The sequence below is a fragment of the Methylobacterium adhaesivum genome, from assembly GCF_022179065.1.
GTDB lineage: Bacteria > Pseudomonadota > Alphaproteobacteria > Rhizobiales > Beijerinckiaceae > Methylobacterium > Methylobacterium adhaesivum.
Genome location: NZ_BPQD01000006.1, coordinates 1 through 55,946 on the forward strand (window position 1 = coordinate 1; position 55,946 = coordinate 55,946).

Below are 55,946 nucleotides of genomic sequence, written 5' to 3' on the forward strand. Positions count from 1 at the left end.
AGGGCTGGGGTGAGGTGTGCGCACGCTCCGAAAAGGTCACACACCTCACCCTGTCCCTCTCCTTCCAGGAGAGGGGACCCGCGTTTCGCGCGCGAAGCGTAAAAGCTGACGCCTCCCTCACGACAGCGCCTCGACACCGTCCGCGCGGCGGCCGGTGATCCGGCGCTCTAGACGGTCGAATGCCAGATAGATCACCGGCGTCGTGAACAGCGTCAGCACCTGGGAGACGATGAGCCCGCCCGCGATGACGATGCCGAGGGGCTGGCGCAGTTCGGCGCCGACCCCCGTGCCGACGATGAGCGGCACCGCCGCGAACAGGGCCGCGAGCGTCGTCATCAGGATCGGGCGGAAGCGCAGGAGGCAGGCCTCGTAGATGGCGTCGCGGGGGGGCATCCCCTGTTCGCGCTCGGCCTGGAGCGCGAAGTCGATCATCATGATGGCGTTCTTCTTCACGATGCCGATGAGGAGCACGATGCCGATGACCGCGATGATGTCGAGCGACAGGCCGAACAGCATCAACCCGAGCAGCGCCCCGATGCCGGCGGAGGGCAGCGTGGAGAGGATGGTGATCGGGTGGATGAAGCTCTCGTAGAGCACGCCGAGCACGATGTAGACGGTGACGATGGCGGCGATGACGAGGAACAGCTGGTTCGAGAGCGCCGACTGGAACGCGAAGACCGAGCCCTGCGGCACCACGCGAAAGCTCGGCGGCAGGTCGATGGCTTTCCCCGCCGCCTCCACCGCCGCAACGGCGTCGCCGAGCGCCGCCCCCGGCGCGAGGTTGAACGACACGGTGGTGGCCGGGAACTGGCCGAGATGGGAGATGAGGAGGGGCGCACGCCGCTCGCTCACCCGGGCCACCGCCGAGAGCGGCACCTGACCGGAAGTCGCCGTCGAGGACGGCAGGTAGATGTGGTCGAGGCTCTCGATGGTCTTGTGCAGATCCGGATCGGCCTCGAGGATCACCCGGTACTGGTTCGACTGCGTGAAGATCGTCGAGACGATGCGCTGGCCGAAGGCGTCATAGAGGGCGTTGTCGACGGTGGCGGGGGTGATGCCGTAGCGACCCGCCGTCGCCCGGTCGATGGTGACGTAGGCCGCCAAGCCGCTGGCCTGGAGGTCGCTCGCCACATCGGACAGGAGCGGCGAGGTCTGGAGCTGGCGCACGAAGCGCGGCACCCAGGTCTCGAACTCCGTGAGGTTCGGGTTCTCGAGGATGACCTGATACTGCGTCGCGCTCACCGCCGTGTCGATGGTGAGGTCCTGCACCGATTGCAGGTAGAGGCGGATGCCCGCCACGCCCTCGGTCGCGGCCTTGATCCGTTCGATGATCTGACCAGCCGTCGCGGTCCGACCCGCGTGGGGCTTCAGGTTGATGAGGAAACGGCCGGAATTCAGGGTCACGTTCTGGCCGTCGACGCCGATGAACGATGACAGGCTCTCGACGTCCGGGTCCTTGAGGATGAGGGTGGCGAGCGCCCGCTGGCGCTCGGCCATGGCCGCGTAGGACACGGTCTGGTCGGCCTGGGTGATGCCCTGGACCACGCCGGTGTCCTGCACGGGGAAGAACCCCTTGGGGATCACCACGAACAGGTAGGCGGTGAGCGCGACCGTGGCGAGGGTCGCGATCAGGGTCAGGCCCTGGTGGCGCAGGACCACCCGTAGCATCCGGCCGTAGCCGGCGATGACCCCGTCCATGCTGCGACGCGCCGCGCGGGCGATGACGCCCTCGCGGCGCTGCCCGGCCGGCTCGTGCTTCAGCAGGCGCGCGCACAGCATCGGCACGAGGGTGAGGGACACCACCGCCGAGATCACGATGGTGGCAGCGAGCGTAATGGCGAATTCGTGGAACAGGCGCCCGACGACGTCGCCCATGAACAGGAGCGGGATGAGCACGGCGATGAGCGACACCGTGAGCGAGATGATGGTGAAGCCGATCTCGCGGCTGCCCTTGAGCGACGCTTCGAGAGGCGAATCCCCCTCCTCCACGTGGCGGGCGATGTTCTCGATGACCACGATGGCATCGTCCACCACGAAACCCGTCGCGATGGTCAGCGCCATGAGGGAGAGGTTGTCGAGGGAGAAGCCGTAGAGGTCCATCACCGCCAGGGTGCCGACGAGGGAGAGGGGCACCGACAGGCTCGGGATCAGGGTCGCGGAGACGCTGCGCAGGAACAGGAAGATGACGAGCACCACGAGGCCGATGGCGAGCGCCAGCTCCACCTGCACGTCGTGGACGGAGGCCCGGATGGTGACCGTGCGGTCGGTGAGCAGGCCGACCTGGATGGCGGCCGGCAGGGTCGCCTGGAGCTGGGGCAGCAGGGCCTTGATCTTGTCGACGGTGCTGATGACGTTGGCGCCGGGCTGGCGCTGGATGTTGAGGATGACGGCCGGGACCTCGCCGGCCCAGGCGCCGAGCTTCGTGTTCTCCGGGCCGGCGACCACGTCGGCGACGTCCGAGAGCTTTACCGGGGCGCCGTTCTTGTAGGCGATGATGGCGTCGTCGTAGGCCTTCGGGTCGCGGATCTGGTCGTTGGCGTTGATGGCGTAGGACTGGGTCGGCCCGTCGATGGTGCCTTTGGGCGTGTTGACGTTGAGATTGGTGATGGTGGTGCGCAGGTCGTCGATGTTCAGGCCGTAGGCCGCCATGGCGCGGGCGTTGAACCGCACCCGGATAGCCGGGCGCTGGCCGCCGCCCGTGCTGACGAGGCCGACGCCGGCCACCTGCGAGATTTTTTGAGCGAGCCGCGTCTCGGCGAGGTCACGCACCTCGGTGAGCGGCATGGTCTTCGAGGTCAGCGCGAAGGTGAGGATCGGCGCGTCGGCCGGATTCACCTTGGCGTAGATCGGCGGGGCCGGCAGGTCGGCCGGCAGCAGGTTGCCGGCGGCGTTGATGGCCGCCTGAACCTGTTGCTCGGCGATGTCCAGCGGCAGGTCGAGGCTGAACTGCAGGGTGACGACGGAGGCGCCCGCCGAACTCTGCGACGTCATCTGGTTGAGGTTCGCGAGCTGCCCGAACTGCCGTTCCAAGGGCGCGGTCACCGCCGAGGTCATCACCTCGGGGCTGGCGCCCGGATAAAACGTCTGGATCTGGATCGTCGGGTAATCCACCGACGGCAGCGCCGAGACCGGCAGGTTCAGGTACGACACCATCCCGACCATGAGGATCGCCAGCATGAACAGCGTGGTGGCGACGGGGCGCAGGATGAACAGGCGGGAGGGGTTCATGGGGTGAGGCCCATGCCGTGGATGGCGACCGCGACAGGCCCCCTCTCCTGAAAGGAGAGGGTTGGGGTGAGGTGTGCGAACTCTCCGAAAAGGTCACACACCTCACCCTGTCCCTCTCCTGGAAGGTGTGGGGACCCGCGCTTACTCACACGTTGCGTGAATGCCGGAGCCGGCAGCGGGAATCCGCGCCTGCCGCGAGACGGCGAGCCAGCGGGAATAATCATTGCGCGGCCGGGCGCTGGCGGCGGCGCTCGCGCTTCTGGCCCTCGGGGGCGAGGGCATCGGCCTTCGCGGCCTCCGCCTTCGCGTCTTCAGGCTTGGCGTCCCCGGGCTTGGCGTCCTCGGGTTTCGGCCCCGCCGCGCCGGGCGGGCGGGTGCCGTCCTCGGTGACCCGCACGCTCGCGCCATCGCGCAGACGGTCGGTGCCGTCGACCACCACGCGATCACCGACGGCGAGCCCCGCCGTCACCGCCGTGCGGGCGCCGTCGGCCTCGCCGAGGGCGATGGGGCGGACCACCACCTTGTCGTCGCCCTGCATGAGGTAGACGTAGGTGCCGGGCGTGCCGCGCAGGATCGCGGCGGTGGGCACGATGGGGGCGTTGCGCACCGTGTCGACAACGAGCTTGGCGTTGACGAACTGGTTCGGGAACAGGGCGTCGTCGGCGTTGTCGAACAGGGCGCGCAGCTTCACCGTGCCGGTGGTGGTGTCGATCTGGTTGTCCACGGTCTCGAGGGTACCGGTGGCGAGCACCGTGGTGTCGCCGCGGTCATAGGCCGAGACGGTGAGCTTGGCGCCGGCCCGCAGGCGGCGCATCACCTTCGCCACGTCGTCCTCGGGCAGGGTGAACACCACGGAGATCGGGTGAAGCTGCGTCACCACCACGAGGGCCGTCGAGGCGGCCGTGATGTAGTTGCCCTGGTCGACCTGGCGCAGGCCGACGCGACCCTCCACCGGCGAGACGATGCGGGTGTAGGTGATGTTGAGCTTCTGCTGATCGACGAGCGCCTGGTCGGCCGCCACCGTGCCCTCGTTCTGCTTGACCAGGGCGGCCTGCGTGTCGACGTTCTGCTTCGAGATCGAATCCTGCTGGGACAGGCGCTGGAACCGGGCGAGATCGAGCCGGGAATTCTGCAGCAGGGCCTGATCGCGCATGAGCTGGCCCTGGTACTGGGCGAGCTGGGCCTCGTAGATCCGCGAATCGATCTGGGCGAGGAAATCGCCCTTCTTCACCGTCTGGCCCTCGCGAAAGCCGACCTCCATGAGGTAGCCGCTGATCTGCGAGCGGACCGTGACGGTGGCGAGCGGCGTCACCGTGCCGAGGCCCGAGAGAACGACGGGCACGTCGCCCGCCGCGATGGTGGCGATGCCCACCGCCTGGGGCGGCTCCCCGTGGCGCCCCCCGCCCCGGCCGCCCTTGCTGCGGGGTCCGCCGGCCGTCTGCGTCGCGCCGTCCGCTTTCGGCGCGAGGTAATGGCGGTAGCCGTAATATCCGCCGCCCGCCAGAAGCAGCACGAGGAGGAACCACAGCCAGCCGCGTCCGCCCCGCGTCCGGGCGGGCCCGGTTTCGCCGGGGGACACGTAGTCCCGCGCGGTCTCGGTGCGGATCGGAGAGTTCTCGTTCATGGCGTCACAGCATCAGCGGGCGCGGCGCCCGGGCGGAGCGGTTCATCAGGATGTGGATCGCATCGCCGGTTCGAACAGTTCGAGGCATCGTCGCACCCCGACCGTAACGGTCGGCCCGCGACCGACACGGTCGTGTCGGCCGAATTCCTCGAATTCCGGGGCGGCGTGGCATGAAACCTCTTCTGGCGGGCCAATACGTCGCCAGTACGGCATCCGCGTTTCCCCCGTGTTGCTGCTCGCCCGGGCGGGGCGCGTCAGGGTCGCTTGGCCGGATCGTAAGCCTGCACCACCGCGCGATACGTGTCGTCCACGGGCGCCACGGGAACGACGCGGCGCAGGCCGAGGCCGAGGAGGGCCGTGGCGACGGCGAGGAGGAGGCAGGTGCGGGTTCGCATGGGGCTTCGTCCTGCCACAGGCGCGCATCCCCGGCACGAGGAGAAAACGCTCCGGGCACGAAAAAAGGCCGCCGCGACTGCGACGACCTCTTTTGCAATTCCAAGGATTCGAACTCTTGGACCGGAGCGGCGACCGCCCTCGTGAGACGAGGGGGCGTAGTCCCGCAAGAGCCGCTGCCGCTCCGGCTCATCGGAAATTAGATCACGGCTGATGAATGTCAACAATCGTCAGTCGAAAGGGAAGGACTCCCGTACGCGGGGGTGCGCAGCCGCACATTTCGTACGACGCGAGGGCCGTGCTACGCATCCGTCCCCTCACGCCTCGCCCCCGACACCCGAGCCGATGAACCCCGTCTTCGCCAACCTGCCGACGACCATCTTCACCGTGATGTCGGGCCTCGCCCGCGACCTCGGGGCGATCAATCTCGGCCAGGGCTTCCCCGACGATCCGGGTCCCGAGGACGTCCGCCGCCGCGCCGCCGAGGCGGTGCTCGACGGCGACAACCAATATCCGCCGATGATGGGGCTGCCGGCCCTGCGCGAGGCGATCGCGGCGCATTACGCCCGTCACCAGGACTTGAGCCTCGATCCGCACACGGAGGTGATGGTGACCTCGGGCGCCACCGAGGCGCTGGCCGCCACCCTCCTGTCCCTCATCGCGCCCGGCGATGAGGTGGTGCTGTTCGCGCCCCTGTACGACGCCTACCTGCCCCTCGTGCGCCAGGCCGGCGGCGTTCCCCGCATCGTCAACCTGCAGCCTCCGCACTTCCGCCTGGAGGAGGAGGCCCTGGCGGCGGTGTTCTGCGACCGCACGAAGCTCGTGGTGCTGAACAATCCCCTCAACCCCAGCGCCACGGTGTTCGGCCGCGAGAACCTCGCGCTGCTTGCCCGGTTCTGCACCCGCCACGACGTCGTGGCCGTGTGCGACGAGGTGTGGGAGCACATCGTGTTCGACGGCGTGAAGCATTGCCCGCTCATGGCCCTACCCGGCATGCGCGACCGGACGGTGAAGATCGGCTCGGCGGGCAAGATCTTCGGCCTGACCGGGTGGAAGGTCGGATTCGTCATGGCGGCAAGCCCCCTCCTGCGGGCCGTGGCGGGCGCCCACCAGTTCCTCACCTTCACCACCCCGCCCTGCCTGCAGACGGCCGTGGCCTACGGGCTCGGCAAGCCCGACGCCTCTTTCGACGACATGCGGACCCGCTTCGCCCGCTCGCGCGACCGCCTGAGCGGGGGCCTCGCCGCGCGCGGCTTCACGGTGCTGCCCTCGGCCGGAACCTACTTTCTCAACGTCGACATCGCCCCCCTCGGGTTCGACGACGACGCGGCGTTCTGCGACACCCTGGTCCGGCGCCACGGCGTCGCGGCGATTCCCGTGAGCGCCTTCTACGATGCCGATCCCGTGCGCCACATCGTGCGCCTGTGCTTCGCCAAATCCGACGCGACCCTCGACGCCGCCCTCGACCGTCTCGGCGACGTCGCCCGGAAAGCCGCGTGATGGCGGCCCGGCCGCTTGCGGGCGGGGCGAAGCGGGGCCACATGCCCCCGCATGAGCACGCCGCGCATTCCCAGGGACCCGACCGTGGACTTCGCCCGAGACCCCGGTGCCGGGCGCGGCACCACCCGTATGGGGCCCGGCGACACGACGCCGTTCCGGCCCAAGCCCGACGACCGCGAGGCCACGCTCCTACGCCTCGAGGCGCTGGCACACCTCATGGACTCGGCCTTCCTGATTCCGGGGATCAACCGCCGCGTCGGCATGGACGCCATCGTGGGCCTCGTGCCGATCATCGGGGACGTGGCCGGCATGCTCATCGCCTCCTACGTGGTCAACGAGGCGCGCCGTCTCGGCGCCCCGCGCTGGCTCGTGGCGCGGATGATGGCCAACGTGGTGTTCGACGGGGCAATCGGCATGGTGCCGCTGGCCGGCGACCTGTTCGACGCGGCCTTCAAGGCCAACCGCCGCAACGTCGCCCTGCTGCGCCGCCACCTCGAGAAGACCGGGGGCCTGCGGCCCAACGAGATCGAGGGCACGGCCGTGCGCCTCGACGGCTGAGCGCCCCCGGCACCGGACGGGGCAACCCATGAATCAGGTCGCCGTTCCCCCCGTCGCGGTTCCCGTTCGCGCGGGCCGGCTCTCGCCCCTGTGGCAGCGCCGACTCGCCAATTTTCGCCGCAACCGCCTCGGCTTCTGGTCGTTCGTGATCTTCACCGCCCTGTTCGGCACGAGCCTGTTCGCGGAGTTCATCGCCAACGACAAGCCCCTCGTCGTCTCCTACAAGGGCGAGATTCTGTTTCCCGTCCTCATCGACTACCCGGACGAGAAGTTCGGCGGCTTCTACGCCCGGCCGAACTACCGCTCGGCCGAGACGCGCAAGGAGATCGCCGAGAACGGCTGGGCGATCTGGCCGCCGATCCCGTATTCCTACGACACCATCATCGACGGCCTGCCGACCCCCTCGCCCTCGCCGCCGACCTGGATGCTGACGCAAGAGCAGTGCGCGAGCGTGGGCAAGCCGTGCGCCGACCTCGAGAAGCACTGGCTCGGCACCGACAACACCACCCGGGACGTGCTGGCGCGGATCATCTACGGGTTCCGCATCTCGGTGCTGTTCGGCCTCATCCTCGCCCTGATCTCCTCGGTGATCGGCGTCGTCGCGGGCGCCGTGCAGGGCTATTTCGGCGGCTGGGTCGATCTCGCCCTGCAGCGCTTCATCGAGGTCTGGAGCGGCATCCCGACCCTCTATCTCATCATCATCATCTCGGCCTTCATCGAGCCGGGCTTCTTCGTGCTCCTCGGCATCCTGCTCCTGTTCTCGTGGGTGGCCCTCGTCGGCGTGGTGCGGGCCGAGTTCCTCCGGGCGCGCAACTTCGAGTACGTGCGCGCCGCACGCGCGCTCGGCCTCTCTAACGTCCGCATCATGAGCCGCCACCTCCTGCCCAACGCCATGGTGGCGACCCTGACGTTCCTGCCGTTCATCCTCAACGGCTCCATCGGCACCCTGACCTCCCTCGATTTCCTCGGCTTCGGCCTGCCGCCGGGCTCGGCGTCGCTGGGCGAGCTGCTGGCGCAAGGCAAGGACAACATCCAGGCGCCCTGGCTCGGGCTCACCGGCTTCCTCGTCGTCGCCGTGATGCTGAGCCTCCTCGTCTTCGCCGGCGAGGCCGTGCGCGACGCCTTCGATCCGAGGAAATCTTTCGCCTGAAAGGAGACTATTCGTTGAAGTCTTCGCCCAGGAAGCCTGACAGGGAAACCAATCCCTAACAATTGTCTGTAATTCTCGCCCGAATGTCAGCGCTCGGGATCCTTCCAGAATGCCCGTGAACGCCTCTTCGGGCCTGGGGTGCCCGCCGGACGCCGTCCCCGCCATCGCGTGCGACGGGGAGAGTGCGCCGGGTCTGGCGCGGATCACGGCCCTGGCCGCCGCGTGTCTCGGGATGCCGATGGCCTGGCTCGCTCTCGGCACCGGGCGGACCCGCGTGGTGCGGGCCGTCCATGGGTTCGCGGGCGGGGAGCCGGGCGACGCGGCCGGCGGCTTTCGCGCCTGCGTCCCCCTCATCGGCGCCGGGGAGCGCCGGCTCGGCGAACTGTGGATCGGCGACCGGCGGGCGCGCGGGGACCTCGACCCGTCGCTGGGCGCCCGCCTCGAAGACTTCGCGCGCCTCGCCGCCGAACGTCTCGATCACGCCGAGCGGTCGCGGGTGGACACACTGCTGCGCGGCTTCGCGGAAGCCGCGGTCTATGCCCTCATGACGGTGGAGACCGGCGGCACCATCACCTTCGCCAACACCGCCGCCGAAGCCCTGTTCGGCTACGCGCCGGGGACGATGATCGGGCAGGATGTCGGGATCGTGGTTCCGGCCAGCGCCCGGGCGGCCTACGCCAAGCGCCTCGCCCGGTTCGCCGCCGGCCAGCCCTCGATTCTCGCGGGGCGCGTCTTCCAACTCACCGCCCGTCACCGCGACGGGTCGGCCGTGCCCCTCGAAATGTCCCTGTCCCTCTGGAGCACGAACGGAACGGTCGAGCTCGGCCTGACGATGCGCGACATCAGCGAATGGCACGCCCGCGACGCACAACTCGTCCGGATGGCCCATCACGACAACCTCACCGGCCTCCTCAACCGGGCGCGCTTCAACGATCGCCTCCGGGCGGCCCTCACGGAGGCGCCCGCGACGGTGATGCTGCTCGACCTCGACGGCTTCAAGGAAGTCAACGACAGCCTCGGCCATGCCACCGGCGACGCCCTGCTCCAGTCCGTGGCCGTACGCCTGCCCACCTGCGTCGCGCCGGACATGACCGTGGCGCGGCTGGGCGGCGACGAGTTCGCGATTCTGCTTCCCGCCTGCGGCGATCCGATCCGGGCCGCCGCCACGGCAACGGGGATCCTCGACGCCTTCCAGGCGACGTTCCATGTCTGCGGGCACACCTTCCATGTCGGCCTCAGCGTCGGCATCGCCGTCGGTCGCTTTCCCGAAAGCGACGCGGAGACGCTGATCGCGGACGCGGATCTCGCCCTGTATCAGGCCAAGCGCGACGGGCGGCGCTGCTGCCGCCTGTTCGAACCCGCCATGCGCAGCGCGGTGCTCGCCCGCCGGACCCTGCACGACGAACTCAGCCACGCCCTGGAGGCGGGGGAATTCGTGCTGCACTACCAGCCCCAGGTCGCCTTCGCCACGGGGCAGGTGGTGGGGGCCGAGGCTCTCCTGCGCTGGCGCCACCCCGCGCGCGGGCTGCTGCTGCCGGGCGCGTTCCTCTGCTCCCTCGAGGCCCATCCCATGGCCGCCGCCATCGGCCGCTGGATCATCGAGGAAGCGTGCCGGCAGGCGGCGCAGTGGCGGGCCGCGGGGCTCCCGCCGATCCGGGTCGCCGTCAATCTCTTCGCCGCCCAGCTGCAGTCCGGAACCCTGGCGCAGGACGTGACGCGCTCCCTCGCCCGTTACCGGCTGCCGACATCCGCCCTCGAACTCGAGGTCACCGAGCGCATCGCCCTCCAGGCCGAGGACGCGATCCTCGAACCGATCCGCGCCCTGCATGCCGAGGGCGTCGCGGTGGCGTTCGACGATTTCGGCACGGGCTACGCCTCGCTCTCCTCCCTCAAACGGTTCCCCCTCACCCGCCTCAAGATCGACCGCAGCTTCGTGCGCGACGTCCTCACCGACCGGCACGACGCCGAGATCATCCGCGCCATCCTGCTCATGGCCCAGAGTTTCGGCCTGGAGGTCATCGCCGAGGGGATCGAGGGCGCCGACCAGGAAACCGTGCTGCGGACCATGGGTTGTCACGAGGGCCAGGGCTACCTTTACGGCAGGGCCGTGCCGCCCGCCGCCCTGGCGGCCCTGATCCGGGCCCGCACGGCTCCGGAGGCGCGCGCCATCGTGGCGTGAGGCCCGCCGGGTCGTCCGGCGCGAGGAGCCAACATGCCGGGGGATGACGCCTTTCGCCAAGCGCAACGCCGTGTCGCCCTCGCCATGGCCCTCGGACTGACCGTCACCATGGGTTGGCTCGCCCTCGCGGTGGCCCTGGATGCCGGGCACCCGGCCCAGCCCCTCGCCGAGCGCCTGCAGGCCGCCCTGCGCGCCGATCTCTTCGTCGTGGGTTGGCTCGCGGCCGCGATCGCCGACGTGGCCCGCCGGCGGTTCTTCTCGCGCGACGACATCGCCGGCAGCGCCGCGGGAGCGGCCTCTCGAGCCGTGCGGGAGGCCGCGGCCATCCTGCAGAACACGGCGGAGCAGGTGGTTCTTGCCGTGCCCGTCCACCTCGCGCTGGCCACGGTCATGGCCCGGCCTACGGTGGCCCTCGCCGCGCTGGCCGCCCTGTTCGGCGCAGGGCGCGCCCTGTTCTGGCTCGGATACCGACGCGGCCCCGGCGGGCGGGCCCTCGGCTTCGCCCTGACCTTCTACCCGACGGTCGCGGCCCTCGGCCTCGCGGCGGCGATGCTGGTGCTGGGACGGGACGCCTGAGGCTCGGCTCTCACAGCGGCCGGGGGCCGCCGGCGAGGAGCCAACCCTTCGCCCGCTGGATGAGGGCGGGGCGGGCGCGGGCCACGTCCTCGTCGTCGACGAGGGGCGAGGTGGCGAGGGAGGCGAGATAGGCCGCCTCGCTGGTCTTGCACGCGCGCAGGGACGCCTCCACGGCGTCGGTGCGGGACGTGACGGCCGCCTTGACGGTGAAGCTGCGCTGCAGGCACCCCCGCCAGGCGGCATGGAGGTCGGCGGTCTCACCGGCCCGGGCGAGGCCGGACAGGCCGAACGGGAGCGCGAGGAGGAGCGCGCACACGGCGCCGGCACGGGTCGTCATCTGAGAGGTTCCCCTATGGGGAGACCTTCGCCCGAAGGTGTTTAACCAGCCCTTAAGCGAACCGGTCGTTCCGCCGTCCCATTTCAGGATATCGCACCCGGGGCGTCGCGGTTGCCATTCGGATCGGCCCGCGCCAAGGATGCGCTGCCGAGGCCACGTCCTCCCCCCGCGCGCGGGGTTTCAAGTCCGGGACGGCCCGGCCGTACCGGGTTCTCGCCCGGGGCTCGACGCCGCATCGGCGCGACCGTCCGCGAGGCCCCGCAAGCGGAGTGGCCCCATGGCCTGGATCTATCTCGTCACCGCCGGACTCCTCGAAGTCGTCTGGTCCTACGCGATGAAGCAGTCCCACGGCTTCTCGCGGCCGTGGCCGACGGCGATCATGGCCGTGACCATGGCGGGCAGCGTCGGGCTCCTCGCCCTGTCCATGCGGACGTTGCCGCTGGGCACCGCCTATACGATCTGGACCGGCATCGGCGCCGTCGGCGCCTTCGTCCTCGGCGTCGTGGCTCTCGGCGAGGAGGCGAGCCCCGCCCGCATCGTGGCGGCCCTGCTCATCGTCTCCGGCCTCGTGACCATGAAGCTCGCGAGTTCGCACTGAGACCAAACCGCGGTGCGGCGATCGTCCGCCGCGGCTCAGCGGTTGGCGGTGGTGACCGGCGAGGTGACGCGGCCGAGCGACACCCAGGCCTGAACGTCCTGGCTCTCGCGCTTGATGAAGGTATAGCCGGTCTGGCGCCAGCCGTGGACGGTGTTGGTCTTGTTGTCGAGGATGAAGTCGCCCCGGTCGGTGATGAGGGTGAGCACCGCGTGGCCCTCGCCCTTCTCGTCGATGACCACGGTCATCCGCATGGCCCGGCGCGGCAGGCCGGCCTCGGCCAGGAGCTTGCGCTTGAGGAGCTGGAAATCCTCGCAATCGCCCGAGCCGTCCTCGGCCAGATCCCAGCGGTCGGCGAGATGGAGGTGGTCCATGTCGGTGACGGCCCGCACCGACCGGTTCACCCGGTGGTTCACCGCCAGGATGGTGTTCCAGGTGGCGGGATTGAGCGTGATCGTGGCGGGCTCCGTGCGGTCGACGGCGCACTCGGCCGTGTAACGCTCGCAGAACGTCACCCAGGCGGCGATGGGCCGAGCGGCGGAGCCGCTGGGCAACGTACTTGGGCTCGCAGGCAGGGAGGCGAAGGTCTGGGCCTGGGCCGCGACCGGCAGGGCCAGGGCGCCGAGCAGGCCGGCCATGCGCCCGAAGCGCCGGGCCGTCGTCGAAAACGTCGAGCGTGTGATCCGCATGGCCCGGTCCGTCCCGTTAATCTTTCGTTAACGAAACGTCTCACGGCCGCCGGAGTGCGGCAATCGCCGGGTTAATAAAAGGTTAACGGTGTGGATAGCGCCTGGGACATCGGTCGCCGGGCCGGCTTCGCATCCAGGCGCGACGGACAAGCCGCACAGGGGGCGGAGCCGTCGCATGAGTTCGATCAATCACGTCGCATCGTATCAGCGCGCCGGTCTCCCTCTCCTGTCAGGAGAGGGGACGCGCGTCTCACCGCATCACCGCCTCACAGAACGGATCAGGCGGAAAAGGATCAGGCCTGGGGCAGGTCCGGGGTGATGCCGAGATTGGCCATGCCCTCCGCGAGGAGGTCGGCGGCGTTGGGCGTGCCGAGGAGTTCGCGGGCCGCGCCCTCGCCGACGGATTCGCGCTCGCGGGCGAAGCGCACGGCGTCCTTCCACTCCTCGGCCTCCATGTCGCCGCGCCCGACATAGACGAGGGCCAGGAGGTCGGCGCGCTCGTCGTCGTTGAGCGCCCCGATCATCGCCCGGACCTCCTCCTCCGTGGCGTCGTCGGTGCCGGAGGTGAGGATGTCCGTGGCGCCGTCGTCGATGGCGTTCGAGCCGGAATCCGGGTCCGTCGGCCCTTCCTTCACCTCGACGGCGCGCAGGCGCAGGATGATCTCGGTGACGGTGTCGACGGCAATGTCCATTGGAATGTCCCACGCGCGGCCGCCCGGAACGGCGGCCCTGAGCAGGCACAACCCGTCAGGGGCGCAAGGGTTCGGTCGCGGTTCGGTCGTTCAGGTCCGCCCGTCGACGAAGGCGCGCATGAGCGCATGGGCGATGGCCATGGACGGCGGCACCGTGAGGCCCTCGGGGTGGCCCCCGGCGATCATCGCCGCCACGTCGTCCCGGGTGAGCCAGCGGGCGTCGGTGAGTTCTTGCGCGTCGAGGGTGATCGCCTCGTCGAGGGCCTCGGCGATGCACCCGATCATCAGCGAGGCGGGAAACGGCCAGGGCTGCGAGGTGTGGTAGGCGACGGCGCCGATGCGCAATCCGACCTCCTCGAAGGTCTCGCGCCGCACGGCAGCCTCGATGGTCTCGCCGGGCTCGAGGAAGCCCGCGAGGCAGGAATACATCGCCTCCTTAAACCGGGGCGAGCGGCCGAGCAGGCAGCGTTCCCCCCGTTGGATCAGCATGATGACCACGGGGTCCGTGCGTGGGAAATGGTGGGTGTCGCAGGCCGCGCAATCGCGGCGGTAGCCCCCGGCGGCGGGCACGGTCGGGGTGCCGCACTGAGCGCAGAATCCGTTGCGCGCGTGCCAGGACAGGAGCGATTTCGCCGTGGCGAGGAGCCCGAGTTCGTGGGGCGCCACCCCGCCCTCGGCGGCAAGGCTGCGCAGATCGTTGGTGGCGAACCCCGGCACGGCCTCGAACGCCTCCGCCCGTTCGGGCGGCAGGGCGGTGGCGAAGACCGGGACACCGTCGAGGCGGCCGAGGAACAGGAGGATGCCCTCGGGGGCGATCCGCGCGGGGTCGAGGAGGGCCGAGCCGTCGCCGAGCACCACCCGGTCGCCGGCCATGGCCACGAGGCGGGCGCCGGGCTCCGTCAGGGACGGTACAGGCGCGAGACTCTCGGCGGAATGGCGCACGAGGCGATTGTGGACGTAGCCAAGACCATCGCGAACATCGGTCATGGTCAGGCCGCCGCGAAAAGGGCGCCGATGCGCTCGACCATCTGGGCGCGGGCGTGATGCGGATAGGGCTTGGCCTCGCCCACCCCCCAGACCGGGCGCGGCCAAGCGGGATCCGACAGGAACCGCCCGATGACGTGGACGTGGAGCTGGGGCACGACGTTGCCGAGCGCCGCGACATTGACCTTGTCGGGTTTGGCGAGCGCCAGCATCACGCCCGTGGCGATCCGCATCTCCTCCATGAGGGCCCGCGCGTCCTCGGGGACCAAGTCGGTGATCTCGCTGGCCCCGTTCCGGCGCGGCACCAGGATCAGCCAGGGAAACCGGGCGTCGTCCATGAGCAGCACGCGGCACAGGGCGAGGTCGCCCACATGCACGGTGTCGGCGGCGAGGCGCGCGTCGAGGGCGAAGTCTGCATCGGTGCTCATGGGGGAGCGATGTAGGGCGGATTTCGCGCCGATGCGAGGTGGTGGGCACGGCCGTCGAGACGGGCCCGGCAACCCTCCTCTGCCCCGGTGGGGAATCGGAAGGCCCCCACGCGCCGAGCATCATGACAATTGCGTCAATCACGCGCGTGCCATCACCGCTTTCGCGAGACAGAACCGGCACGGCGGCCGCTCAATCTCATCGCGACGGCGAACCTTGAAGGCGATCGACGAACGATTCGTTAGCCATGAAGCGATTTTGGAGCCGGGAAAAATCGACGCGGAAGGTATTCGTGAGCAGGACCAGCGGTAGACGTCGACCCGCAACAGCGACACCTGAGAGTGTTCCCGCATGGTCACACCGAACTGTCTAGCGCGCCGGCTCCGCTCCGCCCGCAGCTGGATCGCCCTCGGTGTGCTGGCGCCGCTCGGCATGCTTGTCGTCTCCGGGATCATGCTCCTCGATCTCCGCCGGGATGCCTGGGACAAGGCCCGGCAGACCTCGAAGAACCTGCTGCAGGTCATCGAGCGCGACATCGAACGCAATATCGAGATCGTCGACCTCTCGCTCCGCGCCGTCCAGGACAATCTGCGTGCCCCGGGCCTTGAGCGACTCGAACCGGAGATGCGTCAGCTCGTCCTGTTCGACCGCGCCGCCTCGGCTCGAGACCTGGGCGTCATGTTCGTCCTCGACGAGAAAGGTGAGCTCATCTTGGACGCCGCCGCCTCGCCGCCGCGCGCGGGCAATTATGCGGACCGCGACTACTTTCAGTTCCATAAAGCCAACCGCCACCTTGGCCTGCATATCGGACGGCCCATCGTCTCGCGGCTGACGGGGGAGCGTATGCTTACCTTCACGCGACGGATCGACAAGTTCGACGGCTCCTTCGGCGGACTGGTGTTGGGTAGTCTGAAGCTCTCCTACTTCGGTCACCTGTTCGACCAGATCGGCCTCGGTAAAGAGGGCGCCATCAACCTGTATCTGCGTGATGGCACACGCCTCACGCGCTACCCCTACCTGGAAGCCGATGTTGGCGTGAATATCGCCGGGTCCCAAACCTTCGATCGGTTCACGCACGAGGGGAGCGGCTCTTTCGTCGAAACCTCCGTCCGAGACGGCGTCAGGCGGCTCTACACCTTTGCCCGCGTCGGGGACCTGCCACTGATCCTGAACGTGGCGCTCTCGGTCGATGAGATCGAAGCCGAATGGCGGGGGAGAACCCTCATCATCGGAAGTGTCGTCCTGGTCCTGTGCGGCCTCACGGTTGTCCTTTCGTTGCTGTTCGGGCGCGAACTCCGACGCCGCGCTGCGATGCAGGCCGAACTTTCGCGGCTGTCGCTCACCGATACGCTGACGGGGCTGGCGAACCGGCGCCGATTCGAGGAGACCTTCGCGCGCGCACGGGAGGTCGCCCAGCGTACGGGGATGCCGCTGTCCCTGCTCGTCGTCGATGCCGACCACTTCAAGCGCGTCAACGACCGTTACGGCCACACGGTCGGCGATGCGGTGCTGCAGGGGCTCGCCGGCTGCTTGACGGCAAGCGTGCACCGCCCCGAGGATCTCGTGGCCCGCGTCGGCGGCGAGGAATTCGTGCTGCTGCTGCCCGATACGGGGCGCGAAGGGGCGATGCGCGTCGCCGACAAGGTCCATCGGGAAGTCGCGACGCTCGCCCCGACCGGCCTCGGCGCCGGCTCGGTCACGGTCAGCATCGGCCTTGCCACCGGCGCGTCTGCCTCGTGCGAGGATCTTTACCGCGAGGCGGACGAGGCCCTCTACGTGGCCAAGGCCCATGGGCGGAACCAGACCTGTTGCGCATCCCCGAGGGAGCCCAAGGCAACCACGTCGTTGTTGCGCCTGGTTGCGTCCTGAGAGTGCCTCACCGAACGTCCGGCCAGGGCCGGTGCTCACCCTGAGCACGACGGCGCGGCGGGCGTTCTGTGAAAGACACCGAGCCGGCTGACATCGGGTCGGCGGAACCGTTGGTCGCCAATCGCGTCGCCGGATGGAGCCGAAGCCGTCGAAGCGTCTGCCGCCGGGGTACGTCGAGGGCGACTTCGGGGTTCCGGGTCCGGTTGCACCTCGACCCGGATGTCCTCAGCAGGCTCCAAGCCTCAGATTTTCAGGGCTAGATCCCGCTGAACCAGTTGTAGCCCTGATCCTCCCAATACCCACCCGGATAATCGTTGGTCACGAACACGCTGCCGATGTATTTCGGGCTCTTGAATCCGAGCTTCGTCGGCACCCGCACCCGCAACGGATAGCCGTATTCGGGTGACAATTCCTTGCCGGCGAAATCGAGCGCCAGGACGGTCTGGGGGTGGAGGGCGCTCGGCATGTCGAGGCTGCCGTAATAGCGGTCGGCGCATTTGAAGCCGACATATTTGGCGGTGAGGTCGGCGCCGACCCGTTCGAGGAAGGTCTTGAGGGGCACGCCGCTCCACTGGCCGATCTGGCTCCAGCCCTCGATGCAGACGTGGCGGGTGATCTGACTCTCCTGCGGCAGGGCGCGCAGCTTCTCCAGGGTCCAGGGCGTCTTGTCGGCGACGAGGCCGGTGACTTCGAGCTTCCAGTCGGCGCCCTCGACCTCGGGGATGTTGTCCGGCGGATAGTAGGCGTTGAAGCGGAACGGGGTGTCGATCATCGAGGCCGGGTAGGTCGGCGCCAGGGTGTTCGGATCGAACAGCCAGCCCTGGACCCGGTCGTTGAACCGCGACATCGCCCACAGCATCCGGTCGGCGACGGTGCCGTTGGAGCCCGTGGAGAGGTCGCAGCCCGTGAGCAGCGTCAGGGCGCCGAGCGACAGGCCGGAGCGAAGGAGCGCCCGGCGCTCGAGCTTCACCAGGTCCGGCTGCAGATCGGCCCGCAGGGCCTTGAGGCGGGCGGCTGTGTCGGGATCGCGGGTCATGTCACGTCTCCGAAGGGGTCACGCGGGCCCGGCCCGTGATCATCGCCTTGAGGGTGCTCGGCACCACGAGGACGAGGGCGAGGTGCAGGAGAATGAAGCCGACGAGGCCCGCCATGGCGAGGAAGTGGACCCGGCGCGCGCCTTCGTAGCCGCCGAACAGGGCGGCCAGATTCTGGAGCTGGACCGGCTTCCACAGGGCGAGGCCCGAGGCCAGGAGCAGGGCGCCGAGGAGGAAGGCGACGACGTAGGCGAGGCGCTGCACGGCGTTGTATTCGCCCAGGCGATGAGCGAGACGCAGGGTGAGGGCGGCTCGCGCATCCCGCCACACGGCCCCGGGGCTCAAGGGCAGGAACGTGCGGGCGACGTGCCGGCTCAGCAGACCGTAGACGACGTAGACGAGGCCGTTGACGGCGAACAGCCACATGGCGGCGAAGTGCCAGGCGATGGCCCCGCCGAGCCAGCCGCCGAGCGTCGCCCATTTCGGGAACGTCAGGGGGAAGAACGGCGAGGCGTTGTAGATCGCCCAGCCGGAAAACAGCATGCAGAACACCGCGACCGCGTTGATCCAGTGGGTGATGCGCACCACGAGGGGATGGATCACCACGACACGGGCGGGCGGTTCGGGGACCAGGGTCATCGGGTGTTCGGCCTTTTGGGGTGGTGGCGCGTACCTCCCCAAAGCGGAAAAACTTCGGGCCGGGCTGCGGGCAGATCATAACCCACCACGTCTTCGCCCTTACCGGGACGAGCGTGCGACGAACGGCCCGCAACTGTCCTCGCGAGGCGCGACAGGCTCCCTCTCCTGGAAGGAGAGGGTTGGGGTGAGGTGTGGTCCATCTCCGAAGAGTCCACACACCTCACCCTGTCCCTCTCCTTCCAGGAGAGGGGACCCGCGCCTGTTCCGGATCATCGAAGGCTCCGGACAGGCGGGGCAGCGGCCTCACATGGACGGCACGGTGCCGTTGCGGCCGACGATGAGGATCGGGGCCGAGAGGGTACCGTCGGCGCCCTTCTTGGTGAAGGCCACGACCTTGGCGCCCGGCACCACGATGCTCTTCTCGCCCGGATCGACCAGGGTCACGGGCACGTCGTCGGGCACCACGACCTTCTTCTCGCCGCCCTGGTACTTGACCAGCATGGTCCGGCCGTCCGTACCCGACAGGGTACCGACGGCGCCGTTGGTCATGGTCGAGTTGGAGCCGAGATCCCACGGGTAGTGCCCGTCGGCGGTGCCGCGCAGGGACGAGGAGAAGACCGTGACCTGCAGGGCCTTCTGGGTGCCGTCGGGCTGCGGGATCGCGGCGGTGCCGATGTAGCTCTCCGACTTGATGTCGGCGAGCTTGCCCGATGTGGCGGCGAGGATCTTGGTGTCGCCCGAGAACGTCACGGTGACGGGGTCACCCGTGCGCGGCTTCACCGTGAGGGTCGAGCCGTCGACCTTCTCGATGGTGCCGCGATAGCGCACGATGTCGTCGGCGCGGGCGGTGGTGGCGGCCACCGTGAGGGTGAGGGCGAGGCCGGTGAGCAGACTCTTCATCATGGCGTTCTCTCCTGTGTCGTTCGGGTGATTCGATCGGTTTGCCCGGCCGCTACATCGGCGGCACGGTGCCGTTTTGACCGACGACCATGCGGTCGACGACGGGGGTGCCGGAGGCGTCGGCGCGGGTGAAGGCGACGACGCGGGCACCGGGCTTGATCAGACCGGCATCGGCCGGGGCCAGCGCCACCACGGGCACGTCGTCCGGAACCGTGATGGTCTTCTGCCCGCCCGCGTAGGTCACCGTGATGGTGCGGTTGGCCGTGCCCGTCACGGCGCCGACGGCGCCATTGGTCATGGTGTTCTCTTTCTCGAGATCCCACGGATAGTGGCCGTCGCCGGTGCCGCGCATGCTGGGAGCGAACACCGCGACCTCAAGGGCCTTCAGGGTGCCGTCGGCCTGGGGCGTGGCGGCGGTGCCGATGTAGCTGTCGGGCTGGATGTCCGAGATCTTGGCGGCGCTGGCACCGGCAACACGCACGGCATCGCCGAGCCGGACCGTGACGGCATCGCCGACGCGCGGCTTGATGGTGACGGTGTTGCCCTCCACGGACGCGATGGTGCCCCGGATGCGCACGACGGGCGCGTCCGCCCGGGCTGGCAGACTCGCGGCGAGGCCGAGGCAGGCGGCGAGGAGCGCGGCGGCGCGGGTGGTTCTGGTCATGGGTGTCCTTCCATCGGGCCAAGGCCGATCCGACGGGAAACTGCCCCGAATAAAGATAGCGCGCAAGTCAATTGCGCGCGATCTGGTCATTTTACGGGGTGGTCGCGGGTTGGCACGCCCCCACAGCTAGCGCTGGCCCTTCCTCGGGGAAGGCCGGCGCGTTCTTACATTCCTCATCGATTCGATCCCGGCGGCGCCGGATCAGTGCGCCATGAGCATGGGGATGCCCGCATGGGCCAGGAGGTGACTCGTCGGCCCGCCGAAAATCATCTGGCGCAGGCGGCTCTGGGTGTAGGCGCCCTTGATCAGGAGATCGCAGCCGAAGGCTTCGGCCTCGGCCAGGAACACCTCGCCGGGGGTGCGCCGCCCCGCCGAGAAGGCGCGGTGCTCAGCGAGGATGCCCTCGCAGGCCAGGGCGTCGGCCAGTTCCTCCGCGCTCGGCCCCGGCACGGTGCCGCCCTCGACGCTGACGACCCGGATGCGCTGGGCCTGACGCAGGAACGGCATGGCGAAGGCGACGGCCCGCGCCGTCTCGGTGGAGCCGTTCCAGGCAATGAGAATCGCCTCGCCGAGGGTCGCGGGGGCGATGGGGGGCGCGAGGAGGATCGGCCGTCCGCTCTCGAACAGGGCGGTCTCGAAGGTGGTCATGCGCGGCGCCCGCTCCTCGGTGCCGGGGCGGCCGACCACGGTGGCGGTGAACAGGCGGGCATGCTGGCCGAGGAACGCGTCGCCCGCCGGCACGTCGGGGCGCCAGCGATAGCGTGGTCCGGCGGCGGCGACGTTGGCGGGGGTACACGGGCCGTTGGGCGCGAGGGGAACGCCGGCCTCGCGCATGAAGGCGACGAAGCGCTCGCCCGCCGCCTCGGCCTCGGCCTTGTCGGCTTCCTCGTCGCGCAGCCAAGTCATGCCGCCGACCATGTCGACGGGGACGTATTCGGCAAGGGCCGGGCGCAGGGACACGCCCTCGACGAGGCTGCCGAACCGGCGGGCGGCGAGGATCGCCGTCTCGAACACCGAGGACAGGCTGTCGTGCAGGGCGACGGGAACGAGAAGCGTCTTCATGGCGGCGACCCTTCGCAGCGCGGTGTTCGTTGGCGCGGATCGCCGCAGGCTAGTGCGATTTGCCCCGGCGGCAAACTCCGACCGGGCCGGCGCCCATGGGAACCGCGCGGGTTTCCCCGGTGGAACGGCGTCGCTCAGGCGTGACGCGGGCCGAGATGCCCCGATTCGGGGTCGAGGCGGCGCCGGGCGGCCCGCGTGAGCGGCGCCTCGACGCAGCGCGCCACCACGAGGGCGGCGGCGACCGAGAAGGCGAGCATGAGGGCGAGCGCCCCCCACGGGCCGATAATCGGCGCGAGACCGAGGCGCGCCACCGCCTCACGGGTGGCGCGCAACACGAAGGGATGGACGAGATAGAGGGCGTAGGAGGCGTCCCCGAGGGCGACGACGGCCGCCGCCGCCCGATCCGACCACCGTCCCCCCGCCGGCTCCGTTTCACGCCCCAGGGCGGCGGCGGCCACGAGGAGGAGGGCCGGCCCACCGAGCGCCAGGGGCCGCCACAGGGCGTCGGGCTCGCCGGCCGCGGCGAGGCCCGCGAGCCCGGCCGCCGCGAGGGCGAGACGGGCGGGCGGCGACAGCCGCAGGCCGTGCGCGCGGGCGAGGCCCAGGGCCGCCCCGAAGGCGAATTCGAGGACGATGGGACTGCCCCAGAACGCCAGCGGCGTCGGCAGGCCGGGCACCGTCCCGGCGAGGGCGACGAGGCCGAGGAGCACCGCGCAGGCCCAGGCCACCGCCCTCCCCCGCCCCCAGCCGAGGCCGACGGCGAAGACGGCGTAGAAGAACATCTCGCAGTTCAGGGTCCAGCCAAGCCCGTACAGTGGCAGGACGAGGCCGTCCGGGCGTTCGACGGGCCAGAACAGGAACGCGGCGGCGACGGTTCCGGGCGTCGCGGGGCCGCCGTTGAGGAGAGCCGGCACGGCCAGCGCCACCGCGAGGTAGAGGGCGCTCACCAGCCAGTAGAGCGGCACGAGACGGGCGATCCTGTGGGCGAGGAAGCGCGCCCGTCCCCCAGCCCGCCCGTAGAACGGCGCGCTCGCGTACACGATGATGAACCCGGAGATGACGAAGAACACGTCGACGCCGGACGACCACGGCAGCCACGCGACGGGCGCGAAGGCGAGCCCGGCGCGCTCGGCCAGGGCCGCCACCTCGGCCTGCCCGTGATGGACAACGACGAGGAGGGCCGCGAACGCCCGCAGACCCTGGATCGCCCCGAGCTTCACGCCGGCACGATCCGGCGAGACCGGACGATTCGGCAAGATCGGGTGGACCGGATCAACGATGCGCGTGCGTTGTTCAGCGGCGATAGACTGGAACAGAACAGATTTTCCCTCGTTAGTTCGCCGAAACCAAAGACGACCGGCCCGCGCGAGCGGCAACGCTTCCGGGTTCGATCTTGCATGTTTCGACAGCCATATTGAGGATACCCATGATCAACAAATACGTTGCCATGACCGCCATCGTGACGGCCCTTGCCACTCCGGCTTTCGCCCAGGACATGGGTGATTTCCGCCTGGCGGCGATGCAGGCCAACGCCTTCGAGGTGCAGTCGAGCCAGATCGCCCTGCAGAAGAGCCGTAACCCGCAGGTCGTGCGCTACGCCAAGGAGGCCCTGCGCGATCACCGCGCCGCCAACGTCGCCCTCGCAGGCGGTGAGAGCAACGTCATGGCCCGTAACGACGGCCTCGGCGGCCTCGTCACCGCCCCCCTCGCCGTCGCGGGCAGCGCCGTCGGTGCAGCCACGGGCGCGGCGGCGGGTGTCGTCGGCGGAACCCTGAGCGGCGGTCCCGTGGGCGGCCTCGAAGGTCTCGGTTCGGGCGCCCAGCGCGGTGCGGCCACCGGCGCGATGATCGGCGACGTGAACACCACTGCCGGCACCACCCTGGTGCAGCCGAACCCGCAGCAGCAGGCGATGCTCGCCGAGCTGTCGCAGACCCCGGCCGGTCCGCGCTTCGATCGGCTCTATGGCTCGATGCAGGTTCAGTCGCACCAGATGGCGATCCCCATGTACCAGTCCTACGCCGCGAACGGACCGAACCCGGCCCTGCGCGCCCATGCCCAGCAGGCCCTGCCGGTGCTGGAGCAGCATTACCAGATGGCCCAGCGCCTGCCCGGCGCGCGCTGAACGAAAAATCCGAGGGGTCCTTCGGGCGATGGGCCCGTGGGACCAGTCGAGGGGACGTCGGGCCGAAGGCTCGGCGTCCTTTTCTCGTTTTCGCGCTTGAGGTCGAGGCACCGTCACGGCTGTCTGGTCCGGCGCCCCCCATGCGAAAGGGGCCCGCTCCCTTACGGAAAGCGGGCCCCTTCGCGGGACATCGGCCGTTCGGTCGGGTCCCGGGCGGGACCGGATCCTACGCCTCGTTGCAGTTGATCAGCGCGCTCGGGCGCACCGGCTTGCCGTCCGTGTCCGTCGCGGGCTTGAACGCCCCGGTCTCGGGGTCGCGCAGGTAGAGCTCGCCACGCTCAATGCCGAAATGGGCGCCGTGCAGCTGCAGCTCGCCGCTCTCGACCCGCTTGCGGATGAACGGGAAGGTCATGAGGTTGTCGAGGCTCTGGGCCACCATCGCGTATTCGAGGTGGGTGAGGTAGTCGGGGGCCTCGCGGTCCTGGGTCACGCGCTCGGCGGCCGGGGCCACGAGGGACACCCACTTGCCGATGAAGTCGCCCTTCGACAGGGGGGCCGGCGGGCTGGCGAAGGCCTTGATGCCGCCGCAGGTGGCGTGGCCGAGGACGACGATGTGCTTCACCTCCAGGGCCTGGACGGCGAACTCGATGGCCGCCGAGGTGCCGTGATACTCGCCACCCTGCTCGCACGGGGGCACGATGTTGGCGACGTTGCGGACCACGAACAGCTCACCGGGGCTCGCGTCGAAGATCACCTCGGGCGAGACGCGGCTGTCGCAGCAGCCGATGAGCAGCACCTCGGGGGACTGCCCCTTGGCGAGCTTGGCGTAGCGCTTGGCCTCGTCGGGCAGGCGGCCGTCGCGGAACGCGCGGTATCCCTCCTTGAGCGCCTCGGGGAACGTGCGGGCCTGCTGGGTGGTCATCGGGTGTCAGCCTTTCTGTGAGGGGTTGTGCCACGTCAGGACGACGGGCGTTTCGGGAAGGGTGCCGCCGGCGACGGCACGGACGAGGGACGCCAGCCCCGCCGGCTCGATGCGCTCCTGGGTCGCCTCGAGTTCGGCAAGGGTCCACCAGCGCGTGCCGAGGACGGGGTTGTCCTCCGTCTCGGCGAGGCGCCGCGTGTCGATCCGGTCGTCGGGGAGACGCACCACGAAGTAGCGTTCGCGGGCATGGCGCGACGTCCGGAACAGGTGGAAGGGGCCGTCGCACGTGGCGACCAGCGGCCCGATGGGCGCATCGGCAACGCCGATCTCCTCCTCGAGTTCACGCCGGCATGCCGCGACATGGCTCTCGCCGGGCTCCAGACCGCCGCCGGGCATGAACCAGAAGGTGCGATCGTCCGGCGCCGCCGGATCGATGGACCGGACCGCCTCGTAGGCGATGAGAAGCAGACGCCCGGCCGGATCGAACACGAGGGCACGGGCGATGTCGCGCACCGGCGGGCTCGCGACAACGGAGGGGGCCGGCTCTGAAGCGAAGCGCGTCATGGATTCCTTCCGAAGTATTGTCCGTCATCCCGATCGAAGAAAAATATTTTAATCCATCGCATCAAAGGATTTTCTTCGCTCGCATCGCACTTCACCTCGTCGAGTGCTGATCTAGCAGCAAAACGTCGGACGGCTAGTGTTTTACGGCACGGAACCCGGCATCCAGATCACGATCGGAAGACCGAACGCGTCGCGCCCCGGCGGATCGGGCAGCGGCACGGCCCGGCCCCCGGCGATGTCGCGCGCCACCACGAGGGCCGCGAGGGCATCGAGGTGATCGTCGGCGCCGATCCCGGTGGGGCGTCCGGCGATCAGGGCCTCGGCCAGTCCGGCGGCGTGGAGGAGCGCCCGGCGCGCGGCCTGCCCCTCCGGCTTCTTCTTCGGCGCGGCCAGCGCACGGTCGCCGTTGAGGCGCCGGAAGACGATCTCGGGATGAACCTCGTGGAGGCGGTCCTTTAGAGCGGGTCGCGTCCGCAGCAGGCCGTCGACCTCGCGCACGCCACGAAAAATGTTCCAGCCCTGGATCGAGGGCGCGAAGGGCGGGTCGCTCGCCGCCCGCGACAGGGCCTTGGCGGTCTCGTAATCCGGCGCGTAGACGGCCGCGCGCGGCGGCATCGGGAATACGCTGGCCCGGCCAGAACCGAGCCAAGCCCGCGCCGCCCGGTCGGCGACGCGCCCGCCCCCCTCCACCCGGTCGGGCAAGCCGATGGGGATGTCGATGCCGACGAAGGCCGGCGCCTCCGGGGCGTCGAGGCAATCGGCGACGGTGGCGAACCGGGCCGCGCGGTGGCGGCCGTCGTCGCGGTTCAGAAGCACCCCGGCCCAGGCCCCGCGACAGCCGTCGAGGCCGGCGATCCAGGGGGACGGGTTTCGCGCGGGGATCGGGGGCCTCGGGGCGTCGGGCATGCTGGCGATCCTCAGGTCTGGCGAGACGCCGCCATCGTTCGGCTGCCCTTTCGAGAGCAAGAAACGGGACGCACGGCGCTCGGGCGAAATCATAGGACGGGTCGAACCCACGAGAGGTCCGTCATGCCGCCAGCCGTGAACCGTCCAATGTCCGGGCCCGAATGGGCGATGCTGCTCGGCCTCTCCGTGCTCTGGGGCGGCTCGTTCTTCTTCACGCGCGTGGCCCTCGACGCCGTGGCGCCCTTCACCCTCGTCGCCCTGCGCGTCGGGCTCGCCGCGCTGATCCTCAACGCCGTCGTGCCCCTCGCGGGCCTCGCCATGCCGCGCGCGGCTCGGGTCTGGGGGGCCTTCCTCGGCATGGGCCTCCTCAACAACGCCGTTCCCTTCTGCCTGATCGTGTGGGGCCAGACCCAGATCGCCTCCGGGCTTGCCGCGATCCTGAACGCGACCACGCCGCTGTTCACCGTGGTGGCGGCCCACCTCCTCACCGCCGACGAGCGGATGACCGGCCACCGGATCGCGGGCGTGCTCGCCGGCCTCGCGGGTGTCGCCGTGATGGTCGGACCGGCCGTCCTCGCGGGCCTTGGGACCGACCTCCTGGCGCAAGTCGCGGTCCTCGGCGCGGCCCTGTCCTATGCTTGCGCCGGCCTCTTCGGACGGCGCTTCCGGCGGATGGGCGTCCCACCCCTCGCGACGGCCGCCGGGCAGGTGACGGCCTCCACCCTCCTGCTCATGCCCCTCGCCCTCGTGGTGGATCGGCCCTGGACCCTGCCCATGCCGGGGGCGTCCGCGTGGGGCGCGATCCTCGGCATCGCGGTCCTGTCGACGGCCCTCGCCTACGTGCTGTACTTCCGCCTCCTAGCGACGGCGGGGGCGACGAACCTTCTCCTCGTGACCTTCCTCATTCCCGTGTCCGCCATCCTGTTCGGGGCCGTCGGGCTGGGCGAGCGCCTCGCTCCGCGCCACTTCGTCGGCATGGCGCTGATCGGCTGCGGACTCGCGGCCATCGACGGCCGCCTCAGGGCCTTCGGCTGGCGGCGGCACCTTCCGCCCGAGGTGTATCAAGGGCGGGACATCTGAGCGGCTTGGCGGGTATCGTCCGCCTGGGATCGTGCATCAGCGGAGCGGGGATGTCCGCGCCTCGGCATCTGCCGTTCGGAATCCGAGCGTCGCGGATCGCCGCTCTTGTCGCCCCTCGGTAGGTCTGCTCATGAGGCGGAAACCGACGACCGTGCCGGGTGGTTTTCACACCTGTCCGCGTCCGGGGAAGCCATGCAGGAAGCGGACGTCGTCGTCCCATCGTCCCTGCCCTTTCATAGATGTCCGCGTCGAGCAGGCCTGTCGTTAGTTTCAAAGGGTCCGCCTTCCAGGCCTACGAGCTCAGGCAAACCATACACCAAGGTTGCAGCTCCACCGGACCGTTGACCATCGTCTGACTGAGATCGAATCTGCCGAAACAGGGCAGCGACGATGGTCGCCGCTTCCGTCACTTCGGGCAAGCAAGCGGTCGCACCCAGTCGCGTCGCGCGCGACGATGCCGCATCACCGGACGATCGCGACAGGACGATGACAGGCACCCGCGGTTCCTGGCGCACATCGACCAGTGTCGTCAGGATTTGCTTGGCGCCTGGTCGATCGAGGTCGATGTCGGCGATCACCCCGACGACCGGATCGAAGGAGAACAGGGGTTCGCCGACACCAACGACATGGCAGGCGGACACGGACCGGACGGCGGCGGCGAGAGCGCGGCTGCGATCCCGTCGATCCGTGAGCAGAATGACGCTGGCTCTTTGCATGAATCGTCAGACCTATGACTGAGTAGGATCGGCGTCGGGAAGAGTGGCCGACGCACAGCGTCGTGTGGCCAGCGGGCGACCAGGTGGAAGCGGACGGCCTGAATGGCCGGGAGCACCTGTCGGGTTATGAGGCCCGGGGCGCCCCTCCCTGAGGCCGGCCTTCTTTGACGGCGCGTGGATGAAACGAACCGAAGAGCCGCCGATCAGAGCCCTGATCGAGAGACTGCCGACCGGGATATCGGGGCCCCGCTCCCGGGAGCCGGCGACGACGATTCGGCCTGACGCGGCCCGCGCGACTCACGCCGACCTCGCCATGGCTCCCAGGGGCGTGAGTCATGAGAGGCCCGACGACCCTTTGGTTCGAAAGAGTACTCAACCGTCGAAAGTTTTTCAGGAACTCACGAATGGAGATTTGGGCAGGAGTCGGAGATCAACATAAAATGATCTCACAACCGTTAGGGAAGCAATCAGACTACGACATCTCGGCTGCGGCGATGCCATTGACGCACAACTTTCGAACTTGCTACTGGCTCACAGAGCGAGTTCGATGAGTATACTATTCCACCCATGCGTTTTGCCCGAGAGCGAAAATTCATTTGCGATACTGATCATATCCAGCATGGCTCGGAATCGTACCGATGAGGACTTTGTTCTCAACCGACGAGGTCATTCCGGCGAACAGCTTCAATCATTGGCGCCGGACGATCTTCGAGAGGATCGTGCCGGTTGAACTGACGAACCTTGGCGACAAACCCTTCCGTGGAACCATCGAGGGTGCCAACATCGGTTCGCTTTCGGTCTCACGGATATCGCAGGGCGCGTTACGAACCGAGGCGACACCGGACACGATCCGGCGTCACGACAAGCATGATTCCCTGACCGTGGCCATCGTGCTCGATGGCGTTGTGACAAGCATTCAGAATGACCGGGAAGCGGTGCAGGGCGCCGGCGAAATCGTTGTCCTCGACCGTCGTCCCACCATCATGGCCACGAACGCGTATAGCCGCTCGCTGGTCATGGAAATTTCAAGGGCCAAGCTGGAGGGATTGCTCGGACCGGCACGAATCTACTCGGCCCTTACGATCGGCTCGAATCAGGCCTCGACGTCCCTCGTCACCACCTTTTTCAACGAGCTGATCCGCATTCACGACACCTTGTCACCGGAAACGGCGGATCGCATGTCGTCCATCGGCAGCGACCTGCTCGTGGCTGCCATCGCCGAACGCCTCGCCCAGGAAGTCCCGAAACCGATGTACGGGACCGTTCTGCTGCAGCGTGCGAAAACCTACGTCGAGAACAACCTGGGCGATCCATCCCTCGATCCGGTTCAGCTTGCCGCGGCGGTTGGCATATCCGTCCGAAGGCTACAGCAGCTGTTCAAAGAAAAGGGCCTTCACATCTCCGACTGGATCTGGCGCCGCCGCTTGGAGGTCTCCGCCCTGCGTCTTGCGGATCCCGGCTTCGCTCACATGCAACTCGGCGCTCTGGCATACGGCTGCGGCTTCGGCAGCCAATCGCACTTCTCCCGCCGCTTCAAGGCTCACTTCGGAATGACGCCGGGCGAATACCGGCATGCGGCCAGAATGCGGGCGCTGTAGAGGCGCCTGCGCCCCCAGCTTTCACTCTGCGAGATGATCCGACGTCGGCTCCCGCGAACGGCAGGAGCGTCGCGATCCGGTAAGGGTGGGCCGGGTGCGGAACGTCCGCTTCCGGGGAGAGGGGCAGGCGTCGCTCACCCGCCCCATCGCGGATCATCGGGTTCGGGCGCCGACTCGTTGGTTTCGGCCCCGGATGCCCCCGTGACGGCCCGACGACATCCAAGCGTCGTGCAAGGGGTCGATGCATCGGACTGAGCGGGCGGTGCCCTCCCTCCGCCGGCGGAGAGAGGGCGCACGGATCGTCATCGTTCCCGTCCGGCCGGAGCCGGATCCGAAGGGGCTCGTCCGCCCCTACTCCGCCGCGTCGACGTAGAGCTTGCCGCCCTCGGCCTGGAACTCGGCGGATTTCGCCGCCATGCCGGCTTCGCGCTCGGCCTGACTCATGGGGGTCGCCTCGCCCAGCACCTGTCCGGCCGCCTCCATGGCCAGGACCTCGGCGCGCAGATCCTGCGTGATCTTCATCGAGCAGAATTTCGGACCGCACATGGAGCAGAAGTGGGCGACCTTATGGGCGTCCTTCGGCAGGGTCTCGTCGTGGTAGGCGCGGGCCGTGTCGGGATCGAGCGACAGGTTGAACTGGTCCTCCCAGCGGAAGTCGAACCGGGCGCGGGAGAGGGCGTCGTCGCGCAACTGCGCCGCCGGATGGCCCTTGGCGAGATCGGCGGCGTGGGCCGCGATCTTGTAGGTGATCACGCCTTCCTTCACGTCGTCCCGGTTGGGCAGGCCGAGATGCTCCTTCGGGGTGACGTAGCAGAGCATGGCGCAACCGAACCAGCCGATCATCGCCGCACCGATGCCGGAGGTGATGTGGTCGTAGCCCGGCGCGATGTCGGTGGTTAGCGGACCGAGGGTGTAGAACGGCGCCTCGCCGCACTCCGCGAGCTGCTTTTCCATGTTGACCTTGATCTTGTGCATCGGCACGTGGCCGGGGCCCTCGATCATGGTCTGGCAGCCCTTGTCCCAGGCGATCTTGGTGAGTTCGCCGAGCGTCTCAAGTTCGGCGAACTGCGCCGCGTCGTTGGCATCCGCGATGGAGCCCGGACGCAGGCCGTCGCCCAGCGAGAACGACACGTCGTAGGCCCGCATGATGTCGCAGATCTCGTCGAAGCGCTCGTAGAGGAACGATTCGCGGTGCCCGGCGAGGCACCAGCGCGCCATGATCGAGCCGCCGCGCGAGACGATGCCGGTGACGCGCCGGGCGGTCAGCGGCACATGGGCGAGGCGAACGCCCGCATGGATGGTGAAGTAGTCGATGCCCTGCTCGGCCTGCTCGATGAGGGTATCCTTGAACACCTCCCAGTCGAGTTTCAGCGGATCGCCGCCGACCTTCTCCAGAGCCTGATAGATCGGCACCGTGCCGATGGGCACGGGCGAGTTGCGCACGATCCACGAACGGATGTTGTGGATGTTGCGGCCCGTGGACAGGTCCATCACCGTGTCGGCGCCCCAGCGGGTCGCCCAGACGAGCTTCTCCACTTCTTCGGCGGCCGACGAGGTCACGGCCGAGTTGCCGATGTTGGCGTTGATCTTCACGAGGAAGTTGCGCCCGATGGCCATGGGCTCGACTTCGGGGTGGTTGATGTTGGCCGGGATGATGGCGCGCCCCCGCGCCACTTCCTCGCGGACGAATTCAGGGGTGATGAAGGCCGGCAGCGCCGCGCCGAAGCTGTTGCCGTCGGCGAGCGCCGCCTGCGCGCCCTCCAGCATGGTCTCGCGCGCGAGGTTCTCGCGGTTGGCGACGTAGATCATCTCCTCGGTGATGATCCCGGCGCGGGCGAACTCGTACTGCGTCACCATCTGGCCGGGGCCGGCCTTGCGGATCACCCGCTCGGCCGGACACGGGGCCACGAGCTTGTCCTCCGGCACGAAGCCGTTGTCCTCGGGCTTGACCGCGCGCGGCGTCACCGTGGCGTAGCCGCGTTTCGCGATCCACGGATCGCGCACCAGGGGCAGGCCGGCGTTGAGGTCGATGGGCGCATCCGTCTGGGTGTAGGGCCCCGACGGATCGTAGACCCGCACGGGCGCTTCCTTCGGGTCGCTCAGGACGACCTCGCGGAACGGCACCCGGATGTCGGGATGCCCGGCCACCGCCGCGTAGACCTTGCGCGAGCCCATGATCGGGCCGGTGGTCACCGCGTGCGGTGACCCTTTCGGGGATCCCTCGGGCAGGTCTTTGGGGAGGACGGGCTTATTCATCGGGTTTGCTCCTGGCGTTGGAGGCGACCCGGATTCGTCGAGAACAGCGGCAGGCTGGGGCGAAACGCAGGGCGTGACGCTTGAGAATTCCCGTCCCTCCGCCGGTACGAACCGGATCAGGTTCAAGGGTCAGGGCGACGCGCCCAATCTCAGCCCCCGCACTCGGAGCCCCCCTCGGAATCATTCCAGCCTCGGCGCATGAGCCGGATTTGTCAATCGGCGCCCGGCCCGGAGGGAGCAGGATGGTTCGCCGGAGGCCGCGAAAGCGAAGAAGACCTGACGCCGCACCGTCCGGCCCGGGATGAACTTTCTCGCCCCGGGAGACGTTCGGTCTCCATGAGTGGCCTTAAGCCATAGGAAATCCAACATGAATCGTATTCTTCTCGCATCGGCCGCCATGGTCGGTGCTCTCATCCTTATTCCAGCTTCGGCCGATGCCCGGGGCGGCGGTGGCGGTCACGGCTTCGGCGGTGGCGGCGGCGGGTTCCGTGGCGGCATGGGCGGCGGTGGGTTCCGCGGCGGCATGGGCGGCGGTGGGTTCCGCGGCGGCATGGGCGGCGGCGGCTTTCGCGGTGGCCTAGCCGGCGGTGGCGTCCGGGGCGGTTTCGGCGGCCAGGGTCTGGCCGGACGCGGGTTTGGCGGTGGTCAGGGTCTGGCGGGCCGGGGCTTCGGCGGTGGACGCGGCCTCGGCGGCGCGACGGCGGCCGGGTTCGGCGGAGGCGCGGCTCTGGGCGGGTATCGGGGCGGCTATCGCGGCGGATTCGCCAACAACCGGGGTGGCTACGGCTACCGTCGCGGCTACGGCGGCCTCGGTCTCGGCGTCGGCCTGGGACTCGCCGGAGCCGGCATCGGCTACGGCCTCGGCAGCGGTTTCTATGGCGACGACTACTACGGCGGCGGTTACGCACCGGCCTATTACGGCGGTGGCTACGGCGCCTACGGCCCCGGTTATGGTGGCGGGTATGCCCCGGCCGGCTACGGCGTGGAGGCGGTCGAGACGCAGGTCGCTCCCCGGGGCGAGGACGTCGCCTACTGCATCCAGCGGTTCCGGTCGTACGACCAGCGCTCCGGCACCTATCTGGGCAATGACGGCCGGCGCCATGCCTGCCCGCAATAAGGCCTGATCGAAGACTCTAAAGGATCCGAGAGGCCCCGGTGCGTTCCGCCGGGGCCTTTCGCGTTCCGGTGCCCCGGCGCTTCACGAGCCCTGCAGGCTCTCGGCGAAATCGTCCGGCACCTCGCCGAACTGTGCCAGGATGGCGGCGCTCTCGAGTTCGCCGGTCTCGTCGTCGGCCACCACCTTGATGGCGGCGGTGCCGGGGAAGCGCGCGGCCATGGCCTCCGCCTTCTTCAGGGCGCCGCTCTCCGTCGGCGCCACCTCGCGGTCGCCGGGCACGAGGCGCTTGCGCTTGATCACGAAGGTCTGGACGAGGAACGTCGTCTTGAGGGCCATGAAGGTCTCCACCGGGCGGGATCGCTTCCGGACGGGGGTGCCTTACCACGAAACCCGTGAGCCGCGCCTCACCACAGGCGGATCAGGCGGTAGCCGGTGACCACGTCGAGGGGATCGATGCCCATGGCGGCGGTGAGGTGCAGGCTTGCGCGAAACAGCGGCCGGCTGAAGGCACCCGAGCACAGGAACAGCGCGAGCAGCACCAGGGCGGCGTGCCGCACCCCGGCATCGCCCACGGCTTGCCACTGCGGCGGCAGCCACGGCCGCACGGCGTGATAGCCGTCGAGGCCCGGGATCGGCATGAGGTTGAGGACGAGGGCCATGCCCTGGAGCAGGACCGAGACGGCGAGCACCGCCCGCAGGGCCTCCGAGTTCGGGCTCGCCAGATGATACAGAAGCGCCAGGGCGACGAGGCACAGGACGGTCATGGCCGGCCCGGCCAGGGCCACGGCCACCGGTCCGAGGCGGCCGCGCGCGCCCTGCGGATCGCACGGTGCCGCCCCGCCCGGAAAACCGATGCCGCCGAGGACCGTGAAGACGAGGGGCAGCACGACGGACACCACCGGAGCGGGAAAGCGCATGGGATCGAGGCCGAGGGCATCGGACGCCCCGGTCTCCCCGACCCACCCCGCCACGAGGGCGTGGCCGAACTCGTGCAGGCACAGGCCGAGCACCCAGCCCGACATCACGAAGGCGAAGGCGCCACCCGATCCCTCCACGAAGCCGGCGCCGAGGCCGAAGCCGAGGCCGCAGACGAGGAGGGCGAGGAGGAGGAAATTGGCGCTGACGCCCGGCTCGGCCTCGCCCGTGCTGCCTCGCGACATGGTCTGCTGCATCTCGGGTTCACGTGCTCCGGAGTGATACCAAGCCCGCGCGGGGCGCCCGAGGCCGACCGCGCCCAAGGGCAGCGCCCATGCTCCGACCGACGCCACCCCTCCGGACGGCGCGACGCAACATCGCTGGTGACACGCGCACCTCCACCCCTACCTCAGACCGGGCGTCGAGCACAGCCGCTCCTCCGGCACGCCAGGGCCCGCATGCGCTTCCTCCTCAGCGTTCTCCTCGGGGGCCTCGGCCTCTACGCCATCGGCCTCGCCGTGCTGGCGGCGTTCCAGCGCCACCTCATCTATCCCGGCGCGTTCTTTCCGAGGGCGATGGAGCCGGTGCGCGTCGCCCCGGCCGGCACCGCGACGATCCCCATCACGACCCCGGACGGGGAACGCCTCCTCGCCTTCTGGCGGCCGCCCGAACCGGGCGGCGGCGTGGTGCTGAGCTTCCACGGCAACGCCTCGATCCCGGAATCCGCCGCCGCGCGTTTCGCCGAAGGCCCCTGGGCGGCCGGGGGCTGGGGTGTGCTCGCCCTCGCCTATCGGGGGTATCCCGGCTCGACGGGACACCCCAGCGAGGATGGTCTCATCCGGGACGGCCTCGCGGCGCACGATGCCGCCGCCGAGCGGGCGCCGGGCGCGCCGGTCCTGCTGCACGGCCATTCTCTCGGAGCGGCCGTGGCGGTGGCGGTAGGCGCGCGCCGGCCCCATCTCGGTCTCTACCTCGAAGCGCCGTTCGACTCCCTCCGCCGCCTCGTCGGCCGGCGCTTTCCCCTGGTGCCGCCCCCGCTCCTGCGGGACACCTACCGCTCGGACCGGCGCATCGGAGCGACCACCGGCCCGGTCCTCGTGGTGCACGGCGTGCAGGACCCGGTGATCCCCGTCGATCTCGCCCGCCGCCTCGCGGAGCTCGCAGGCCCCCGCGCCCGTCTGGCGGAGATCCCCGGCGACCACATGTCCATCCTCGGCGCCCGCGACGCCGAGGCCGCCGACCTGTTCCAGACCGCTCGACGGCCGACGGCCCTCGCGGTCCCCCGCCGCGCAACCCCCTGAAAGGATCCGCATGGGACGACGCGACCGGCGCTGGCGCGAAGACGACCCCGCCACCCACGGGCCGCCCCAACCGGCGCCGGTGATCTGCCCCCTGTGCGAGCGGCCGATCCCACGCAGTGCCAAATCGAGCCTGCACCACCTCACGCCGAAGCTGAAGGGCGGCGCCCGGGCCGGCACCGTGCGCCTGCACCAGATCTGCCATTCGGCCATCCACGCCCGTTACAGCGAGGCCGAGATCGCCCGGCGCCTCGCCGACACCCGATCCCTGCGCGACGACCCCGAAATGGCCCGCTTCCTCGACTGGGTGCGCACGAAGCCCGACGATTTTCATGCCGCCACCCGCATGACCCGCACGCGCAGGGCCGGACGCCGCCTGCCGGATTGATCGTCGCGCCCAGCGTCGCGCCTTCAAGAAAAGCTGACGGTCCGAACCCCTCGGTCTTGCGGATCAACCTCGGGAGGAGACCGGCCGGGAAACAATTCCATCAACTCGAAACGTCGAAGCGTCTCGCCAGACGTGGGGACAAGCGAAGGATGCTTGCGCGATCCTCGACACCGGCCCCGAGCTGGAAGGATACTGACGGCTCGACACAGCCAAGATACGGGAAACAGCATTCGCTTTTCTTATCATCGAACAGAATAACCTGGTAGCCGTCAACAAATGAAATATCCTGCAGATATCCGATGCAGAACCTATTTCCCGACCGAACGGCCATTCGATCATTCATGAAGTTTTTTTAATATTTCCTCTTAGGAACAGCGATGCTGGGCCAGCGTTCCTCGAATGTCAGGTGGATGTGCCGGGCACTTCAAATCACCTCCCGCATTGAGAGTATGTTGGAGTATAGATCATGACCACATCTTTCCAGAAATCACTCGCCGCAGTTCTTCTCGCCTCCACGGTCGTCGGCGGGTTCGCATATGCTGCGGAGCAGACCGCCGTACCGGGCTCGGTGGTGGAAACGCCGGCCCAGCGGACCGTCGATCGGGATGTCGGCAAGCTCTCCAAGGACGGCGCCAAGGCCCTGCGTGACATGAACGGCGCGCGCCTTGCGATCTTCGACGCCCAGCCGAAGCAGGCCAAGGAGAAGATCGACCTCGCGGAGGCGGCTCTCGCCCGGGCCAAGACCGACACCTCGGTCTTCCTGAAAGCGGAGTCCGAGCTGAAGAGCCCGGCGAACAAGGCCAAGGCCGGCCCGGCCTCGAGCGATGTCAACGAGAAGCTCGCGTGGCTGCCCGTCGACAACCAGCTGACCCTCGGCGAGGACTTCGTGGCGACGCCCGAGAAGGCCGCAGCCGTGGCCGATGCCAACAAGCACCTTCAGAAGGGCGACAAGCAAGGCGCCCTCGAGAAGCTCAAGCTCGCCCATATCGACGTAAACCTGACCCTGGCGGTCCTGCCCCTGGAGAAGACCACGGCCGACGTGAAGCAGGCGGCGACGCTGATCGACCAGGGTAAGTACTACGAGGCCAACGCCGTGCTGAAGACCGCCGAGGATCGGGTGCGGTTCGACGTGGTCGACACCATCCTGATGCCGCAGGCCGCCGCGAAGGCGCCGAACACGAAGGCGGCCGACACCACCGGCAGCACGCAACCGGCGAAGTCGGCCGACACGAAGCCTGCGGCGAAGTGAGGTCCGCCGAGCCCTGACGAACCGGGCCGGGCCCGTCGCGGCGCCCGGTCCACCACGACGCATCACGTGTCTCGCAGACGTGAATCTCAGACCCGAGGAGGCTGGTCATGAGTGTCGGAACATCACCGTTGAACGATTTCACCCGCGGCTTCGGTACTTGGGGCCGCAGCGAAGACCGCCCGACTGTTCTCGCGGCCATGAGTGCGGCCCTGGCCCGCAACTGGTGGCTGGTGGCCCTGCGGGGCGGGTTGGCGATCCTGTTCGGAGCCGTGGCGCTCCTCGCGCCCTTCGCCACCCTTTACACCCTCACGGTCTTCTTCGCCGCCTACATGCTGGTGGACGGCGTGGTGAGTATCACGGCGGCCGTGCGGGCGGCGGAGAAGCACGAACGCTGGGTGGCCCTGTTGTTTGCCGGCCTCCTCGACATCGTGGTCGGCGTGCTGGCGATGCTGCTGCCCGGCAGCGCCCTCGTGGCCTTCGCCTACCTTCTCGCGGCCTGGGCCGTGGTGATGGGCGCCCTGACCTTCGGTGCCGCCTTCCAGCTCCACGCCGACCACGGCCGCTGGTGGCTCGGCCTCGGCGGCGCCCTCTCTCTCGTGTTCGGCGCCGTGCTCCTCGTCCACCCCGTGGCCTCGCTCCTCGTGCTCACCTTCTGGTTGGGCGGTTACGCGATTGCCTTCGGCGCCTTTCTGCTGGTCCTGGCCTTCCGGCTGCGCCATCGCCACACCGCGGCGCGCGCCTCCACTTGAGCCCGCCCCTCGAAACCGGCCCCCGTGCGACGGGGGGCGGTTTCGGCGCGACCCGACCCATTGCCTTAACCAGGCGTTGCCCACGATCCGACGCCGCTGCCACTCGGGTAGCGACGCCTTTACGACTCCGTTCCGAGACTGACGCCCGGACATCGGGGGCGTGCGGGAACATGGGGCAAGCGGACAACGGGGCACGGCTCGCCTGGGTCGACGTCGCCAAGGGCCTGTGCATCGTCCTCGTGGTGATGATGCATTCCACCCTCGGCACCGGCGAGGCCATGGCGGAAGCAGGTCTCGGCGGCGAGGGCTTCCTCCATCACGTGGTGGCCTTCGCCAAGCCGTTCCGCATCCCGGATTTCTTCCTGCTGTCGGGGCTGTTCCTCGGCCGGGTGATCGAACGGGACTGGCGCCTGTTCGCCGACCGCCGGGTGGTCCACTTCGCCTACTTCTATCTCCTCTGGGTGGTGATCCAGTCACTCACCAAATACGGCGCCATCACGGATGGCGCGGGTCCGGGCGCCTTCGCGCATCACCTCGCCCTCACCCTGGTCGAGCCGTATTCGAGCCTGTGGTTCATCTACCTGCTCGCCGTGTTCTCGGTGGTGACGAAACTCCTGCGCCGGGTGCCGTGGCCGCTCCTCCTCGGGGGCGCCGCCCTGCTGCAGATCGTGCCGGTGCAGACCGAGCTCTACCTCCTCGAGGAGTTCTGCGCCCGCTACGTCTGGTTCGTCGTCGGCTACCTGTTCGCCGAGCGGATCTTCGCCTTCGCCACCGCCGTGCGGGCCCATCCGCGCGCGGCGCTGGCCGGCCTCGCCGCCTGGGCCGTGGCGGAGGGTGTCCTCGCCTTCACGCCCTCGGGCCACGCCGCCTTCCCGACCCTCGCGAGCCTGCCGGGCCTCAGCCTCGTGCTCGGCGGCGCCGGGGCCATGGCCATCGTGGCCGGCGCCTCGCTCATGACCCGCCTCGGCGGTCCGGTGACGGCGGCCCTGCGCACCTGCGGCAGCCGCTCCATCGCGATCTACCTCGCGTTCTTCCTGCCCATGGCACTCACCCGCACCCTCATCGTCAAGACCGGGGCCATCACCGATGTCGGCTGGGCGAGCCTCGTGGTGACGGCGACCGCAATCCTCGTGCCCCTGGCCCTCGAGCGGGCGGTGCGTCACACGCCCCTCGCGTTCCTGTTCCGCCGCCCGACCGCATTCCACATCGTCGGCGAAGGAGCGCCGGCCCGGCCGGTTCTGCGGAATGCGTGAGGCGGAGGGCCTGACGTGCGATGATCGGGCTTCGACGCGCGGTCGACCCCGGACAGCCCCCCGTCGAACGTTACCGCACTCTTAAGCCGCCACCGCGCGCGGCACCGCCAAGCTCTGCAAAAAATTTCCGATCTCACGGCGGCGGTGGGCGTCCTCGGTGATCTGCCCGTCGAGGCGATGGCGGGCGAGGAGTTCGGGGTGGCCGGTGCGGTCGGCGTGGAGACGGGCGAGGTCGGCGGCGAAGGACTCCACCGCCGCCGCGTCGGGGCATTGGCCCGCCTCCACCACATCGGACGCGCTCGTGCGCAGCATGGCGGCGAGCACGTCGAGGTCGAGTTCGGGATGGTACTGGGTGCCCCAGAACAGGCCCGGCCCGTGCGCGATGGTGATGGCCTGGATGGAGCAGGCGTTGGCGGCGAGCAGGGTGGCGTGGCCCGGAAGCGTCAGCACCGCGTCGCCGTGCACGGCCGGCGCGTCGAAGCGGGCGGGCCGCCCGGCCAGCAGCGGATGGCGGGCGCCGGCTTCCGTCGACGCGAGAGCGCGGGCGAAGCCATACTCGCCGCCCTTCGGGTTGGGGCCGGCGGTGCCGCCGCAGGCGACGGCGGCGACCTGCAGGCCCCAGCACGATCCGAACACCGACAGGCCGGCGGCGAGGGCCGCGCGCAGGAGGGCGATCTGGCGGGTGACCTCCGGCGCGTCGTCGCCGATCTTCAGGGCCGAGCCTGTGACGACGAGACCGTCATAGGCCGCGAGGTCGAGGCCCGGCGGCAGGACGGCATCGGCATCGGCCGGGTCGACGAGCGTGCAGGCACAGGCCGGCCCGCCTCGCTCGTCGGCGACCGCGCGCAGGATCGTCGCGTAGGCCTCGGCCGAGGTTCGGCCCGTGGCCGCGACATGGTCGGCGCGGCCCGCGCGGTCGTTGCCGTCGGCGACGAGAATGTTCAGCATCGGTGGGTCCTGATCGGCGCGGGGGCGCCAAAGCTCTGGCGAAGGCTCTGGCGAAGGCGCCACGGTGAACGGCACGGCGGACGGCCCCGTTCCGGCCGCCGTGCCGGGCGTGTCGCCGCACGGACGGGACAGGCGGTCCGCGATCCGCCAGCGCTAAGGAACCCTTAAACCCGCCGTATTTACCGTGCGGAACCAGACCCGTCCCATTGGGGGGATGTTCTGAACTTACACGGGACGCATGGCGAAGGGACGCGGACGCGACGGCCGGGGTGAGCCGAACTTCGACGTGCCCGAAGGGCGCGCGTCGAACCCGGCCGACCTCGACCTGCGCCTGTCGCGCGCCGATCGCGCGGGGGGCGGCGTGGCACGACGGGCAACCGAGACCAAGGGCCGGCGGGCGGAGAGCCCTGAGCGGCCCCTGGCCACCGCCAAGGCGCGGCCGCGCAAGGCCCGGCGGCGCTCGCTGCTGGGGCGCTTCGTCTATGCGGGCGTGGTGCTCGGCCTGTGGGCCTGCATCGGCATCGCGGGGCTCGTGGCCTACCACGCCTCGCAGCTCCCCCCCATCGACCAGCTGGCGGTCCCGAAGCGCCCGCCCAACATCGCGATCCTGGCGAGCGACGGCTCGCTGCTGGCCAATCGCGGCGAGACCGGCGGGCGGGTGGTCGGCATCAAGGAGCTGCCGCCCTATCTGCCGCGCGCCTTCGTGGCCATCGAGGACCGGCGGTTCTACGGCCATTTCGGCGTCGATCCCGTGGGCATCCTGCGCGCCATCGGCCAGAACCTGACCCGGCGCGGCGTGGCGCAGGGCGGCTCGACCCTGACGCAGCAGCTCGCCAAGAACCTGTTCCTGACACCGGAACGGTCGGCCTCGCGAAAGATCCAGGAGGCGATCCTGGCCCTGTGGCTGGAGCACAAGTACACCAAGGACGAGATCCTCGAACTCTACCTCAACCGGGTGTATTTCGGTGCCGGCGCCTATGGCGTCGAGGCGGCGGCACAGCGCTATTTCGGCAAGCCCGCCAAGGCCGTGACGCTCGCGGAAGCCGCCATGCTCGGCGGCCTCGTCCAGGCGCCCTCGCGCCTCGCCCCCAACCGCAACCTGCCCGCCGCCCAGGCCCGCGCCGCCCAGGTGCTCGCCGCCATGGAGGAGCTGGGCTTTGCCAAGCCCGCCGACGTGAAGGTGGCGCTGGCCCAACCGGCCCGGCCGGCGGGGGCGCGCGGCGGCGGCTCGGCCAACTACGTCGCCGACCTCGTGATGGATGTCCTCGACGACTTCCTGCCGAAGTTCGAGTCCGACATCGTGATCTCCACCACCGTCGACACCGCCCTTCAGACAGCGGCCGAGAAGGCTTTGGTCGACGAACTCAACCAGAAGGGCGCGAAGTTCAACGTCGCTCAGGGGGCGGTCGTCTCGATGCGGCCCGACGGGGCGATCCGCGCCCTGGTGGGTGGGCGTGACTACGCCCAGAGCCAGTTCAACCGCGCCACCACGGCCAAGCGCCAGCCGGGTTCGGCGTTCAAGCCCTTCGTCTACCTCGCGGCGGTGGAGCACGGCCTCACCCCCGACACGGTCCGGGAAGACGCGCCGATCAACATCAAGGGCTGGAACCCGGAGAACTATTCCCGGGACTATCGCGGCCCCGTGACCCTGCGCGACGCCCTGGCCCACTCCCTCAACACCGTCGCGGTGCGCCTCGGCCAGGAGGTCGGGCCGAAGACCGTGGTGCAGACGGCCCAGCGCCTCGGCATCGCCTCGCCGCTCCAGGCCAACGGCTCCATCGCGCTCGGTACCTCGGAGGTGACGCCCCTGGAGCTGGTCGGCGCCTATGCGAGCTTCGCCAATGGCGGCCTCGGCGTGATCCCCTACGTCATCGCCGGCATCAAGACCGGCGACGGCAAGGTTCTGTACAAGCGCAAAGAGGGCGGCCTCGGCCGGGTGATCGACCCGAACGCCGTCTCGATGATGAACGCGATGATGCACGAGACCTTCGTGTCCGGCACCGCGAAGAAGGCCGACATCCCGGGCTGGGATCTCGCCGGCAAGACCGGCACCAGCCAGGACTTTCGCGATGCCTGGTTCGTCGGCTTCTCGGCGACGCTCGTGACGGGCGTCTGGCTCGGCAACGACGACGGCGAATCGACGAAGAAGGTGTCGGGCGGCAACCTGCCGGGCGAGATCTGGAAGGCCTACATGACCACCGCCCTGAAAGGTCAGACGCCGACGATGCTGCCCGGTGCCAAGACCTGGCGCAACCGCGCGCCCGTCGAGCAGCCCCCGGCCACCACGGGCGCCACCGGCGGCGTGCTCGGCGCGCTTCTCGGCGAGCCCCAGCCCGCCCCGCGCGTGGCGGCGGCGACCCCGCCCCGTGCCGGACAGCGCAAGGACGACCGCAACTTCATCGAGAAGCTGTTCGGGGTCGGGGAGTAACCGGCGCGGCCGCGCCCGCGCGCTCTCAAAGGGATCGACGGGCGTTCGTCTCCTGTGGGCTTGGGTCGAGAACCTCGGATCGGCCGGGCGCGACCGCCCCCCTCTCCTGGAAGGAGAGGGGGGCGGCGTTTCACCGGATCACTGAACCGATCAGGCGAAAACCATCTCACAGCATCGGCAGGTGGCGCGGGCGCGGGCCGCGGGGAAAGGCGGCGTCGAGGCGGGCGATCTCGGGAGCGTCGAGGATGAGGGCGCCGGCCGCCGCGTTGGCGCGGGCGCGCTCGGGACGGATCGTCTTCGGAATGGTGAACACGCCGTCGTGGCGGGTGAGGAACGCCAGGGCGACGCTATACGGGCTCGTGCCGTGCGCATCGGCGATCTCGGCCAGCACCCGCCCGCCCCGGCTCGCGGGATCGGGAAAGTCGCCGCTGCCGAAAGGCGAATAGGCCACCAGGGCGACGCCGTTGCGCCGGCACCACGGCTCCACGGCGTGCTCGATGGCCCGCTCGCCAAGATGATAGAGCACCTGGTTGCACGCGATGGCGCCGGGGCCGGCGATGCGCAGGGCTTCGTCGAGGCCGTCGACGTCGAAATTGCTCAAGCCCCAGGACAGGATCTTGCCGCTGGCCTTCAGGGCCTCGAACCCCGCGATGGTCTCTTCCAGGGGATACGAGCCCGGCCAGTGCAGGAGGTAGCTGTCGAGGCGGTCCGTGCCCAAGCGCTTCAGGGACCGCTCGCAGGCCGCGACCGTGCCGGCGCGGGAGGCGTTGGAGGGCAGCACCTTGGAGACGAGGAAGATCTCCTCGCGCCGCCCCGCGATGGCCTCGGCGACGAGGGGCTCGGCCTCGCCGTACATCTCGGCGGTGTCGATATGGGTGAGGCCGGCCTCCAGGCCCGCCCGCAGGGTGGCCAGGGCCGCCGGCCGGTCACCGTCGTCGAGGCGCCACGTCCCCTGCCCGATCACCGGCAATGGCCGTCCCGTGGCGCCGAAGGTGCGTTGCCTCATTGTCCCGGTTCCTTCCGTCGATGATCGCATTCCAACGCGCCGGGACGGCATTCGACGCCGCTCAGCGGCTGCGGCCACACTGGCGCCATCATGGGGCGGTGTGCAGGGGCGTACGGTTCCGCTTCCACAGCGCCGCCCGCGCGGCGCCGGCACCATCGCGAGGGATCTCCCGTGGGCAGCGCCGCTCCGTTCCCATCCCGCACTTCGTGCGCGCGGCGCGTTTCTCGGAACCACGCCTGATGCTGCCGCAGCACCGCTGGTTCTGGGTCCTCATTCTCGTCGCCTGCGGCGGGGCGGGCCTACTATACAACGTCCTGTTCGCCGGGGGCGCGACGCCGCTCGCCGGCCTCGCCTACGGCCTGTCGGTGGGCGCCACCACCCTGGCCTTCGACCGGGGCCTGATCCTCGGCGGCCTCCAGGCGCGGATGCGGCGGATGCCGGCGAAGCTCTACGTGCCGGCGGCCGAGTTCGCCTACGTGCTCATGATCGCCGCCGGCATCGCGTTCGGCGGCGTCATGGTCTGGGCCCTGGGGCTCACCGACGACGACCTCGCTCACGCGGTGAAGATCACCCCCCGGGTCCTGGCCTATTCACTGGCGGTCTCGGCGCTCCTCGTCTTCGTGATCCGCATGCGCGACCTCATCGGCGGCGAGGTGTTCGTGAACTTCCTCGTCGGGCGCTACCATCGCCCCGTGCGCGAGGAGCGCATCTTCCTGTTCCTCGACGTGGTCGGCTCGACGGCCTTCGCCGAGACCCACGGCGACCTCAAGGCCCAGGCCTATCTCGGCGCGGTCTTCGCCGCCATGGCCGAGCCCGTGCGCCGGAACGCCGGCTCCACGGACGACTATATCGGCGACATGGCGATGATCACCTGGCCGATGGCGCGGGGCCTCAAGGACGCGCGCTGCGTCGCCTGCGTATTCGACGTGATGGACCGCATCGAAGCGGAGGCCGATGCGTGGCGGGCGCGGTTCGGCACGGTGCCGCGCCTGCGCGCGGCGCTGCACGGCGGCTCGGTGGTGACGGCGGAAGTGGGCGTCGACCGCCACAAGATCGCGTATTTTGGCGACGCCGTGAACGTGACGTCGCGCATCGAATCCCTGTGCCGGCCGCTGGGCACCGAGATCCTCGTGTCGGACGACCTGCTCGCCCGCCTGCCCCACCTGCCGCCCGGCATCGTCGCCCGCTCACTCGGGGCGCACGCCCTGCGCGGGCGCGGCCAGCCCTTGAGCGTTTCGACCCTGGAGCGGGGGGCGGATCAGGCCGACCCGGCGCCCCTCCCCCGGCGCGCGGCAGCCCGATGAGCGAGACTCCGACCGAGAATCCCGGCATCGTCGTCTACATCGATGCCGACGCCTGCCCGGTGAAGGACGAGACCTACCGGGTAGCGGCGCGCTATGGCCTGCCCGTCGTCGTGGTCGCCAACAGCTTCCTGATGGTGCCGCGCGAATCCTGGATCGAGCGAGTGGTGGTGAGCGACAAGTTCGACGCCGCCGACGACTGGATCGCCGAGCGGGCGCGTCCGGGCGCCGTCGTGATCACGGCCGACGTGCCGCTCGCCGCCCGTTGCGTGAAGGCGGGCGCCGAGGTCCTCGCGCCCACGGGAAAACCGTTCAGCGAGAACTCGGTGGGCATGGCGCTGGCCACCCGAAACCTCATGCAGGACCTGCGTGAGGCCGGGGCCATCACGGGCGGGCCGAAGCCGTTCTCGGCCCGCGACCGCTCGGCCTTCCTCGGCGCCCTCGACCGCACGGTGATGCGGCTCAAGCGCGCCGGGTTCGGGTGAGGCTCAGAGACCGACGGCGGCCTTGAGGGCGGCGTTGACGCGGTCCTGCCAGCCGGGGCCGTCCTTCTGGAAATGCTCCAGTACGGCGCGGTCGAGGCGCAGGGACACCATCTCGCGCGCGCCCGGCACGGCGGGGGCGGCCTGGGGCGCGGGGGCGGCGGGACGCGCCGCCGCGGGGGCCTTCGTGGTCGCGGCCTTGAAGGCGGCTTCCGCCGCCTGACGGGGGTCGCTCGGGCGGCGTGAACGCTCGAATGCCATGGCGATGTTCTCCGGGGCCTTGAGTCAGGAGCGCTTGCGCTTCGGCGGGGCCGCCGCCGCCGCCGCCGCGGCGGCCTGTGCGTCGGCGGCCTCCTTGGCCAGACGCAGGGCGCGCAGGCGCACGGTGCGCTCGTCGACGGCTTTGACGGAAGCGAGGTGCTCGGCCATGGCCTGCGCGCCTTCCTTGGCCATGCGCTCGGCCCGCTCGGCACGCTCTTCGGATCGGGTCCGGGCGTCGGTCTCGTCGCTCATTGCATTCCTATCCTCGACCCCTCCCGTCAGTCGCGCGCAGCATCGTTGGGCGGACCACGGCGAGGCGGGCTCGCGCGGTTCGGCGACCGATGGGGGTCACGACACGCACCGGATGGACCGCGGGGACGGCGGTCGGGCGGCGGGAAAGGCTAGTCCACACACCTTCGCGCGGATCGGCTTCAGGCGGGATTGCTTGGGTCTACCATGGCGAAGCCGTAAAAAGCCAATCGCCCCCGTGATTATCCGCACTTCACCTCGTGGATCCCCCAAAAAAGGCCGTTCCCCCCACCCGGTTTCGGCGGTTCGCCGACGCGCAAGGGGCCGGAACGGGCTGCGGCGCCGGCTTTGCAGCCCGTCCCCGGTCAAAACACCGAGATGAGGACGATGCCGGCGATCATCAGCGCGGCGCCCCCCAGGCGCGACGGACCGGCCTTGACCTGCTTCATGCCGACCCAGCCGAAATGATCGAGGGCCACCGAGGTCAGCAGGTTGGCGGTGATGAGCAGCCCGTTGAAGGCGCCCGCCCCCACCTTGTCGACGAACAGCAGGCCCCCGAACACCGCGACGGCCCCGGTGATTCCGGCGAGCGGCATCCACCAGCGCACGCCTTCCACGTCCTGCCGGGTCGGCAGCGGCTTCGGCCGCAGGAGGAAGACGAGGACGAAGACGAACACCACGGGCAGGAACGAGACGGCGGCGGCGAGCCACGGGTTCACCAGGGCGCCGCGCAGCTGCGCATTCCAGACGACGCCGACGGCCTGCAGGATGCCGGCGACCACGATGAACGGATAGAGCAGCTTCGGATTGAGGCCGTGCCCTTCCTCCTTCTCCCCGCCCTTGTCCGCCGTGGTGCGGGCGATGAACACGACGCCCACCGCCATGAGCAGGCCGCCGAGCCATGGCAGCGGCTTGAAGCCACCGCCCTGGAGACCGAACAGGCCGAACGAATCCATGGCGAGCGACGCGAGGATGTTGGCGGTGAGCGTCAGGCCGTTGAAGGGCCCCGCGCCCACCTTGTCGATGAAGGCGAGGCCGCCGAACACCGCGACCGCACCGGCGACGCCGCCGAGCGGCGCATACCAGGGCATCTTGCCCAAGGTCTCCAGGGACGGGAGCGGCGTCGGCATCACGAGGAACAGGGTGACGAACACGAACACGATGGGCAGGAACGACACGGTCGCGGCGAGCCAGGGGTTCACGAGGCGCCCGCGCAGCTGGGCGTTCATGGAGTTGCCGAGCGCCTGCAGGGCACCGGCGACGAGGATGAAGGGATAGAGCAGGGCGGGGTTCACGAAAGCGGCCTCGGGGGGTGCGCGGAATCGGGTGGGGGTCGGGTGGAATCAGACGAGGAGGAGGCCGGCCAGCGCCAGGATCAGGGCCGGCGGCATCACGAGGAGGCCGAGCTTCAGGAAGCGCCAGAAGCCGACATCCTGTCCCTCGCGGCGGATCGCGTTGAGCCACAGGATAGTGGCCAGCGACCCCGTCACCGAGAGGTTCGGTCCGATGTCGACGCCGATGAGGACTGCGCCCGCGACCGTGTCGGGCACGTGGGCCGTCTGCACCGCCGCCCCGGCGATGAGCCCGGCCGGCAGGTTGTTGACGAGGTTGCACAGCACGGCGACGAGGCTGCCGGCACCCCAGGCCGTCTCGACGGGAGAGGCCGAGGCGGCGCGCTTGAGGGCGTCGGCGATCATCGCCAGGACGCCGGTCTTCTCCAGGGCTTCCACCAGCACGAACAGGCCGGCGACGAGGGGCAGCACGCTCCAGGACACGTCACGCGCGACCTCCACGAGGCCGCCGCGCTTCATCAGGAGGACGGCGGCCGTGGTGAGGGCGCCCGCCACGAAGGTCGGCAGGCCGAGGTCGAGCCCCAACGCCGAGGCGCCGATGAGGACGCCGCCCGTGGCGACGATGCCGAGGCCGGCGACGAGGCCCGTCCGCGACAGGGGCACGGCGGCAACCTCCGTCGCCATCCGCTCGCCGCGCAGGCTCGCGTTCTGCGTCAGGCGCAGGGCCGCGTAGGTGGCGAGGATCGCGAGCGCGGACGGCAGGGCGAACATCGCCAGCCACCGCGTCAGGGGCGGCATGTGCTCGGCGAACACCACGAGGTTGGCCGGATTGGAGATCGGGAGCACGAAGCTCGCCGCATTGGCGATGAAGGCGCAGATGAAAAGGTATGGCAGCGGGTTCTCGACCTTCGCGGCCTTGGTGGCGGCGTAGACCGCCGGCGTCAGCACCACCGCGCAGGCGTCGTTCGACAGGAACACCGTGACGACGGTCCCGACCCCGTAGATCAGGGTGAACAGTCGGGTGGCCGAGCCCTTGGCGGCCCGCACGGCGATGCCGGCGAGCCAGTCGAACAGCCCCTCTTTGCGCGCCACCTCGGACATCAGCATCATGCCGATGAGGAACAGGTAGACGTCCGTGCCCTTGAGAACGCCTTCCCAGGCGGTCCCGGCCGGCATGAGGCCGAAGAGCACGAGGAGGGCGGCGCCCAGCACCGCCCACACCGCTTCCGGCCAGGAGAACGGACGCGTGATCACCCCGAGAGTCGCCAGGGCGGCGATCCCCCAGGTCGCGAGGTTCGGTGTCAGTCCTGCGATCACGTCTTGCGTCTCCCCGGCGCCCGGCGGGCGCGCGTTGTCTCACGGGTGGTCGGTCGCCGACTCACCACTTTCGGCCGTAGCGGTTCGGCCCGAGCTGATCGCCGCGCACGCCCTTCTGAATCCAGGCACCGACATTCGGCTCGTCGCTGCCGGGCTTCTCGGGGATGAGGGGGCCGCACTCCGGGGCGTCGAAGGCGAGGACCGGCTCGATCACGTCGGTGTCGACAAAGTCCGGGCCGTGGCCGGACCAGGCCGGATGCACGGCCTCGACCTGAATCGTGCGGGCCGCCCTCGGCCAGGGGAGCGCGGCCTCGTAGACCCGGTCCGTCACCCGGGTCATCGTGTGCCACGCGCCGGTCCCGGCGCGGCAATGGACATAGGCCGGGGCCTCGTCCGAGAGCACCACGGCGCGCACCGTGACGCGGCCGCCCTCGACCCCGGCCATGCCGGTGTTCGCTTCGGTGGCGGGGCGGGTCGCCACGCGCCGATCGGCCGGGCTGGTGATGAGCACGAACGGCCAGGCCCGGTCGAGGGCCTTGAAGCGCCAGCTCGTCACCGGCCCGTCGAGGGCCGCGACGGCGTAGCCGACGGAGCCGTCCTCGTTCTGTCCCACGGAGCGCGCGGCGGCATACAGCGTATGCCCGTCATGCGCGAGCTCGTTGTAGTGGGTGTGGCCCATCTCCACGAGGCGCACGCCCGCCTCGAAGAACAGGCCGCCGATGTCCAGGCGCTCGTCGGGCTCGCGCAGGTCGTCGGGATAGGCGTGCATGAACACCGCGACGGGGATCTTCTCGTCCACCGCCTCTCGAATTCGCGCGTTCAGCCACTGCGTCTGGTCACGGCCGAGGCGGAAATCGAGGCCGATGCCCTTTTGGCCGTAGCCGGGGCTGACGACGTCGACGAACAGGCAGCGGACGCCCCGGATGTCCTCGCAGGCGCAGAAGTGGCGGATCTCGGCTGCCGGCCACACCTCCGGGTCCGGGTCCGGGGGCGCGGCAGGGGCGACGGGCGGCCGATCCAGGATCCAATCGATGGCGGGCGGCAGCGTTCGGGCGGCAGCGAGACCGTCGTGGAAGGCCCGGAAGTCGTCCATGCGCCCGAACTGACGGTCGTGATCGCCGGGAATCAGGCGGATGGGCAGGTCGGGATGGGCGGCGAGGGCCTCGGCTAGGATCGCGTATTGCGCGGCGGCCCCGTCCTCCGCGAGATCGCCCGGCAGGTAGACGAAGTCGAACGCGGTCCTCGGCCCGATCCCGTCGATCTGCTTCAGGATCGCGCGGAAGTCTTCAGCGTTCCGGGCCTCGTCTGTCGTCAGGTGGAGGTCGCCGACGTGCAGGAACACGAGGGGCTCGGGGGGGTGCGACGGCGCCTTGTCCATGGCCGCCGGCTCAGACCGCCGGGGCCGGCACGGGCGCGGCGCCCCCGCCGGTGGCGTCGCCCCGGCCGGGCTCGTACCCGTAGGTCTCTGGCATCGCGAAGAGGTAGAGGGCGAATCCAAGGGCCGCGATGGCGGCGAGCGACAGGAAGGCCGTGGAATAGCCCGCCGAGACGATGATCACGCCGGCGAGCGTCGCCGAGAGGGCAGCGCCCAGGCCCTGCGCCGTGGCCACCGCCCCCTGAGAGACGTTGAAGCGGCCGGTGCCGCGCGTCAGGTCGGCGACCACGAGGGGGAACAGGGCGCCGTAGATGCCCGCCCCGATCCCGTCGAGGAGCTGCACGCCCACGAGGTAGAACGGGTTGTTCGACAGGGTGTAGAGCACGCCGCGTACCGCGAGCACGCCGAAGGCGGCCAGGAAGATGGGTTTACGCCCGATGGCGTCGGCCTTGGCGCCGACGAACACCGCCACCGGCACCATCACGAGCTGCGCCGCCACGATGCAGACCGCGATGAGCGAGGTGGCGTTGTCCTTGCCCGACAGGTGGGTGAGGAGCTGCCCCACGGAGGTCAGCATCGCGGCGTTCGAGAGGTGAAACAGGGCGGCGAGGACGGCGAAGAGCACGAGGTACTTGTTCTTCAGCAGGGCGGTGAAGCCCGAGGGCTCCTCGCCGGCCTGAGTCCCGGCGCCCTCGGCCCCGGCATTCTTCTCACCGTGGTCGAGGCCACGGGCGAGGTCGTCGTCGATGGCCTCGGCCGGCACCATCAGCATGGCGCCGATGCTGCAGGCGGCCAGCACCGCCATGAGCCAGAACACCACGATGGGGCCGAAGAAGTAGGCCGTGCCCCCCGCGATGGCCGCCGAGACGGCGTTGCCGGCATGGTTGAAGCCCTCGTTGCGGCCGATCCGCTTGGCGAACATCTTGGGGCCGACGACCCCCAGCGTGATGGCGGCCAGGGCCGGCGGGAAGATCGCCCCGGCGATGCCGGCCACCGACTGCGTTGCGGCGACGAGGTAGAAGTTCGAGATGAACGGCAGCACGAGGCAGCTCAGCGTCACCGCGACGGCACCGGCGATGACCACGGCGCGTTTGGCGCTCGTGCCGTCGATGAGGGCGCCGGCCGGTGTCTGCGCGATGAGGCCGGCAATGCCCGCGATGGTCATGATCAGGCCGGTGGTGGCCTCGTTCCAGCCCTGGTCGGGCCCGCGCACGGCGATGAGGTAGATGGCGAGGTAGGGCCCCAGGCCGTCGCGGACGTCGGCGAGGAAGAAGTTGAGGGCGTCGAGGCCCCGCAGGGTGCGGGTGGAAGGCGCACGCAGGCGCGCACCGCCGGAGGTGTTCGGCTCGGACATGGGTGAGCCCTTCCTGACGTCGCCGACGTCGCATCGTGAGCACGGATCGCGGACGCGCCCCGACCTGTGGTCAAGTCTCGTCCAGCGACCGGCAATCGTCTCGTCAGGGCGCCGGTTCCAGCAAGACTGGATTAAATTCGCGTGTGCTTCGTGCTGACCGATCAGGACTCGACGGACCTCAGGCCTGCGTGGGCTCGACTGAGGTAGGATCAAGCACCGTCTTCACGCGCACGATACGCAGGCGGCTTCCTCAAACACACCCGAGGTCTCGCCCCAGTCGAACCCCGCCCGGCGATGAACGCAACCGGACAACGGGAATAGTTCAACCGCTCTTGCTTGAACTTCCTCGACGACGGAAGCGCGGCGCCGATCCGGACCCGTCGATGAACTCGAACGCCTCGGTCCGGTTCAGGGTGTGGAGGCGGGAGCCGGGAAAGCCCGGGCCGGCCCGCAGGGTGGTCTCCACGGTCTGGGCGTAGCCCTGCGCGTCGAGGCGGTCGATGCGTGCCAGCGACAGGGCCTCGCCGTAGCCGCGCCGGCAATCCTGCACGGGGCGGATGAGGGCGCCGTCGCGGGCCACGATGCGCCCGGCCGGGCGCGCGGCGGCGAAATCCACGAGGACGGGGTTGCGCGGATGCGGGGTCCACGGCCCCCGGAAATCGGGCGCCGACCAGAGGTGCAGGGCGTCGGAATAGGCGCCGCGCGCCGCGCGATCCGGCAGGTCGAGCCCCCGGTCCCGGACGGTGGCGAACAGCCACCATCGGCCGGCTTGTTCGAGCAGCGTCGCGTCGCTCGCGGTCACGTCGGCGACCAGGGTCGCGGTCTTGACCCAGCCGCCGGGAAAGGCGGTGGCGCGGTAGAGGTCGATGGTGCCGGCGGCCCCGCTCTCGGGGATCATCCAATGGGCGCCGTCGCGTTCGAACACGAACGGATAGGACAGGTGGTGGGGCTCCTCCAGCACCGGCACCGGCACGCCCTCGGGACCGTCCGGCCCGAAGGCGACGGCCGAGATGACGCCCCGGCCGGTGGCGTGGGGATATTCCTCCACGAACAGGATCGTGCGGCCCGCATGCACGATGGGGAACGGATCGGCGTAGAACCGTAGGCCGTCGTCGGGCAGGTCGTGCCAGCCCTGCGACGGGAGACGGCGCAGGTCGATCACGTCCGGCCCGGCGAGGTGGCGCCAGCCGACCCGCCAGTGCGGGGTGCGATAGCCCAGGCGATGCAGGCGCGCCGCCACCGTGCGGGCGAGCATCGTTCCGGCACGGAGCCCGATGGCGGTCACCGACAGGCCGGCGGGGGCCGGCGGCAGGAACGCCTCGGGGCCCAAGCCCGGCGCACCGGATTCGTCGCCGGCGAGGGCCGCACGGACGAGATCGACGGTGCGGATCAGGCCGTCCTCGAACGCCGTCCGCATCACCGTGAGGGACTCGGTGCCGAGGCGCCCGGCGGCGACGACACGCTCCCCCTCCAGCAGGGCGGCGACGGGCGTGCGCCCGGCGAGCAGGGCAGCGAGCAGCCCGGCCTCGCCGCAGGCCCCGTCGAAGGTCAGGCGCCAGACCCGGCGCCCCGGTGCCGGGGCGACGTCGCCGCACAGGTCGAGGACGAGGCCGGCGGCGTCGAGGTCGGGATAGGCCGCGAAGGCCGACAGGGGAACGGGCGCGGCCGGCCCGTCGCCCGGCAGGCGACGCAGACGGGCCTCGACGGCGAAGAGGAGGCCGGCATTGCCCGGAAGCGCGCCAGGTCCGGGGGCGCGGGCCACGCAGAGGTCGCGGCCCGGGGCAGCCAGGGCTTCGAGGAGGCGCAGGTGCCAGCGGCGCGGCGCGCGCCCGTCGAGGCGCACGCCGAGCGTCAGGGGCATCGTTCCGTCCCGCATCGGGCGTATCAGGCCGGGGTTCCGGCCGGGGTTCCGACCATGGCGTCGCCCTGGACCCGGCGATGATGGGCGAATAGCCGGCTCATCTGCGCCGTCACCGCGTAGGGCGCCGTCTTGGCGTGGATCGCCCGGGGATCGAGGCGGCCGTGGCGGATCGCGTCCCAGAGCCGCGCGAATTCGTCGGCGAGGGCTTCCGCCGAGGCGTGCGTGCTCTCCGCCCGCTCCACGAGGAAGCCGCTGGTGCCTGCCTCGATGAGCCCGTCGAATTGCGGCAGGCGGATCGCGCCGAACGGCCGCCCGCTGGCGAGGCCCTCCAGCAGGAAGCAGGGCATGCCCTCGAAGAACGAGGTGAGGATGCCGGCGTGGCACAGGGCCATGATCCGGGCGACGCCCGCCGCGTCCTGGAAGCCGTGGCGCACGGTGAGGTCGCTCACCGCCGCGAATTCGGGAAACCGGGTCGGGTCGCTCGCCCCGACATAGTGCAGCTCGACCTTGCCCCCGAGGCGGACGCGCAGGGCCGCCAGCGTCGCGAAGATGAGGGACGGATCCTTGAACGCGTCGAGGCGTCCGGCGAAGACGATGCGGAACACGCCGTCCTCGCAGGCGAAGGGCCGGGCCGAGAACAGGGCGGTGTCGACGGAGACGGTGAGCACCTCGGCCTTGGGCAGCTCCCGGGGGAACTCCGCCGCGATACGCTTCACGATGGCCGGATTGACGCAGAAGATGCCCGTGGCCCAGCGTAGGGCGAGGCGCTCGCCCAGCGCATGCAGGAACCAGTACGACTTGATGAGGGAATCCATCTTGTCGCCCCGGCTGCCCTCGCCGTGGACCATCTGGAAGGCCGGCAGGCCGAGGAGGCGCGCCAGGGGCGCGAACTCGAAGCGGTGCAGGTCGGCGGTGGCGGGGCCCGGCCCGATGGCGCGCCGGATCGCCCCGAGGTGGCGCAGGGCGCCGAGCACGTAATGCAGGGTGATGGACTGCGTGAGGCGCTTGGCCGCGTGGTTGACCTCCCGCGCGCCGATCCGCGCCACGGGGAGGAAATCGATGGTGCGCCCCTCGATGACGAGGGGCCGGACCTGGCCCAGGGTGCAGTCCCCGATCTCGTCGGTGCCGACGAACAGCACCGAGACGTCCGCCGGATGGTGGCGCAGGATCTGGCGGATATGGGTCTCGATGCCGCCGACCTTCGCGCCGCGCGGATCCATCGTGTACATGAGGCAGATGCGCGTGCGCGCCGCCGCGCCCGCCTCCGGACGGTCACGCAGGCCGAGGGCCCGCAGGGCGGGCTCGACGACGGCGAGGCCGAAGAGCAGCCCGGCGCAGCGGGCGTAGCGCAGGCCGAGGGCCCGCGGGGCGTGGACGAGGCGCCACAGCCATTCGAGGCGGGCCGCCCGCACGAGGCGCGGCGCCCGCACCTGCCGTCCCGACAGGAAATCGAGGGCCGCCCCGATGCAGACGAGGCCGAGACCCGGATGCCGGGCTGCGGCGCGCGCCGCGAACAGCTCCTGCTTCGGCGCGCCGAGGGCGAGGAACACGAGGCGCGCGCCGGACGCCGCGATCCGGTCGGCATCCGCGTCGGCCTCGCGCGAGAGCGGGTCGAAGCCGTAGGGGGGGGCGTGCCAGCCCCGGATATCGAGGCGCGGATGCGCGGCGCGCAGGGCGGCGGCGGCCCCCGCGAGGCTCTCCTGCGTGGCGCCGAACAGGTAGACGGGCACCCCGTCGGCGGCGGCGGCGGCGCAGAGCGGGAGCACGAGGTCGGCCCCCGTGGTCACCTGTACGGGAGGGGCGTGTAGGTCGCCTTCTCGGGCGGAGCGGGCGTTGCGACGGGCCAGGAGGGCCACGGGCCAGCCATCGGCGCTCACGAAGCTCGCCGCCCGATAGGCGGCGCGAAAGCCCGGATGGTCGCGCAGCTTCACGAGGTGATCGAGGTTTAGGGTGAAGAACGTGAACCCGCGCCCCGCGGCGGCCCGCTCCCGCACGGCGGCGACGGCCTCGGCCGGAGACGCGACGTTGATGAACTGTCCGTCGAGGCGCGGCGCGACACTCGGCGAAGACGGAAGCGGGGTCATCGTCTGGTTCCCATCGTGGCAGGCGGCCCCGGAGGGATGCGCGCCGGGTGACATTGTTGCGAACTCGCCCTGCGCCGCCGGGCTCAGGCCGAGAATCGTCCGGGTCCGGTCCGCACGCTCAATACGGCGCCGAGGATTGGTTCAGGCGCTTGGCCGAGGCGCCCACGGGCTGGTAGGCCGGGCCATGGTCCGTGGGGCCTGAAAACGCCCTGTCGTGCGGGCTCGCCGCACGGCGCCGGGCCGCCGGTCGCCCGTGGCGCAGGAGCGCGGCGACGAGACTCGCGGCCACGGCACAGGCGAGGGCGATGAGCAGGACCGCGCGGGTGTTGGGGCTCGACGGCTTGTTCGGCGCGATGGCGGGCGCGATGACGCGGGCCACGGGTGTGTCGATGCTGTCCTGGGCGAGGTTCCCGTTGGCCTTGAGGAAGCGCAGGTAGATCGCGCGCGCCGCCTCGACGTCGCGCTCCAGTTCGCGCAGGCGCACGATGGACTGGTTGGTCTGGCTCGCCTCGCGGTTCTGCTGGACGACCTGACGCTGGACCAGGGCCTCGTTGGCCACCGCAATGGCGACCTCGCCGCGCTGGGTGTCGGCGATGCGGCGCAGCTCGGCGGTGATGAGGGTGCGGATGCCGGCGAGCTGGCGGCCGACCTCCTGCAGCGCGGGGTGGCGCGCGCCGAGGGTGGTGCCGAGGGTGTCCTGCTGGCGCTGGATCTCGGCGTATTGCAGGCGCAGCTGCTGGATCACCCCCGATTTCGCGGCCTCCCCCGTGGCGCCGGGATCGCTGGACTTCAGCGCCCGCTCGGTCTCGGCGAGGCGTGTGCGGGCGTCGAAGGTCTTGAGCTGGGCCTTGGCGAGTTCGGCGGTGGCGGTCTCGAGCTTCTGGTCGCTCACGAGGCGGCCGTTGGCGCTGACGATATGCGCCTCGTTCTTGAACGCCTCCACCCGCGCCTCGGCCTCGTGGATCTTGTCGCCGAGTTCGGCGAGGCGGCGGTCGATCCAGGTGCTCTCGGCGCTCGACGCCTTGGATTTGGCGTCGATCTGGTCGTCGATGAACGCCTTGGCGACGCCGTTGGCCAGACGCGCCGCGGTCTTGGCATCGGCGGACCACGCCTCGACTTCGAGGATCAGCGTCTTTTCGGAGCGGCGGACCACGAGATGCTCGGCCAGCGCCGCCGTCACCACCTGTTTCGGGTCGCCCGGAGGCGATGCCGTGGGCGTGGCGCGCAGGCCCAGGGCTTCCTTCAGGCGCCCGAAGAGGCCGGGGCGGCTCGACGCGAATTCGGGGTCCCGGACGAGCTGTTCGGCCTCCACCACCCGGCCGAGGACGGCCGGGGAGGCGATGAGCCGGGCCTGGCTGTCGAGCACGCTCGTGTCGATGGACTGGCGCTGGCCCGCATCGGCGCTGAGGCTCGTGCCCCCGCGCGGGTCGAGGAGCAGGGTCGCGGAGGTGCGGTAGAGGGGCTGCGCCAGGCTGAGATAGACCACCGCCCCGGAGAACACGACGGCCGAGACGAGGAGCATCACGGGCGCCTGAGCGCGCAGGATCGCCCCGAGTTCGCTCAAGGTCACGAGTTCATCGGATCGCGCCCGCGCTGTGGGATCGTCCGTCGGACCGGGGGGCATGGCGTCGGACCTCACGTTGGGATCTCCGTTCCGGGACTGGTCAGTCCCGCCGCAGGACAGGACGTTCGCGTCCGGGGCGTCCGGCGCAAGGGTGGTGCCGGGATCGGCCCGGCATCGCCCTTGCGCTGAACA

The 55,946-nt window shown here is 70.1% G+C and carries 51 protein-coding genes and 1 riboswitch; of the genes, 19 read left to right on the forward strand and 32 right to left on the reverse strand.

Features of this window, described 5'->3' with window-relative positions; all coding sequences use genetic code 11:
* Positions 1 to 117 precede the first annotated feature (117 nt).
* From MFF01_RS06740 to MFF01_RS06750, 3 genes are all read right to left on the reverse strand, one after another.
* Positions 118 to 3,228: an MdtB/MuxB family multidrug efflux RND transporter permease subunit gene (locus tag MFF01_RS06740; protein WP_238223278.1), complete on the reverse strand. Its 3,111-nt coding sequence runs from the start codon at positions 3,226 to 3,228 to the stop codon at positions 118 to 120.
* Positions 3,229 to 3,448: 220 nt separating this feature from the next.
* Entirely contained in the window at positions 3,449 to 4,852 is a 1,404-nt protein-coding gene (locus tag MFF01_RS06745) for an MdtA/MuxA family multidrug efflux RND transporter periplasmic adaptor subunit (protein WP_238223279.1), read from the reverse strand.
* 254 nt (positions 4,853 to 5,106) lie between these two features.
* On the reverse strand, positions 5,107 to 5,247 hold the full coding sequence (locus MFF01_RS06750) for a hypothetical protein (RefSeq protein WP_238223280.1): 141 nt from the start codon (positions 5,245 to 5,247) through the stop codon (positions 5,107 to 5,109).
* Between the two features lie 343 nt (positions 5,248 to 5,590).
* Here MFF01_RS06750 and MFF01_RS06755 point away from each other — a divergent pair, with 343 nt between their 5' ends.
* From MFF01_RS06755 to MFF01_RS06775, 5 genes are all read left to right on the forward strand, one after another.
* Entirely contained in the window at positions 5,591 to 6,745 is a 1,155-nt protein-coding gene (locus tag MFF01_RS06755) for an aminotransferase (protein WP_238223281.1), read from the forward strand.
* Between the two features lie 129 nt (positions 6,746 to 6,874).
* Complete coding sequence (locus MFF01_RS06760; RefSeq protein ID WP_238223485.1) at positions 6,875 to 7,303, forward strand: DUF4112 domain-containing protein; 429 nt, start codon at positions 6,875 to 6,877, stop codon at positions 7,301 to 7,303.
* A 28-nt stretch (positions 7,304 to 7,331) separates the two neighbouring features.
* Positions 7,332 to 8,453, forward strand: coding sequence for an ABC transporter permease (locus MFF01_RS06765; RefSeq protein ID WP_238223283.1), 1,122 nt, complete (start codon positions 7,332 to 7,334; stop codon positions 8,451 to 8,453).
* 109 nt (positions 8,454 to 8,562) lie between these two features.
* Entirely contained in the window at positions 8,563 to 10,632 is a 2,070-nt protein-coding gene (locus tag MFF01_RS06770; RefSeq protein ID WP_238223285.1) for a putative bifunctional diguanylate cyclase/phosphodiesterase, read from the forward strand.
* Between the two features lie 33 nt (positions 10,633 to 10,665).
* The gene (locus MFF01_RS06775) at positions 10,666 to 11,208 is read left to right on the forward strand and encodes an MAPEG family protein (protein WP_238223287.1); all 543 of its coding nucleotides are present in this window, start codon (positions 10,666 to 10,668) and stop codon (positions 11,206 to 11,208) included.
* Between the two features lie 10 nt (positions 11,209 to 11,218).
* On the opposite strand, the gene MFF01_RS06780 is transcribed toward MFF01_RS06775, so the two are convergent.
* The gene (locus MFF01_RS06780) at positions 11,219 to 11,545 is read right to left on the reverse strand and encodes a hypothetical protein (protein ID WP_238223289.1); all 327 of its coding nucleotides are present in this window, start codon (positions 11,543 to 11,545) and stop codon (positions 11,219 to 11,221) included.
* A 277-nt stretch (positions 11,546 to 11,822) separates the two neighbouring features.
* On the opposite strand from MFF01_RS06780, the gene MFF01_RS06785 reads away from it, so the two are divergent.
* Positions 11,823 to 12,143, forward strand: coding sequence for a DMT family transporter (locus MFF01_RS06785; protein WP_238223290.1), 321 nt, complete (start codon positions 11,823 to 11,825; stop codon positions 12,141 to 12,143).
* A gap of 35 nt (positions 12,144 to 12,178) precedes the next feature.
* Here the strand turns inward: MFF01_RS06785 and MFF01_RS06790 are convergent, their stop codons facing one another.
* The 4 genes from MFF01_RS06790 to MFF01_RS06805 all read right to left on the reverse strand — a co-directional run bounded on the left by MFF01_RS06790 (position 12,179) and on the right by MFF01_RS06805 (position 14,933).
* A complete protein-coding gene (locus tag MFF01_RS06790) occupies positions 12,179 to 12,829 on the reverse strand; it encodes a transglutaminase-like cysteine peptidase (RefSeq protein WP_373319663.1) in 651 nt (216 codons plus the stop codon).
* 293 nt (positions 12,830 to 13,122) lie between these two features.
* Positions 13,123 to 13,521 (reverse strand): DUF3775 domain-containing protein, encoded by a 399-nt coding sequence (locus MFF01_RS06795; RefSeq protein ID WP_238223293.1) that lies wholly within the window; start codon positions 13,519 to 13,521, stop codon positions 13,123 to 13,125.
* Between the two features lie 90 nt (positions 13,522 to 13,611).
* Complete coding sequence (gene nudC, locus MFF01_RS06800; RefSeq protein WP_238223295.1) at positions 13,612 to 14,508, reverse strand: NAD(+) diphosphatase; 897 nt, start codon at positions 14,506 to 14,508, stop codon at positions 13,612 to 13,614.
* A gap of 2 nt (positions 14,509 to 14,510) precedes the next feature.
* Complete coding sequence (locus tag MFF01_RS06805) at positions 14,511 to 14,933, reverse strand: HIT domain-containing protein (protein ID WP_238223297.1); 423 nt, start codon at positions 14,931 to 14,933, stop codon at positions 14,511 to 14,513.
* Positions 14,934 to 15,282: 349 nt separating this feature from the next.
* On the opposite strand from MFF01_RS06805, the gene MFF01_RS06810 reads away from it, so the two are divergent.
* Positions 15,283 to 16,800 (forward strand): sensor domain-containing diguanylate cyclase, encoded by a 1,518-nt coding sequence (locus MFF01_RS06810; RefSeq protein WP_238223300.1) that lies wholly within the window; start codon positions 15,283 to 15,285, stop codon positions 16,798 to 16,800.
* Between the two features lie 256 nt (positions 16,801 to 17,056).
* Here MFF01_RS06810 and MFF01_RS06815 read toward each other — a convergent pair whose 3' ends face one another.
* From MFF01_RS06815 to MFF01_RS06840, 6 genes are all read right to left on the reverse strand, one after another.
* Positions 17,057 to 17,836 carry a molybdopterin-dependent oxidoreductase gene (locus MFF01_RS06815; RefSeq protein ID WP_238223301.1) on the reverse strand — a complete coding sequence of 260 codons (780 nt, stop codon included), beginning with the start codon at positions 17,834 to 17,836 and terminating at the stop codon, positions 17,057 to 17,059.
* Between the two features lies 1 nt (position 17,837).
* Complete coding sequence (locus tag MFF01_RS06820; RefSeq protein ID WP_238223302.1) at positions 17,838 to 18,473, reverse strand: cytochrome b/b6 domain-containing protein; 636 nt, start codon at positions 18,471 to 18,473, stop codon at positions 17,838 to 17,840.
* Between the two features lie 303 nt (positions 18,474 to 18,776).
* Complete coding sequence (locus MFF01_RS06825; protein WP_238223303.1) at positions 18,777 to 19,376, reverse strand: hypothetical protein; 600 nt, start codon at positions 19,374 to 19,376, stop codon at positions 18,777 to 18,779.
* Positions 19,377 to 19,425: 49 nt separating this feature from the next.
* A complete protein-coding gene (locus tag MFF01_RS06830) occupies positions 19,426 to 20,037 on the reverse strand; it encodes a hypothetical protein (RefSeq protein WP_238223304.1) in 612 nt (203 codons plus the stop codon).
* 201 nt (positions 20,038 to 20,238) lie between these two features.
* On the reverse strand, positions 20,239 to 21,099 hold the full coding sequence (locus MFF01_RS06835; protein WP_238223305.1) for a universal stress protein: 861 nt from the start codon (positions 21,097 to 21,099) through the stop codon (positions 20,239 to 20,241).
* Positions 21,100 to 21,233: 134 nt separating this feature from the next.
* Entirely contained in the window at positions 21,234 to 22,355 is a 1,122-nt protein-coding gene (locus MFF01_RS06840; RefSeq protein WP_238223306.1) for an acyltransferase family protein, read from the reverse strand.
* 170 nt (positions 22,356 to 22,525) lie between these two features.
* Between MFF01_RS06840 and MFF01_RS06845 the strand changes: the two genes are divergently transcribed.
* On the forward strand, positions 22,526 to 23,221 hold the full coding sequence (locus MFF01_RS06845; RefSeq protein WP_238223307.1) for a DUF4142 domain-containing protein: 696 nt from the start codon (positions 22,526 to 22,528) through the stop codon (positions 23,219 to 23,221).
* A 226-nt stretch (positions 23,222 to 23,447) separates the two neighbouring features.
* Here the strand turns inward: MFF01_RS06845 and MFF01_RS06850 are convergent, their stop codons facing one another.
* The 3 genes from MFF01_RS06850 to MFF01_RS06860 form a co-directional block, all read right to left on the reverse strand.
* The gene (locus MFF01_RS06850; protein ID WP_238223309.1) at positions 23,448 to 24,143 is read right to left on the reverse strand and encodes a carbonic anhydrase; all 696 of its coding nucleotides are present in this window, start codon (positions 24,141 to 24,143) and stop codon (positions 23,448 to 23,450) included.
* Positions 24,144 to 24,149: 6 nt separating this feature from the next.
* Positions 24,150 to 24,707, reverse strand: a complete 558-nt coding sequence (locus tag MFF01_RS06855) for an NUDIX hydrolase (protein WP_238223311.1) — start codon at positions 24,705 to 24,707, stop codon at positions 24,150 to 24,152.
* 141 nt (positions 24,708 to 24,848) lie between these two features.
* Entirely contained in the window at positions 24,849 to 25,613 is a 765-nt protein-coding gene (locus tag MFF01_RS06860; protein WP_238223313.1) for a DUF429 domain-containing protein, read from the reverse strand.
* Positions 25,614 to 25,736: 123 nt separating this feature from the next.
* Between MFF01_RS06860 and MFF01_RS06865 the strand changes: the two genes are divergently transcribed.
* A complete protein-coding gene (locus MFF01_RS06865) occupies positions 25,737 to 26,693 on the forward strand; it encodes a DMT family transporter (protein ID WP_238223315.1) in 957 nt (318 codons plus the stop codon).
* Between the two features lie 233 nt (positions 26,694 to 26,926).
* On the opposite strand, the gene MFF01_RS06870 is transcribed toward MFF01_RS06865, so the two are convergent.
* Entirely contained in the window at positions 26,927 to 27,409 is a 483-nt protein-coding gene (locus tag MFF01_RS06870; RefSeq protein WP_238223316.1) for an ANTAR domain-containing protein, read from the reverse strand.
* Positions 27,410 to 28,047: 638 nt separating this feature from the next.
* Here MFF01_RS06870 and MFF01_RS06875 point away from each other — a divergent pair.
* Entirely contained in the window at positions 28,048 to 29,007 is a 960-nt protein-coding gene (locus MFF01_RS06875; protein WP_238223318.1) for a helix-turn-helix domain-containing protein, read from the forward strand.
* Positions 29,008 to 29,358: 351 nt separating this feature from the next.
* Here MFF01_RS06875 and thiC read toward each other — a convergent pair whose 3' ends face one another.
* Positions 29,359 to 31,263, reverse strand: a complete 1,905-nt coding sequence (gene thiC / locus MFF01_RS06880) for a phosphomethylpyrimidine synthase ThiC (RefSeq protein ID WP_238223319.1) — start codon at positions 31,261 to 31,263, stop codon at positions 29,359 to 29,361.
* 76 nt (positions 31,264 to 31,339) lie between these two features.
* A riboswitch (TPP riboswitch) is annotated at positions 31,340 to 31,448 on the reverse strand.
* Positions 31,449 to 31,630: 182 nt separating this feature from the next.
* Here thiC and MFF01_RS06885 point away from each other — a divergent pair.
* Positions 31,631 to 32,380, forward strand: a complete 750-nt coding sequence (locus MFF01_RS06885; RefSeq protein WP_238223321.1) for a BA14K family protein — start codon at positions 31,631 to 31,633, stop codon at positions 32,378 to 32,380.
* 81 nt (positions 32,381 to 32,461) lie between these two features.
* On the opposite strand, the gene MFF01_RS06890 is transcribed toward MFF01_RS06885, so the two are convergent.
* Together MFF01_RS06890 and MFF01_RS06895 are read right to left on the reverse strand one after the other, a co-directional pair.
* Positions 32,462 to 32,716: a hypothetical protein gene (locus tag MFF01_RS06890; RefSeq protein ID WP_238223323.1), complete on the reverse strand. Its 255-nt coding sequence runs from the start codon at positions 32,714 to 32,716 to the stop codon at positions 32,462 to 32,464.
* Positions 32,717 to 32,784: 68 nt separating this feature from the next.
* On the reverse strand, positions 32,785 to 33,540 hold the full coding sequence (locus tag MFF01_RS06895; RefSeq protein WP_238223325.1) for a zinc metalloprotease: 756 nt from the start codon (positions 33,538 to 33,540) through the stop codon (positions 32,785 to 32,787).
* A 213-nt stretch (positions 33,541 to 33,753) separates the two neighbouring features.
* Between MFF01_RS06895 and MFF01_RS06900 the strand changes: the two genes are divergently transcribed.
* The 5 genes from MFF01_RS06900 (at position 33,754) to MFF01_RS06920 (ending at position 38,232) form a co-directional block, all read left to right on the forward strand.
* Positions 33,754 to 34,596: an alpha/beta hydrolase gene (locus MFF01_RS06900; RefSeq protein ID WP_238223326.1), complete on the forward strand. Its 843-nt coding sequence runs from the start codon at positions 33,754 to 33,756 to the stop codon at positions 34,594 to 34,596.
* Between the two features lie 10 nt (positions 34,597 to 34,606).
* Positions 34,607 to 34,981, forward strand: a complete 375-nt coding sequence (locus MFF01_RS06905) for a restriction endonuclease (RefSeq protein WP_238223328.1) — start codon at positions 34,607 to 34,609, stop codon at positions 34,979 to 34,981.
* A 466-nt stretch (positions 34,982 to 35,447) separates the two neighbouring features.
* Positions 35,448 to 36,230: a YfdX family protein gene (locus MFF01_RS06910; RefSeq protein WP_238223330.1), complete on the forward strand. Its 783-nt coding sequence runs from the start codon at positions 35,448 to 35,450 to the stop codon at positions 36,228 to 36,230.
* Between the two features lie 197 nt (positions 36,231 to 36,427).
* Complete coding sequence (locus tag MFF01_RS06915) at positions 36,428 to 36,979, forward strand: HdeD family acid-resistance protein (protein WP_238223489.1); 552 nt, start codon at positions 36,428 to 36,430, stop codon at positions 36,977 to 36,979.
* A gap of 170 nt (positions 36,980 to 37,149) precedes the next feature.
* Complete coding sequence (locus tag MFF01_RS06920; RefSeq protein ID WP_238223332.1) at positions 37,150 to 38,232, forward strand: acyltransferase family protein; 1,083 nt, start codon at positions 37,150 to 37,152, stop codon at positions 38,230 to 38,232.
* A gap of 81 nt (positions 38,233 to 38,313) precedes the next feature.
* On the opposite strand, the gene MFF01_RS06925 is transcribed toward MFF01_RS06920, so the two are convergent.
* On the reverse strand, positions 38,314 to 39,180 hold the full coding sequence (locus tag MFF01_RS06925) for a type 1 glutamine amidotransferase (protein ID WP_238223334.1): 867 nt from the start codon (positions 39,178 to 39,180) through the stop codon (positions 38,314 to 38,316).
* 238 nt (positions 39,181 to 39,418) lie between these two features.
* On the opposite strand from MFF01_RS06925, the gene MFF01_RS06930 reads away from it, so the two are divergent.
* Positions 39,419 to 41,608, forward strand: a complete 2,190-nt coding sequence (locus tag MFF01_RS06930) for a transglycosylase domain-containing protein (protein WP_238223335.1) — start codon at positions 39,419 to 39,421, stop codon at positions 41,606 to 41,608.
* A 166-nt stretch (positions 41,609 to 41,774) separates the two neighbouring features.
* Here the strand turns inward: MFF01_RS06930 and MFF01_RS06935 are convergent, their stop codons facing one another.
* Positions 41,775 to 42,614: an aldo/keto reductase gene (locus tag MFF01_RS06935; protein WP_238223336.1), complete on the reverse strand. Its 840-nt coding sequence runs from the start codon at positions 42,612 to 42,614 to the stop codon at positions 41,775 to 41,777.
* A 239-nt stretch (positions 42,615 to 42,853) separates the two neighbouring features.
* Here MFF01_RS06935 and MFF01_RS06940 point away from each other — a divergent pair, with 239 nt between their 5' ends.
* Both MFF01_RS06940 and MFF01_RS06945 read left to right on the forward strand, forming a co-directional pair.
* The gene (locus MFF01_RS06940; protein WP_238223337.1) at positions 42,854 to 43,918 is read left to right on the forward strand and encodes an adenylate/guanylate cyclase domain-containing protein; all 1,065 of its coding nucleotides are present in this window, start codon (positions 42,854 to 42,856) and stop codon (positions 43,916 to 43,918) included.
* Entirely contained in the window at positions 43,915 to 44,400 is a 486-nt protein-coding gene (locus MFF01_RS06945) for a YaiI/YqxD family protein (RefSeq protein ID WP_238223338.1), read from the forward strand. Before MFF01_RS06940 ends, MFF01_RS06945 begins: the two co-directional genes overlap by 4 nt.
* Positions 44,401 to 44,403: 3 nt before the next feature.
* Here MFF01_RS06945 and MFF01_RS06950 read toward each other — a convergent pair whose 3' ends face one another.
* The 9 genes from MFF01_RS06950 to MFF01_RS06990 all read right to left on the reverse strand — a co-directional run bounded on the left by MFF01_RS06950 (position 44,404) and on the right by MFF01_RS06990 (position 55,829).
* Positions 44,404 to 44,658: a BrnA antitoxin family protein gene (locus MFF01_RS06950; RefSeq protein WP_238223340.1), complete on the reverse strand. Its 255-nt coding sequence runs from the start codon at positions 44,656 to 44,658 to the stop codon at positions 44,404 to 44,406.
* Positions 44,659 to 44,682: 24 nt separating this feature from the next.
* Entirely contained in the window at positions 44,683 to 44,910 is a 228-nt protein-coding gene (locus tag MFF01_RS06955; protein WP_238223342.1) for a hypothetical protein, read from the reverse strand.
* Positions 44,911 to 45,272: 362 nt separating this feature from the next.
* Complete coding sequence (locus MFF01_RS06960) at positions 45,273 to 46,202, reverse strand: DMT family transporter (RefSeq protein ID WP_238223344.1); 930 nt, start codon at positions 46,200 to 46,202, stop codon at positions 45,273 to 45,275.
* Positions 46,203 to 46,250: 48 nt separating this feature from the next.
* Positions 46,251 to 47,516 carry an arsenic transporter gene (locus MFF01_RS06965; RefSeq protein WP_238223347.1) on the reverse strand — a complete coding sequence of 422 codons (1,266 nt, stop codon included), beginning with the start codon at positions 47,514 to 47,516 and terminating at the stop codon, positions 46,251 to 46,253.
* A 61-nt stretch (positions 47,517 to 47,577) separates the two neighbouring features.
* Positions 47,578 to 48,894 (reverse strand): metallophosphoesterase family protein, encoded by a 1,317-nt coding sequence (locus MFF01_RS06970; protein WP_238223350.1) that lies wholly within the window; start codon positions 48,892 to 48,894, stop codon positions 47,578 to 47,580.
* Between the two features lie 10 nt (positions 48,895 to 48,904).
* The gene (locus tag MFF01_RS06975) at positions 48,905 to 50,245 is read right to left on the reverse strand and encodes an MFS transporter (protein WP_238223352.1); all 1,341 of its coding nucleotides are present in this window, start codon (positions 50,243 to 50,245) and stop codon (positions 48,905 to 48,907) included.
* Between the two features lie 322 nt (positions 50,246 to 50,567).
* Positions 50,568 to 52,106: a glucosamine inositolphosphorylceramide transferase family protein gene (locus tag MFF01_RS06980; protein WP_238223354.1), complete on the reverse strand. Its 1,539-nt coding sequence runs from the start codon at positions 52,104 to 52,106 to the stop codon at positions 50,568 to 50,570.
* Between the two features lie 23 nt (positions 52,107 to 52,129).
* Complete coding sequence (locus MFF01_RS06985; RefSeq protein WP_238223356.1) at positions 52,130 to 54,190, reverse strand: WecB/TagA/CpsF family glycosyltransferase; 2,061 nt, start codon at positions 54,188 to 54,190, stop codon at positions 52,130 to 52,132.
* A gap of 118 nt (positions 54,191 to 54,308) precedes the next feature.
* Positions 54,309 to 55,829 carry a GumC family protein gene (locus tag MFF01_RS06990; protein WP_238223358.1) on the reverse strand — a complete coding sequence of 507 codons (1,521 nt, stop codon included), beginning with the start codon at positions 55,827 to 55,829 and terminating at the stop codon, positions 54,309 to 54,311.
* Positions 55,830 to 55,946: the final 117 nt, after the last annotated feature.

Bases quoted from the DNA above. Each gene is read 5' to 3' on its own strand.
- MFF01_RS06920 (WP_238223332.1), top strand. From the start codon at position 37,150: ATGGGGCAAGCGGACAACGGGGCACGGCTCGCCTGGGTCGACGTCGCC.
- MFF01_RS06870 (WP_238223316.1), bottom strand. From the start codon at position 27,409: ATGCAAAGAGCCAGCGTCATTCTGCTCACGGATCGACGGGATCGCAGC.
- MFF01_RS06955 (WP_238223342.1), bottom strand. From the start codon at position 44,910: ATGAGCGACGAGACCGACGCCCGGACCCGATCCGAAGAGCGTGCCGAG.
- MFF01_RS06755 (WP_238223281.1), top strand. From the start codon at position 5,591: ATGAACCCCGTCTTCGCCAACCTGCCGACGACCATCTTCACCGTGATG.
- MFF01_RS06970 (WP_238223350.1), bottom strand. From the start codon at position 48,894: ATGGACAAGGCGCCGTCGCACCCCCCCGAGCCCCTCGTGTTCCTGCAC.
- MFF01_RS06905 (WP_238223328.1), top strand. From the start codon at position 34,607: ATGGGACGACGCGACCGGCGCTGGCGCGAAGACGACCCCGCCACCCAC.
- MFF01_RS06765 (WP_238223283.1), top strand. From the start codon at position 7,332: ATGAATCAGGTCGCCGTTCCCCCCGTCGCGGTTCCCGTTCGCGCGGGC.
- thiC (WP_238223319.1), bottom strand. From the start codon at position 31,263: ATGAATAAGCCCGTCCTCCCCAAAGACCTGCCCGAGGGATCCCCGAAA.
- MFF01_RS06890 (WP_238223323.1), bottom strand. From the start codon at position 32,716: ATGGCCCTCAAGACGACGTTCCTCGTCCAGACCTTCGTGATCAAGCGC.
- MFF01_RS06895 (WP_238223325.1), bottom strand. From the start codon at position 33,540: ATGTCGCGAGGCAGCACGGGCGAGGCCGAGCCGGGCGTCAGCGCCAAT.
- MFF01_RS06770 (WP_238223285.1), top strand. From the start codon at position 8,563: ATGCCCGTGAACGCCTCTTCGGGCCTGGGGTGCCCGCCGGACGCCGTC.
- MFF01_RS06930 (WP_238223335.1), top strand. From the start codon at position 39,419: ATGGCGAAGGGACGCGGACGCGACGGCCGGGGTGAGCCGAACTTCGAC.
- MFF01_RS06980 (WP_238223354.1), bottom strand. From the start codon at position 52,106: ATGCCCCTGACGCTCGGCGTGCGCCTCGACGGGCGCGCGCCGCGCCGC.
- MFF01_RS06835 (WP_238223305.1), bottom strand. From the start codon at position 21,099: ATGAAGACGCTTCTCGTTCCCGTCGCCCTGCACGACAGCCTGTCCTCG.
- MFF01_RS06975 (WP_238223352.1), bottom strand. From the start codon at position 50,245: ATGTCCGAGCCGAACACCTCCGGCGGTGCGCGCCTGCGTGCGCCTTCC.
- MFF01_RS06825 (WP_238223303.1), bottom strand. From the start codon at position 19,376: ATGATGAAGAGTCTGCTCACCGGCCTCGCCCTCACCCTCACGGTGGCC.
- MFF01_RS06810 (WP_238223300.1), top strand. From the start codon at position 15,283: ATGGTCACACCGAACTGTCTAGCGCGCCGGCTCCGCTCCGCCCGCAGC.
- MFF01_RS06865 (WP_238223315.1), top strand. From the start codon at position 25,737: ATGCCGCCAGCCGTGAACCGTCCAATGTCCGGGCCCGAATGGGCGATG.
- MFF01_RS06745 (WP_238223279.1), bottom strand. From the start codon at position 4,852: ATGAACGAGAACTCTCCGATCCGCACCGAGACCGCGCGGGACTACGTG.
- MFF01_RS06985 (WP_238223356.1), bottom strand. From the start codon at position 54,190: ATGACCCCGCTTCCGTCTTCGCCGAGTGTCGCGCCGCGCCTCGACGGA.
- MFF01_RS06740 (WP_238223278.1), bottom strand. From the start codon at position 3,228: ATGAACCCCTCCCGCCTGTTCATCCTGCGCCCCGTCGCCACCACGCTG.
- nudC (WP_238223295.1), bottom strand. From the start codon at position 14,508: ATGACCGATGTTCGCGATGGTCTTGGCTACGTCCACAATCGCCTCGTG.
- MFF01_RS06850 (WP_238223309.1), bottom strand. From the start codon at position 24,143: ATGACCACCCAGCAGGCCCGCACGTTCCCCGAGGCGCTCAAGGAGGGA.
- MFF01_RS06830 (WP_238223304.1), bottom strand. From the start codon at position 20,037: ATGACCAGAACCACCCGCGCCGCCGCGCTCCTCGCCGCCTGCCTCGGC.
- MFF01_RS06950 (WP_238223340.1), bottom strand. From the start codon at position 44,658: ATGGCATTCGAGCGTTCACGCCGCCCGAGCGACCCCCGTCAGGCGGCG.
- MFF01_RS06780 (WP_238223289.1), bottom strand. From the start codon at position 11,545: ATGACGACCCGTGCCGGCGCCGTGTGCGCGCTCCTCCTCGCGCTCCCG.
- MFF01_RS06860 (WP_238223313.1), bottom strand. From the start codon at position 25,613: ATGCCCGACGCCCCGAGGCCCCCGATCCCCGCGCGAAACCCGTCCCCC.
- MFF01_RS06790 (WP_373319663.1), bottom strand. From the start codon at position 12,829: ATGCGGATCACACGCTCGACGTTTTCGACGACGGCCCGGCGCTTCGGG.
- MFF01_RS06945 (WP_238223338.1), top strand. From the start codon at position 43,915: ATGAGCGAGACTCCGACCGAGAATCCCGGCATCGTCGTCTACATCGAT.
- MFF01_RS06900 (WP_238223326.1), top strand. From the start codon at position 33,754: ATGCGCTTCCTCCTCAGCGTTCTCCTCGGGGGCCTCGGCCTCTACGCC.
- MFF01_RS06820 (WP_238223302.1), bottom strand. From the start codon at position 18,473: ATGACCCTGGTCCCCGAACCGCCCGCCCGTGTCGTGGTGATCCATCCC.
- MFF01_RS06815 (WP_238223301.1), bottom strand. From the start codon at position 17,836: ATGACCCGCGATCCCGACACAGCCGCCCGCCTCAAGGCCCTGCGGGCC.
- MFF01_RS06885 (WP_238223321.1), top strand. From the start codon at position 31,631: ATGAATCGTATTCTTCTCGCATCGGCCGCCATGGTCGGTGCTCTCATC.
- MFF01_RS06855 (WP_238223311.1), bottom strand. From the start codon at position 24,707: ATGACGCGCTTCGCTTCAGAGCCGGCCCCCTCCGTTGTCGCGAGCCCG.
- MFF01_RS06940 (WP_238223337.1), top strand. From the start codon at position 42,854: ATGCTGCCGCAGCACCGCTGGTTCTGGGTCCTCATTCTCGTCGCCTGC.
- MFF01_RS06915 (WP_238223489.1), top strand. From the start codon at position 36,428: ATGAGTGCGGCCCTGGCCCGCAACTGGTGGCTGGTGGCCCTGCGGGGC.
- MFF01_RS06910 (WP_238223330.1), top strand. From the start codon at position 35,448: ATGACCACATCTTTCCAGAAATCACTCGCCGCAGTTCTTCTCGCCTCC.
- MFF01_RS06760 (WP_238223485.1), top strand. From the start codon at position 6,875: ATGGGGCCCGGCGACACGACGCCGTTCCGGCCCAAGCCCGACGACCGC.
- MFF01_RS06785 (WP_238223290.1), top strand. From the start codon at position 11,823: ATGGCCTGGATCTATCTCGTCACCGCCGGACTCCTCGAAGTCGTCTGG.
- MFF01_RS06750 (WP_238223280.1), bottom strand. From the start codon at position 5,247: ATGCGAACCCGCACCTGCCTCCTCCTCGCCGTCGCCACGGCCCTCCTC.
- MFF01_RS06925 (WP_238223334.1), bottom strand. From the start codon at position 39,180: ATGCTGAACATTCTCGTCGCCGACGGCAACGACCGCGCGGGCCGCGCC.
- MFF01_RS06935 (WP_238223336.1), bottom strand. From the start codon at position 42,614: ATGAGGCAACGCACCTTCGGCGCCACGGGACGGCCATTGCCGGTGATC.
- MFF01_RS06805 (WP_238223297.1), bottom strand. From the start codon at position 14,933: ATGAGCACCGATGCAGACTTCGCCCTCGACGCGCGCCTCGCCGCCGAC.
- MFF01_RS06795 (WP_238223293.1), bottom strand. From the start codon at position 13,521: ATGGACATTGCCGTCGACACCGTCACCGAGATCATCCTGCGCCTGCGC.
- MFF01_RS06875 (WP_238223318.1), top strand. From the start codon at position 28,048: ATGAGGACTTTGTTCTCAACCGACGAGGTCATTCCGGCGAACAGCTTC.
- MFF01_RS06775 (WP_238223287.1), top strand. From the start codon at position 10,666: ATGCCGGGGGATGACGCCTTTCGCCAAGCGCAACGCCGTGTCGCCCTC.
- MFF01_RS06845 (WP_238223307.1), top strand. From the start codon at position 22,526: ATGATCAACAAATACGTTGCCATGACCGCCATCGTGACGGCCCTTGCC.